This is a genomic window from Sphingopyxis sp. BSNA05 (genome assembly GCF_013265645.1).
GTDB lineage: Bacteria > Pseudomonadota > Alphaproteobacteria > Sphingomonadales > Sphingomonadaceae > Parasphingorhabdus.
This window is the reverse complement of the sequence record NZ_PYIA01000077.1, coordinates 1-57,671: the sequence shown is the minus strand read 5'-3', so window position 1 is coordinate 57,671 and position 57,671 is coordinate 1. Positions and strand designations below refer to the sequence as shown.

Annotated in this window: 54 protein-coding genes and 5 pseudogenes (2 of these 59 only partly in view); 27 read left to right on the top strand and 32 right to left on the bottom strand. The window is 56.8% G+C overall.

Translation table 11 applies throughout. The features are described 5' to 3' along the window. Positions 1 to 115, top strand: partial view of a glycosyltransferase gene (locus tag C8024_RS08785; RefSeq protein WP_173204189.1) — the 3' portion only. The gene continues 833 nt to the left of window position 1, outside the view; the window shows 115 of its 948 coding nt (coding positions 834-948); its start codon lies off the left edge, out of view; the stop codon is at positions 113 to 115. Next, on the top strand, positions 1 to 1,109 hold the 3' portion of the coding sequence (locus tag C8024_RS08780; protein WP_302051612.1) for a glycosyltransferase. 4 nt of this gene lie to the left of the window's left edge; the window shows 1,109 of its 1,113 coding nt (coding positions 5-1,113); the start codon falls outside the window, past its left edge; it ends in the stop codon at positions 1,107 to 1,109. The genes C8024_RS08785 and C8024_RS08780 overlap by 119 nt, the downstream gene beginning before the upstream one ends. A 112-nt stretch (positions 1,110 to 1,221) precedes the next feature. Next, on the top strand, positions 1,222 to 2,121 hold the full coding sequence (locus tag C8024_RS08775; protein ID WP_173204185.1) for a sulfotransferase domain-containing protein: 900 nt from the start codon (positions 1,222 to 1,224) through the stop codon (positions 2,119 to 2,121). An 87-nt stretch (positions 2,122 to 2,208) separates the two neighbouring features. After that, on the top strand, positions 2,209 to 3,192 hold the full coding sequence (locus tag C8024_RS08770) for a sulfotransferase domain-containing protein (RefSeq protein WP_173204183.1): 984 nt from the start codon (positions 2,209 to 2,211) through the stop codon (positions 3,190 to 3,192). Further along, complete coding sequence (locus tag C8024_RS08765) at positions 3,189 to 4,259, top strand: glycosyltransferase (RefSeq protein WP_173204181.1); 1,071 nt, start codon at positions 3,189 to 3,191, stop codon at positions 4,257 to 4,259. The genes C8024_RS08770 and C8024_RS08765 overlap by 4 nt, the downstream gene beginning before the upstream one ends. Continuing rightward, positions 4,256 to 4,426, top strand: coding sequence for a hypothetical protein (locus C8024_RS08760; protein ID WP_173204179.1), 171 nt, complete (start codon positions 4,256 to 4,258; stop codon positions 4,424 to 4,426). The genes C8024_RS08765 and C8024_RS08760 overlap by 4 nt, the downstream gene beginning before the upstream one ends. 48 nt (positions 4,427 to 4,474) lie before the next feature. Further along, complete coding sequence (locus C8024_RS08755; protein WP_367947238.1) at positions 4,475 to 5,449, top strand: polysaccharide biosynthesis protein; 975 nt, start codon at positions 4,475 to 4,477, stop codon at positions 5,447 to 5,449. 1 nt (position 5,450) lies between these two features. Next, positions 5,451 to 6,557, top strand: coding sequence for an NAD-dependent epimerase/dehydratase family protein (locus C8024_RS08750; protein WP_173204177.1), 1,107 nt, complete (start codon positions 5,451 to 5,453; stop codon positions 6,555 to 6,557). 25 nt (positions 6,558 to 6,582) lie between these two features. Beyond that, positions 6,583 to 7,272, top strand: coding sequence for a hypothetical protein (locus C8024_RS08745; RefSeq protein ID WP_173204176.1), 690 nt, complete (start codon positions 6,583 to 6,585; stop codon positions 7,270 to 7,272). A gap of 13 nt (positions 7,273 to 7,285) precedes the next feature. Further along, a complete protein-coding gene (gene wecB / locus C8024_RS08740) occupies positions 7,286 to 8,401 on the top strand; it encodes a non-hydrolyzing UDP-N-acetylglucosamine 2-epimerase (protein WP_173204228.1) in 1,116 nt (371 codons plus the stop codon). Positions 8,402 to 8,470: 69 nt separating this feature from the next. Next, the gene (locus C8024_RS20185; RefSeq protein ID WP_217272101.1) at positions 8,471 to 8,815 is read left to right on the top strand and encodes a glycosyltransferase; all 345 of its coding nucleotides are present in this window, start codon (positions 8,471 to 8,473) and stop codon (positions 8,813 to 8,815) included. Next, positions 8,806 to 9,087: a hypothetical protein gene (locus tag C8024_RS20180; protein ID WP_217272100.1), complete on the top strand. Its 282-nt coding sequence runs from the start codon at positions 8,806 to 8,808 to the stop codon at positions 9,085 to 9,087. Before C8024_RS20185 ends, C8024_RS20180 begins: the two co-directional genes overlap by 10 nt. Beyond that, positions 9,060 to 9,602, top strand: a complete 543-nt coding sequence (locus C8024_RS20175) for a glycosyltransferase (protein WP_217272099.1) — start codon at positions 9,060 to 9,062, stop codon at positions 9,600 to 9,602. Before C8024_RS20180 ends, C8024_RS20175 begins: the two co-directional genes overlap by 28 nt. A 182-nt stretch (positions 9,603 to 9,784) precedes the next feature. Next, positions 9,785 to 10,381: a sugar transferase gene (locus tag C8024_RS08730; protein ID WP_173204174.1), complete on the top strand. Its 597-nt coding sequence runs from the start codon at positions 9,785 to 9,787 to the stop codon at positions 10,379 to 10,381. Positions 10,382 to 10,676: 295 nt separating this feature from the next. Continuing rightward, entirely contained in the window at positions 10,677 to 11,003 is a 327-nt protein-coding gene (locus tag C8024_RS20170) for a DapH/DapD/GlmU-related protein (RefSeq protein WP_367947237.1), read from the top strand. Between the two features lie 2 nt (positions 11,004 to 11,005). Then, positions 11,006 to 11,350 carry a DegT/DnrJ/EryC1/StrS family aminotransferase gene (locus tag C8024_RS22545; RefSeq protein WP_302051610.1) on the top strand — a complete coding sequence of 115 codons (345 nt, stop codon included), beginning with the start codon at positions 11,006 to 11,008 and terminating at the stop codon, positions 11,348 to 11,350. Then, complete coding sequence (locus tag C8024_RS08720; RefSeq protein WP_302051609.1) at positions 11,283 to 12,137, top strand: DegT/DnrJ/EryC1/StrS aminotransferase family protein; 855 nt, start codon at positions 11,283 to 11,285, stop codon at positions 12,135 to 12,137. The genes C8024_RS22545 and C8024_RS08720 overlap by 68 nt, the downstream gene beginning before the upstream one ends. Positions 12,138 to 12,422: 285 nt before the next feature. On the opposite strand, the gene C8024_RS08715 is transcribed toward C8024_RS08720, so the two are convergent. The 5 genes from C8024_RS08715 to C8024_RS08695 all read right to left on the bottom strand — a co-directional run bounded on the left by C8024_RS08715 (position 12,423) and on the right by C8024_RS08695 (position 17,793). Then, positions 12,423 to 13,274, bottom strand: a complete 852-nt coding sequence (locus tag C8024_RS08715) for a hypothetical protein (RefSeq protein WP_217272098.1) — start codon at positions 13,272 to 13,274, stop codon at positions 12,423 to 12,425. Positions 13,275 to 13,345: 71 nt separating this feature from the next. Next, a complete protein-coding gene (locus tag C8024_RS08710) occupies positions 13,346 to 14,422 on the bottom strand; it encodes a CpsD/CapB family tyrosine-protein kinase (RefSeq protein ID WP_173204170.1) in 1,077 nt (358 codons plus the stop codon). Further along, a complete protein-coding gene (locus C8024_RS08705; protein WP_173204168.1) occupies positions 14,347 to 15,483 on the bottom strand; it encodes a Wzz/FepE/Etk N-terminal domain-containing protein in 1,137 nt (378 codons plus the stop codon). Before C8024_RS08705 ends, C8024_RS08710 begins: the two co-directional genes overlap by 76 nt. A 19-nt stretch (positions 15,484 to 15,502) precedes the next feature. Beyond that, entirely contained in the window at positions 15,503 to 16,210 is a 708-nt protein-coding gene (locus C8024_RS08700) for a polysaccharide biosynthesis/export family protein (RefSeq protein WP_100093206.1), read from the bottom strand. Positions 16,211 to 16,371: 161 nt separating this feature from the next. After that, positions 16,372 to 17,793, bottom strand: a complete 1,422-nt coding sequence (locus C8024_RS08695) for an O-antigen ligase (protein WP_173204166.1) — start codon at positions 17,791 to 17,793, stop codon at positions 16,372 to 16,374. Between the two features lie 382 nt (positions 17,794 to 18,175). Between C8024_RS08695 and C8024_RS08690 the strand changes: the two genes are divergently transcribed. Next, positions 18,176 to 18,661, top strand: a complete 486-nt coding sequence (locus C8024_RS08690) for a translation initiation factor 2 (RefSeq protein WP_173204164.1) — start codon at positions 18,176 to 18,178, stop codon at positions 18,659 to 18,661. A 168-nt stretch (positions 18,662 to 18,829) separates the two neighbouring features. On the opposite strand, the gene C8024_RS21405 is transcribed toward C8024_RS08690, so the two are convergent. The 5 genes and pseudogenes from C8024_RS21405 to C8024_RS21400 form a co-directional block, all read right to left on the bottom strand. Further along, positions 18,830 to 19,111: a hypothetical protein gene (locus C8024_RS21405; protein ID WP_254305742.1), complete on the bottom strand. Its 282-nt coding sequence runs from the start codon at positions 19,109 to 19,111 to the stop codon at positions 18,830 to 18,832. A 47-nt stretch (positions 19,112 to 19,158) separates the two neighbouring features. Continuing rightward, on the bottom strand, positions 19,159 to 19,758 hold the full coding sequence (locus C8024_RS08685) for a hypothetical protein (RefSeq protein ID WP_254305741.1): 600 nt from the start codon (positions 19,756 to 19,758) through the stop codon (positions 19,159 to 19,161). 407 nt (positions 19,759 to 20,165) lie between these two features. Continuing rightward, entirely contained in the window at positions 20,166 to 20,411 is a 246-nt protein-coding gene (locus tag C8024_RS08680; protein ID WP_254305740.1) for a helix-turn-helix domain-containing protein, read from the bottom strand. A gap of 393 nt (positions 20,412 to 20,804) precedes the next feature. Further along, positions 20,805 to 21,557, bottom strand: coding sequence for a carboxylesterase family protein (locus C8024_RS08675; protein ID WP_173204160.1), 753 nt, complete (start codon positions 21,555 to 21,557; stop codon positions 20,805 to 20,807). After that, positions 21,557 to 22,407, bottom strand: a pseudogene (locus C8024_RS21400) (carboxylesterase/lipase family protein). The gene C8024_RS08675 and the pseudogene C8024_RS21400 overlap by 1 nt, the downstream one beginning before the upstream one ends. Positions 22,408 to 22,637: 230 nt before the next feature. Here C8024_RS21400 and C8024_RS08660 point away from each other — a divergent pair. Together C8024_RS08660 and C8024_RS08655 are read left to right on the top strand one after the other, a co-directional pair. Then, a complete protein-coding gene (locus tag C8024_RS08660; RefSeq protein ID WP_173204154.1) occupies positions 22,638 to 23,546 on the top strand; it encodes a hypothetical protein in 909 nt (302 codons plus the stop codon). Beyond that, the gene (locus tag C8024_RS08655; RefSeq protein ID WP_173204152.1) at positions 23,468 to 23,941 is read left to right on the top strand and encodes a hypothetical protein; all 474 of its coding nucleotides are present in this window, start codon (positions 23,468 to 23,470) and stop codon (positions 23,939 to 23,941) included. The genes C8024_RS08660 and C8024_RS08655 overlap by 79 nt, the downstream gene beginning before the upstream one ends. A 12-nt stretch (positions 23,942 to 23,953) precedes the next feature. Here C8024_RS08655 and C8024_RS08650 read toward each other — a convergent pair whose 3' ends face one another. From C8024_RS08650 to C8024_RS08600, 18 genes and pseudogenes are all read right to left on the bottom strand, one after another. Further along, complete coding sequence (locus C8024_RS08650) at positions 23,954 to 25,153, bottom strand: glycoside hydrolase family 1 protein (RefSeq protein ID WP_217272097.1); 1,200 nt, start codon at positions 25,151 to 25,153, stop codon at positions 23,954 to 23,956. 141 nt (positions 25,154 to 25,294) lie between these two features. Then, positions 25,295 to 26,914: pseudogene (locus C8024_RS23210) on the bottom strand (MFS transporter); the annotation flags it as partial. Positions 26,915 to 27,270: 356 nt separating this feature from the next. After that, entirely contained in the window at positions 27,271 to 27,954 is a 684-nt protein-coding gene (locus C8024_RS08640) for a TetR/AcrR family transcriptional regulator (RefSeq protein ID WP_173204150.1), read from the bottom strand. A 38-nt stretch (positions 27,955 to 27,992) separates the two neighbouring features. Continuing rightward, positions 27,993 to 28,211: a hypothetical protein gene (locus tag C8024_RS21380; RefSeq protein ID WP_367947240.1), complete on the bottom strand. Its 219-nt coding sequence runs from the start codon at positions 28,209 to 28,211 to the stop codon at positions 27,993 to 27,995. Between the two features lie 249 nt (positions 28,212 to 28,460). Beyond that, positions 28,461 to 29,551, bottom strand: a pseudogene (locus C8024_RS08635) (AMP-binding protein); the annotation flags it as partial. A gap of 26 nt (positions 29,552 to 29,577) precedes the next feature. After that, complete coding sequence (locus tag C8024_RS21375) at positions 29,578 to 30,300, bottom strand: carboxylesterase family protein (RefSeq protein WP_367947236.1); 723 nt, start codon at positions 30,298 to 30,300, stop codon at positions 29,578 to 29,580. Positions 30,301 to 30,401: 101 nt separating this feature from the next. Beyond that, a pseudogene (locus C8024_RS21370) lies at positions 30,402 to 31,214 on the bottom strand (carboxylesterase family protein); the annotation flags it as partial. Positions 31,215 to 31,240: 26 nt separating this feature from the next. Continuing rightward, a complete protein-coding gene (locus tag C8024_RS21365; protein WP_254305737.1) occupies positions 31,241 to 32,080 on the bottom strand; it encodes a TonB-dependent receptor in 840 nt (279 codons plus the stop codon). 23 nt (positions 32,081 to 32,103) lie between these two features. Next, the gene (locus tag C8024_RS21360) at positions 32,104 to 33,480 is read right to left on the bottom strand and encodes a TonB-dependent receptor (protein WP_254305736.1); all 1,377 of its coding nucleotides are present in this window, start codon (positions 33,478 to 33,480) and stop codon (positions 32,104 to 32,106) included. Positions 33,481 to 34,841: 1,361 nt separating this feature from the next. After that, positions 34,842 to 36,479: a tannase/feruloyl esterase family alpha/beta hydrolase gene (locus C8024_RS08620; RefSeq protein ID WP_173204148.1), complete on the bottom strand. Its 1,638-nt coding sequence runs from the start codon at positions 36,477 to 36,479 to the stop codon at positions 34,842 to 34,844. Positions 36,480 to 36,517: 38 nt separating this feature from the next. Beyond that, positions 36,518 to 36,811 carry a hypothetical protein gene (locus tag C8024_RS21355; protein ID WP_254305735.1) on the bottom strand — a complete coding sequence of 98 codons (294 nt, stop codon included), beginning with the start codon at positions 36,809 to 36,811 and terminating at the stop codon, positions 36,518 to 36,520. 5 nt (positions 36,812 to 36,816) lie between these two features. After that, positions 36,817 to 37,119 carry a hypothetical protein gene (locus tag C8024_RS21350; RefSeq protein ID WP_254305734.1) on the bottom strand — a complete coding sequence of 101 codons (303 nt, stop codon included), beginning with the start codon at positions 37,117 to 37,119 and terminating at the stop codon, positions 36,817 to 36,819. Further along, positions 37,119 to 37,565: an MFS transporter gene (locus tag C8024_RS21345; protein ID WP_367947235.1), complete on the bottom strand. Its 447-nt coding sequence runs from the start codon at positions 37,563 to 37,565 to the stop codon at positions 37,119 to 37,121. The genes C8024_RS21350 and C8024_RS21345 overlap by 1 nt, the downstream gene beginning before the upstream one ends. Before the next feature lie 17 nt (positions 37,566 to 37,582). After that, a complete protein-coding gene (locus C8024_RS21340; protein WP_254305733.1) occupies positions 37,583 to 37,816 on the bottom strand; it encodes a hypothetical protein in 234 nt (77 codons plus the stop codon). Between the two features lie 67 nt (positions 37,817 to 37,883). Beyond that, positions 37,884 to 38,735 (bottom strand): 3-hydroxyacyl-CoA dehydrogenase family protein, encoded by an 852-nt coding sequence (locus tag C8024_RS08610; protein ID WP_173204144.1) that lies wholly within the window; start codon positions 38,733 to 38,735, stop codon positions 37,884 to 37,886. Next, on the bottom strand, positions 38,732 to 40,768 hold the full coding sequence (locus tag C8024_RS08605) for an acetoacetate--CoA ligase (RefSeq protein WP_254305732.1): 2,037 nt from the start codon (positions 40,766 to 40,768) through the stop codon (positions 38,732 to 38,734). The genes C8024_RS08610 and C8024_RS08605 overlap by 4 nt, the downstream gene beginning before the upstream one ends. Positions 40,769 to 40,881: 113 nt before the next feature. Continuing rightward, positions 40,882 to 41,661 (bottom strand): TonB-dependent receptor, encoded by a 780-nt coding sequence (locus C8024_RS20165; protein WP_217272111.1) that lies wholly within the window; start codon positions 41,659 to 41,661, stop codon positions 40,882 to 40,884. Beyond that, positions 41,658 to 43,460 carry a TonB-dependent siderophore receptor gene (locus C8024_RS08600; protein WP_217272096.1) on the bottom strand — a complete coding sequence of 601 codons (1,803 nt, stop codon included), beginning with the start codon at positions 43,458 to 43,460 and terminating at the stop codon, positions 41,658 to 41,660. The genes C8024_RS20165 and C8024_RS08600 overlap by 4 nt, the downstream gene beginning before the upstream one ends. 223 nt (positions 43,461 to 43,683) lie before the next feature. On the opposite strand from C8024_RS08600, the gene C8024_RS08595 reads away from it, so the two are divergent. The 3 genes from C8024_RS08595 to C8024_RS08585 all read left to right on the top strand — a co-directional run bounded on the left by C8024_RS08595 (position 43,684) and on the right by C8024_RS08585 (position 48,029). After that, the gene (locus C8024_RS08595) at positions 43,684 to 44,754 is read left to right on the top strand and encodes an AraC family transcriptional regulator (RefSeq protein ID WP_173204141.1); all 1,071 of its coding nucleotides are present in this window, start codon (positions 43,684 to 43,686) and stop codon (positions 44,752 to 44,754) included. Positions 44,755 to 45,094: 340 nt separating this feature from the next. Beyond that, positions 45,095 to 46,645: a Fic family protein gene (locus C8024_RS08590; protein ID WP_217272095.1), complete on the top strand. Its 1,551-nt coding sequence runs from the start codon at positions 45,095 to 45,097 to the stop codon at positions 46,643 to 46,645. Next, positions 46,608 to 48,029 (top strand): HEPN domain-containing protein, encoded by a 1,422-nt coding sequence (locus C8024_RS08585; protein ID WP_173204138.1) that lies wholly within the window; start codon positions 46,608 to 46,610, stop codon positions 48,027 to 48,029. The genes C8024_RS08590 and C8024_RS08585 overlap by 38 nt, the downstream gene beginning before the upstream one ends. Here C8024_RS08585 and C8024_RS08580 read toward each other — a convergent pair. Then, positions 47,962 to 48,654, bottom strand: coding sequence for a hypothetical protein (locus C8024_RS08580; protein ID WP_217272094.1), 693 nt, complete (start codon positions 48,652 to 48,654; stop codon positions 47,962 to 47,964). The two genes, C8024_RS08585 and C8024_RS08580, sit on opposite strands and share 68 nt — an antisense overlap. 465 nt (positions 48,655 to 49,119) lie before the next feature. Then, positions 49,120 to 50,175 (bottom strand): hypothetical protein, encoded by a 1,056-nt coding sequence (locus C8024_RS08575; protein WP_173204134.1) that lies wholly within the window; start codon positions 50,173 to 50,175, stop codon positions 49,120 to 49,122. 647 nt (positions 50,176 to 50,822) lie between these two features. Between C8024_RS08575 and C8024_RS08570 the strand changes: the two genes are divergently transcribed. The 4 genes from C8024_RS08570 to C8024_RS08555 are packed head-to-tail and all read left to right on the top strand — an operon-like array spanning position 50,823 to position 55,264. Then, positions 50,823 to 52,568 (top strand): ATP-dependent endonuclease, encoded by a 1,746-nt coding sequence (locus C8024_RS08570; protein WP_173204132.1) that lies wholly within the window; start codon positions 50,823 to 50,825, stop codon positions 52,566 to 52,568. Then, positions 52,561 to 52,929 (top strand): AAA family ATPase, encoded by a 369-nt coding sequence (locus C8024_RS08565; protein ID WP_173204130.1) that lies wholly within the window; start codon positions 52,561 to 52,563, stop codon positions 52,927 to 52,929. Before C8024_RS08570 ends, C8024_RS08565 begins: the two co-directional genes overlap by 8 nt. Further along, positions 52,926 to 54,080: an ATP-binding domain-containing protein gene (locus tag C8024_RS08560; protein WP_173204128.1), complete on the top strand. Its 1,155-nt coding sequence runs from the start codon at positions 52,926 to 52,928 to the stop codon at positions 54,078 to 54,080. Before C8024_RS08565 ends, C8024_RS08560 begins: the two co-directional genes overlap by 4 nt. Continuing rightward, positions 54,077 to 55,264, top strand: a complete 1,188-nt coding sequence (locus tag C8024_RS08555) for a restriction endonuclease (RefSeq protein WP_173204126.1) — start codon at positions 54,077 to 54,079, stop codon at positions 55,262 to 55,264. Before C8024_RS08560 ends, C8024_RS08555 begins: the two co-directional genes overlap by 4 nt. Here C8024_RS08555 and mauJ read toward each other — a convergent pair. Together mauJ and C8024_RS08545 are read right to left on the bottom strand one after the other, a co-directional pair. Further along, positions 55,248 to 56,693, bottom strand: a complete 1,446-nt coding sequence (gene mauJ / locus C8024_RS08550) for a methylamine utilization protein MauJ (RefSeq protein ID WP_173204124.1) — start codon at positions 56,691 to 56,693, stop codon at positions 55,248 to 55,250. The genes C8024_RS08555 and mauJ overlap by 17 nt on opposite strands. Positions 56,694 to 57,429: 736 nt before the next feature. Then, positions 57,430 to 57,671, bottom strand: a pseudogene (locus tag C8024_RS08545) (nucleotidyltransferase); the annotation flags it as partial.

Genomic DNA, 57,671 nt, shown 5'->3' with positions numbered 1-57,671 from the left:
GGCAGCCTTTCACAAGATTTATTCCGGGTCGCTATTGGGCCAGTTACGCCGCTTTTTGCGCAACTTGCGCATGCCTGCAAGCGTGCGTCGGATATCAGGTCAGACCGATAGATGAGGCTGCTTTTCATCTTTCCCAGTTCAACATTGGCGGCGGTGAAATGTCGACTCTGCGGCTGTTGCACGCCTTGCAGAAACGTGGTGCACATATCACGCTGGTGCTGACAGAGGGCGGCGGCACGCTCGAGCAGCGCCTTGATCCCGCTATCGAGGTCATGCATCTGCGTCCCGGCAAACGATCGTCCAAGCCGCTAGTCAGGGCTTTGCGCGGGGGCTGGGGAGTATTGAACGCCTTCCGGCTTGCTTTCCGCCGCTACGACGGGGCCGCGGTTGGCATGACCGGCGCGCCCACCTGGGTTGTCCGCTATATCGTCCGGGCGCCTGGAAAGCTGCATTTCATCCGCAATGACCTGTCGCAGATGGGTAGAAGCCACGACATAGTGAAGCGGGTGCAGCGGAACCTTGACGCCTTCACGGCCTTTATCTGTGTCTCTGATATAGCGCGACGGTCACTGATTGCGGTAGTCCCGGAAATTGATGAAAAATCTCATGTGATCTACAATATTCTGAACGCCGAAGAAATGCGCGCACGGGCACAAAACGGAACGGACCCGTTTCCTCCCCGGCGCGACGGCGCGCTGCGCATTATATCGGTCTGCCGGCTGCACGAGAAAGCCAAGGGCCTGACCCGCATGGTGCGGATAGCGCGCCGGCTGGTGGACGCAGGGCTGGATTTCGATTGGTTTATATTGGGCGATGGTCCCGATCGCGCGATTCTGGAAGCAGAAATCGCAAACCAAGACCTAGGCGCCAATATTCACCTTCTTGGCCGCGTCGAAAATCCGTTCCCCGCTTATGCCCACGCCGATATAGTGGCAATGCTGTCGAACTACGAAGGCCTGTGCGGTGTCGTCAACGAAGCGAAGGTGATGGGAAAGCCGATTGTGGCCACTCGTGTCTCGGGTGTGGAGGAGCAACTGATGCACGGCGACACCGGCCTGATTGCCGAGCAGGAAGACGAATCCATTTTGAAGCGATGCATAGGGTTATAACGGACGACGCGCTCCGCGCTGCCCTAGCAACCGATCGCTTGCCTGCTGCCGTACTGGATGATCGGCGTAAACTGGACATGATTGAAATGCTACTTCTTGGAAAGGTCAACACATGACTGTTCCCGGCTCCGATACCCGGATAGATTTCGCAATAATTGGCGCCCAAAAATCGGCTTCCACGGCCGTGCAACATTATTTGCATAATCATCCGATGCTATACTTGCCGCTTGGGGAACTCGCCTGTTTCGAATCACCCGATTTTGAACAGGGTCGTGTGGATCGCCAACTTGACTTTTCACGTGCTGCGGATGGGCAATTAAGGGGAATAAAGCGGCCAACCATATTCACCGATATAGTGGCCATAGACCGTCTCAAGGACCATTCCCCGGATTGCAAAATGATCATGGTCTGCCGTGAACCGGTCAGTCGTTTTATTTCCCATTATTTTCATTTAATGAACAGCGCAAAGCTTCCGGTTATGGAAATTAACCGTGCCGTCAAGGCAATGTTTCACGGCGATTATCTATCAAAACATATATCCGGAACGGCGCTGCTGAGAAACGGAATTTATCACTCCAGCCTGACGCATGTCCGGGATATCTATGGTGCTGACAGTATTTTCATCACCAGTCAGAATGCGATGCAGCAGGATTTTAGCACGGTGATGCAAAGGCTCTGCACCTTTCTGCAAGTGCCGTTTGATCCGGATCAAATTCAGGAAAACGCGAAAAACGTCGGCAGCTATGATTATCGACGCGCCTTTTTCCGCAAGCTGCCAAACGCCCTGACCTATAGTTACTCGCTGGGACGTTCGCGCAAGGAATATCGGTCATCGCAACTGTTGCGGAATGCCGGTCGCGGCTTCTCCTTTTTGTTCGGAAGATGGCCTTTCACCAATCCGATCGCGCATAAGGATGTTCTGACGCCTGAAGCAAAGTCACTGCTTCAGGAATATTACAAGGCTGATCGAGAAAAACTGCAGCGGGAGTTCCCAGATGCTCTCTATTGGTAGCCAATTAAGGCGCCGTGCACTAACGAACGGTCACCTATCGCGGCTTTTGCGACATGAACAGAAACGGCTCGAGATAAGGTATTGAATTTGCCAGCAAATACGCTCCCCAATTTCATCCATGCCGGTGTGCCGAAGTCCGCTTCGGCGACGATCAACGCGATGTTGCGCACCCATCCGGATGTGTTTCTTCCGCGGCAGAAGGAGCCCAGTTTCTTCAACACCGACGACCGGTTTGCCGAGGGCCTGGACTGGTATTCGGCGACCCATTTCGCCAATGCGCAAGGCGAAAAGATTCTCGGTGACATGTCGATCGGCTATGCGACGGGATTCGGCTTCGATACTGCAAGGCGCATCGCCGAGACATTGGGCACGGACCTGAAGATCCTGCTGACCTTTCGGGAGCCGATAGCGCGCGCCTATTCACAATATGGCATGTCGCACAACAAGGGCCAGCTCGAACAACTGGGCTTTGCCGAAGCGATTGACCGCGCTCTGGCGGCCGGACCGGGAATCACCGAGGCGGATCGCTTGCGGGTGCGGACCGGAACCTATTATTCCAGCAAATCCGATATGGATGCCTTCCGCTGGTGCATGTATGTCGAACCCGGCCATTATGCGGATATCTACGAAACCTGGGCCGGCCTATTCGGAGCGGACAATATATTGGTGTTGCTGACCGATGACATAGCGGCCGATTTCCAGCGCCAGGCAGACCGGCTGTTCGCCTTTCTCGGGCTGGACCCGATAACGGTGGAGCCGGACATGAAGCGCAATGTCGCAACCGCCCTGCGCTATCCGGCCATGCGCCGGCTGCTCAACCGCCTATATGCTTTCGGTCCGCTGCGCCAGTTTCTGAACGCACCGCGGCTGGACCGCTTTCGCAAGTCTTTGCGCAGGCGTTTCCTGACCCGCAACTATGTCGAGAACAGCCAGGTCCAGGCCCCCGATCCGGAAGCCGTGATGCGATTGCGCGATCATTATGAACCGCAGATCGTTCGGTTGGAAAAGCTGCTGGGGCGCGATCTCACTATGTGGCGGGCAAAATATGCGCGGGAGACCGGCGAGCCGTGACCACAAGCCCGCAACAGCCCCCCTGGATCGCTTATGTTGTCCCCTTCGACTTTCCCGAGGGCGGGGCGGGCGCGCGGCGCGTGCTGGGCAATGCCCAGTCGCTGGTCGCGGCGGGCTATCGGGTGACGATCATCTCGGCCCAGATCGACCGCTCGGGCAGCGATGCGCGGCCTTTCGCGCCGGGGATCAGCCTCGCCTCGACCGGCGAGCGCGATGCCGAGCATCTGCCGCGCGCGCTGAAACGGGCCCGCTATATCTTCACCGGCAGCCGCACGCGGGACTGGATCGCGCGCGCGCCAACGCCGCCCGCCGCGATCATATTGTACAGCGGCTATTCGCCCTATTTGCTGCAGCTGACCGGGATGGCCCGGCGGCGCAATATCCCGCTGATCTTTGATGCCGTCGAATGGTATACGGCAAACAGCACCGCCGGCTTTCTGAAATCACCCTATTTGTGGAATATCGAGCTGGCGATGCGCGTGTTGATCCCCCGGCTGGACGGCGTGGTCGCGATATCCTCCTATCTCGCCGACTATTACCGCAAGCGCGGCCTTGCCGTGGCGCAGGTGCCCCCAACCCTTGATGTCTCGGCGCTGGAACCCTCGCTCAAAAGCCGGTCTACCGACGGACGCCTGCGACTTGCCTATTGCGGTTCCGCCTCGAACGATCTGCTCGATACGGTGATAAGCGCACTGATGCGACTGGACCCCGAGGGAAATCGCATCCTGCTCGAAATTGCCGGTCCCACCGCCGACGAAGTATTGGCCCTGCCGGGTCTCGCCGGTCGCGGCGCCGTGCCTCCGGGTCTGGCGTTGCACGGCCGGGTCACGCACGAGCAATCGGTCGCGATCACGCGCGCTGCCGATTTCAGCATCTTCCTGCGCCAGATCAACCGGGTGTCGACCGCCGGTTTCCCGACCAAGTTCGGCGAGAGCCTTAGCCTCGGGACGCCGGTGATCACCAACCTGACTTCGGATCTTGCAGAACATCTGGACGATGGTGTCAACGGGCTGGTCTGCCATCCCACGCCCCCGGCGACCTGGCGAATATTCTCGAGCGGGCGTTGACGCTCGATCCGGCGCAATTATCGGCAATGCGCCGCGCCGCTCGCGCGACAGCCGAAGCCAATTTTGATTATAAAGTTCACAGCGAAGCCCTTGTCCGTCTGCTGGCGCAATGCAACGCGCCCGGCCCCGACCGGACCCTTATGGAGAATGATGTTCATGTTAGATGATGTTTGCCTGATGATCACCGGCGGCACCGGCAGTTTTGGCAATGCGTGGTGCGGCGCTTTCTGGACAGCAATGTCCGCGAAATCCGTATCTTCAGCCGCGACGAGAAGAAGCAGGACGATATGCGCAAGCTGTATCGCAACGACAAGCTCAAATTCTTCCTCGGCGACGTGCGCAGTCGGGACAGTCTCTCGGACGCCATGCACGGCGTCGATTTCGTGTTTCACGCCGCGGCGCTGAAACAGGTTCCGTCCTGCGAATTCTTTCCGCTCGAGGCTGTGAACACCAATGTCCTGGGCACTGCCAACACGATCGATGCGGCGCATCGCTCCGGCGTCAAGCGGATGATCTGCCTGTCCACCGACAAGGCGGTCTATCCGATCAATGCGATGGGCACGTCCAAGGCGATGATGGAAAAGGTCGCGACCGGCAAGGCCCGCGCGATCGATCCCGACCGCATGACCATCTGCTGCACCCGCTATGGCAATGTCATGGCCTCGCGCGGATCGGTCATTCCGCTGTTCGTGCGCCAGATCCAGGCGGGCGAGCCGCTGACCATCACCGATCCCGACATGACCCGCTTCATGATGACGCTGGACCACGCCGTCGATCTGGTCCTGTTCGGCTATGAACACGGGGCGACGGGTGATGTGCTGGTGCAGAAGGCGCCGGCCGCGACGATCAGGGTCCTGGCCGAAGCGCTGCTGGACCTGTTCGGGAAACCGGACCATCCGATCAATATTCTGGGCACCCGCCACGGCGAGAAAAAGCACGAGACCCTGCTCTCGCGCGAGGAACTCGCCCAATCGGTTGATCTGGGAGAATATTATCGCGTTCCGGCCGACATGCGCGACCTGAATTACGGCGTCTATGTCGAATCCGGGGAAAGCCGGATCAGCGAATCCTTTGACTATACGTCGGAAAACACGCAACAGCTTGATGTCGAGGGCATGAAAGAGCTGCTGCTGCAGCTTCCCTTCATCCGTTCCACGATGGCCGGCGAACCGGCAGATTCCGAGGTTTGACATGCAGGTCCTGATTACCGGAGCAAATGGTTTCATCGGCCGCAATCTGGCGCTGCGCCTGCGCGAAGCAGGCCATGACGTGCTTGGCGCGACCCGCGCCACCAGCGACGCCGATCTGGCCGACATGGTGAAGCAGGCGGAAGCGGTGGTCCATCTGGCCGGAGCCAACCGGCCGGACACGGAAGCGGAATTCGAGGAAATCAACGATCGCTATACCGCGCAGCTGTGCGCATTGCTGCGCGACCGGTCCGCTGCCATTCCCGTGATTGCGGCGTCCACCATCCAGGTGGATCGCGACACGCCTTATGGCCGGACCAAGGCGAACGCGGAAACCCATCTGCAGGCGCTGGCCAGCGACAGCGGCGCGCCGGTCAATATCTGCCGGCTGGTCAATGTGTTCGGCAAATGGTGCCGCCCGGATTACAATTCGGTCGTCGCCACCTTCTGCCACAATATCGCCCGCGATCTGCCGATCACGATCAGCGCTCCGGACGCCGAGGTCCGGCTGGTCCATGTCGATGACGTGATCACCGGATGGCTGGCCTGGCTGGCCTCGCCGGGCAGCGGCGCCCAGATCACTGCAATCGCGCCGGAATATCGCATCACCCTGCAGGACCTCGCAGACCAGCTGCGCGAATACCGGGCTATCCGAGAGACGCACACGGTGGGAGAAACCGGCACCGGGCTCGGACGCGCGCTCTATGCCACCTATATCAGCTATCTGCCGGTCGCGGATTTTGCCTATCCCGTCACCCGCCACGGCGACGAGCGCGGTGTCTTTGCCGAAATGCTGCGCACCGAACATTCGGGCCAGTTCAGCTTTTTCACCGCCGGTCCCGGAGTCACCCGCGGCGGCCATTATCACCATGCAAAGACCGAGAAATTCCTTGTCCTGAAAGGACAGGCGCGGTTCCGTTTCTACAATATGGACAGCGGCGAGACCCACGCGCTCGACACATATGGCGAGGAATCGATGGTGGTGGAAACCGTGCCGGGCTGGAGCCATGACATCACCAATGTCGGCGAGGACGAGCTGATCTGCATGCTCTGGGCCAACGAGCTGTTCGACCGGGACCGGCCGGATACGATTGCGCACCCGCTGACTTAATGATGCAATTTTCGGGATAAAATATATGAGACTGATCGAATCAAAATGGTTGCAAAAACATCTGACCGAAATGGATGTTGCGGAATTGTCACCTCTGCTGGAGATCGGATCTTCCAGTCTCGCATTTCGAACAATTGCAAAGCCCCATATCGAGCAGTTTGTTCATGCTCCTCTGCGAGAAAGAGGCGTGCGGATTGTCACTACCGATCTTCGAGATGCCGAAGGCGTCGAGATCGTCGGCGATATTTTCGATCCGGATGTCTGCGCGAAACTTCAAGACGTCCAGGCTAAATCGCTTCTACTTTGCAATCTGCTCGAACATCTTGTTGATCCCGCCGCATTCGCCGACGCCTGCAAGAGCTTTGTTCGACCGGGCGGATATATCATCGTTACAGTGCCCTACGATTATCCCTATCATCTTGATCCGATTGACACGATGTTCCGGCCATCCCCGGAGGAAATACATGCTCTGTTCCCTGGTACACGGATTGTGGACGGCGAGATTCTGGTGGATGGCGGACGATGGTCTGACCTGCGCCGCACAAGAACATCATTTCAGTCGATAAAATCAATAGTGGGCGACATCGCGCGAATGGTAACGTTTCGTGGTGGAATCGAAAGAACCAAGTCGCGCGCTTCGGGCCTGAGCTACCTCGCCAAAAACTACAAAATTTCGGCGATCATTCTACGCGTTCAGGAAGAACAGGACAAATGACAAAAAACTCAAAATCGCCACTATCGTCGGCACCCGGCCGGAGCTGATCCGGCTGTCACGGGTCATGGCCGCGCTCGACCGGCATTGCGACCATCTGATCATCCACACCGGGCAGAATTACGATTATGAACTGAACGGCATATTCTACGAGGATCTCGGCCTGCGCCAGCCCGATATATTTCTGGAAGCGGCGGGCGACACCGCCGCCGAGACGATCGGCAATATCATTGCCAAATCCGCAAAGATACTCGCCGAACACCGGCCCGATGCGGTACTGGTGCTGGGCGACACCAACAGCTGCCTCGCGGTGATCAGCGCCAAGCGGCTGAAGATTCCCACTTTCCACATGGAAGCAGGCAACCGCTGCTTCGATATGCGCGTGCCCGAGGAGATCAACCGCCGGATCGTTGACCATACCGCCGACATCAACCTGACCTACAGCCAGATCGCGCGCGAATATCTGCTGCGCGAGGGACTGGATCCGCAGCGGGTGATCGTCACCGGCAGCCCGATGCGCGAAGTTCTGTCCGCCTATGGCGACCGGATTGCAGCCTCGAATGTCCAGGAACAGCTGGGTCTGGAAAAGCACGGCTATTTCGTGGTCAGCGCGCACCGCGAGGAAAATATCGAGGACCCGCGCCAGTTCGAGGGGTTGGTGGCGATACTCAACATGCTGCCCGAGCGGTTCGGACTGCCGGTGATCCTCTCCACCCACCCGCGCACCCGCAACAAGATCGAGGCCACCGGCGCGAAACTCGACCCGCGGGTGCAGCAGATGAAACCCTTCGGCTTCTCCGACTATAACGCCCTGCAGATGAACGCCCGCGCTGTGCTGTCGGACAGCGGCACGATCACCGAGGAAAGCTCTATCCTCAATTTTCCCGCGCTCAATATCCGCGAAACCCACGAACGGCCGGAGGGCATGGAGGAAGCGGCGGTGATGATGGTCGGCATGAACCCCGAACGCGTGCTGCAAGGGCTGGAAATCCTCCAGTCCCAGCCCCGCGGCGAGGAACGGGCATTGCATCTGGTCGATGATTATGCACCGGACAATGTATCGGAGAAAATCGTCCGGATCATCCACAGCTACACCGATTTTGTGAACCGGGTGGTTTGGCGGAAAGGCTGAAGTCTATGCAATACCGTCCCGAGGTCGACGTTGCTTCCGCTGTGGCACACCGGCAGGGCAGATAAACCCATGCGTTTCATAATCATTGCCGGATTTGCCGGATCGCTGCTGAATTTCCGGGGGCCGCTGCTGCAGGCCCTGGTGGCGCGCGGGCATGAGGTCCATGCGGCGGCGCCGGGGCTTGGCGCCGGCAGCGTCGAGGCGGAGCAGTTGCGCGAGATGGGCATCACCCCGCATGATGTGCCGATGGACCGCACCGGCCTGTCGCCGCTGGCCGATCTGCGCCTGCTGGCCGCGCTGGCGCGCCTGATGCGGCGGCTGCGGCCCGATGTTATGATGGGCTATACGGTCAAGCCGGTCATCTGGGGCACGCTGGCGGCTGGCTGGCGCGGGTGCCGCGCCGCGTGGCGCTGATTACCGGGCTGGGTCTGTCGTTCAACGAGGGCACGGGCGCCAGGCAACGGTTGCTGACGGCGCTGGTCTCGGGCCTCTATCGCGCCGCGCTCAACCGCGCGGATATGGTGGTGTTTCAGAATCGCGACGATCTGGCGCTGTTCCGCGAACGCGCCATTCTGGGAGCCGGTGCGCAGACACGGGTTGTCGATGGCTCGGGCATTGATCTCGACCGTTTCGCCCGGGTGCCGCTGCCCGACGGCCGATGCGCTTCGTGCTGGTCGCGCGGATGATCGCCTCGAAGGGCGTGCGCGAATTTGCCGAGGCGGCGCGCCGCACCCGCGCGCGCCATCCACAGGTGCAGTTCGACCTGATCGGCGGACTCGACAGCAACCCGGACAGCGTGACCGCCGAGGAGATCGACCGCTGGCAGGCCGAGCAGGTGCTGACATGGCACGGCCAGGTCGCCGATGTACGGCCCCTGATGCGCGCAGCCCATGTGGTGGTTCTGCCGAGCTATTATCGCGAAGGGGTGCCGCGCTCGCTGCTCGAGGCGCTGGCGCTGGGTCGGCTGATCATCACCACCGACATGCCCGGTTGCCGCGAGACACTCGACGGCGGGAGCAACGGCATGCTGGTGCCGCCGCGCGATACCGCGGCTCTGGCACAGGCCATGGACCGACTGGCAAGCGCGTCTTGCGAAGAATTGCTAAAGATGTCAGAGGCGTCTCATCGTCTGGCGAGGGAACGGTTCGATGTGCACCGGGTAAACCGGGACATGATCGCGGTGATAGAGGGCGGCGAATAGTCGCTGCAGGCAAGGTTTTATCGGGGATCGCACAGGGAGTATGGCGTGAAAATTTCAGATGCCGATATGCCGCAGACCGGGAAATGTCATTCGGCTTCCCGTGACTCGGTGCCATTGCCCATTCCCGCTTCCGCGAAGCCCCCCTTGCTTTGGCTTTGCGGGGATCAGAACCTTGTGCGCTCATGGTGAAACGCCTGTTCGACATAATCGGCGCCGGCACCGGCCTTGCGCTTCTCTCGCCGCTGTTGCTGATCCTTGTGATTCTGATCCGGCGCGGGATGGGGTCGCCGGTGCTGTTCCGCCAGATCAGACCTGGCAAGGACGGCAAGCCTTTTGAAATGATGAAGTTCCGGACCATGCGCGATGCAACCGGTCCGGATGGCCAGGCTTTGCCCGATAAGGCGCGGCTGACCCCGCTGGGCAGCAAACTGAGATCCAGTTCGCTGGACGAACTGCCGGAACTGTGGAACGTTCTGAAAGGCGACATGAGCCTCGTCGGGCCCAGGCCGCTGCTGATGGAATATCTGCCGCTCTATTCGCCCGAACAGGCGCGCCGGCACGAAGTGCGCCCCGGCGTCACCGGCTGGGCGCAGATCAACGGGCGCAACGCCATTTCCTGGGACGAGAAATTCGCGCTCGACGTGTGGTATGTCGACAACCGCAGCCTCTGGCTTGACCTGAAAATCATCTGGCTGACCATTCGCAAGGTGCTGAAACGGGAAGGCATTTCGGCAGCGGGAGAAGCGACGATGCCGAAATTCACGGGATCCCGGTCATGAAGCGGCTGATCGGGGTCTACGGCGCATCCGGTTGCGGTCGCGGCATCATGCCCTTGTTGCGGGAACAATATCCCGAGGCTGAACTGCTGTTCATTGACGACGGCAGGCGCCCGGTCTCGTCAACGGCCACGATATCGTCGACTGGCCCGGTTTTCTGGAACGCGACACCAAGGACAAAGCCGTCTCCATTGCCATTGCCGCTCCGAGGATTCGCCAGATTCTGGCGGAGAAATGCGCCGCAGCAGAAATCCCGCTCGTTGAAGCGCGTGCGACTTCGGTTGTGCAGATGGACAATGTGGCCTTCGGCGCTGGCGCCTGCCTGTCCCCGTTCGTGACGCTGACCTCGAACATTACGATCGGACGCTGTTTCCACGCCAATCTCTATTCCTATGTCGAACATGACTGTGTCGTCGGTGATTATGTCACCTTCGCCCCTGGCGCCAAGGCCAACGGCAATGTCACAATCGGCGACCATGCCTATATTGGTGCCGGAGCGATATTGCGGCAGGGAATCTCCATTGGTGCCGGCGCCACCGTCGGCATGGGCGCGGTTGTCACCCGGGATGTGGCGGCCGGCCAAACCGTTGTCGGCAATCCGGCACGGCCGTTGAACAAGGACTGATCATGCGCATCTATCTTTCACGCCCCCATATGTCCGGCAGGGAACAGGAATATGTAGCCGAGGCCTTTGCCTCGAACTTCGTAGCTCCGCTGGGACCGCAGCTCGAGGCTTTCGAGGCCACCGTCAGCGATTATCTCGGGGGCGGCCTGCATTGCGTTGGCCTGTCTTCCGGCTCTGCCGCCCTGCACCTGGCGTTGCGCATCGCCGGTGTCGGCGCCGGTGACGAGGTGTGGATTTCCTCCATGACCTTTGCCGGTGGCATCTTCCCGGTCAACTATCTTGGCGCAACGCCCCGTTTTCGATCTCGATCCGGCCAGCTGGACCATCGACATCGTGCGGCTCGCTGAAGAACTGGCCGTGGCTGCGCGTGATGGCCGCCTGCCCAAGGCGATCGTCCCGACCGACCTCTACGGTCAGTCCGTCGATCTCGACGCGCTGGAAGCTCTTGCTGGACAATATGATGTCCGGCTGGTCCTCGACAGCGCCGAGAGTCTGGGCGCATCCTATCTCGATGGGCGCAAGGCCGGTACCGGCGGCGACGCAGCTATCCTGTCGTTCAACGGCAACAAGATCATCACCACGTCGGGCGGCGGCATGCTGGTGACCAAGCACAAGGCGTGGGCCGACGAAGCGCGGTTTCTGGCGACCCAGGCGCGGGATCCGGCACCGCATTATGAACATTCCACCTTCGGCTATAATTACCGGCTGTCGAATATCTGCGCCGCAATCGGCCTCGGCCAGATGGAGGTGCTGGATGATCGCGTCGCCCGCCGTCGGGCGATCTGCGAGCGCTACCACAAGGCGCTGTCCCGTCCGGGCATCACCTTCATGCCGGAACCCGAGGGGCAGCGATCGACCCGCTGGCTCACCGCTCTGACCATTGATCCGGCAAAGGCGGGGGTATCGCGCGAGGACGTGCGCCTGATGCTGCTCCAGCATGAAATCGAAGCCCGGCCGTTGTGGAAACCGATGCACATGCAGCCGTTATATGCCGGGGCACCCTATCATGGAGCCGGTGTCGACGAGGCGCTATTCGCCAACGGCCTCTGCCTGCCCTCGGGAAGCGACATGAGCGATGGCCAGCAGGATGAAGTGATCGAACGGATAGCGGGCCTGTTGGAGGAAACGCGCTGACCGGCGATGGTCAGTCTTAAAAATCCCCGTTAGTCTAGGGCGATCGAATATATCTGCCCGCTCAGATTCTCCTTGTCGGACCATGCCCGCGCCAGCAGCATCAGGCGGACGGTCCCGCAGTCGGACGGAAGCGGACCGACCGAATATATGCTCGGACTTTTCGTGAGCGGTTGCACAAAAACCGGTTCTTGCTGTTTTCGCACTGAAGCTGGATCTGCACATCCTCACGCTGTTTCAACGGCGAAACCTTGTGCTCTATCCTCAGCGTGAATGATTGCGGTACGGTCAATATGCGCTCGGCCAATAGGCCTGCCTTGCCTCTCCGGACAAAAATTCAAGCCGCTCGGGATCATCGACAATCTGCGCGCGCTCTCCCGCACCATCATTCAGCCGCCAGTCGAACGGGGGCATGTCGGTGCTCCAGTCGAGCTTTTGCTGCCGCTGGACCGAAGCGGCCGGCCCACCAGACGACGATCCCGAAATCTTGCGGTAAAGCATCGCCGCGGAATCCAGATCCCCGGCCCTGACCAGCGCAGCGATGATGGTCTTGTCGGTGTCGGGCTCAATGGCCAGCCTGCCAAACAGGCTCATCCTCAAACGGGTCAGATTGGCCAGCGCGTCCCGGTCCTCGGCAGCGGCTTTCAGAAATGGGTCGGCCCAGCCCGGCTTGTTGCTCAGCGCCCCGGCAAATTCCGGAACCGATCGCTGATCTTTCAGCGCCTGTATCAGGATCGGAAACATCGTCTCCTGTTGCTCGGGGGAAACGGTCAGGATCTGGTTGAGCACAGCGATGCTGTTGGCAAAATCATCTCTCGAAGCGTAAAGCAGCAGCAGGTTTGACTGCAGCATCAGCGTTCTGCGGTTGAGCTCTCCTGCGGCCAGCAGGATCCGGGCTTTCTTGCCAGCATCCTGTTGTGATAGGGCTAAAATTGTCCATGCAACCGGCGACAATGGTTCCTTCGCCACAATCCTTTCGGCCAGCGGCGCGAGCGATCCGGCAGCCGGGCTGTTGAGACGGTCCAGCGCGACACGCTCGAGCGCATATCCGTTCAACGGAAAAGCACCCGCAGCCAGTACGGGTTGATCCTTTGCCAGAACATTGGTGACGGCCTGCATAGCCACGACGCCGCTCAGCATGATGGCCCCGACAGAAAGGACGGTTGCTTTCAGCCAATTCATCTGGGTTGGATCAGCGCGTGGGCCATCGTTCAGAGATCGTCTTTTTCACCATAGCTATGTCCGTAGCCATAGCCGTAACCGTAACCATAGGTCAGGTTCCGGTCATCCAGCTTCGTGACAATCGCGCCGAATATGCGGGCGCCGCTGGTTTCAAGCCTGCTCAGAGCCTGCTGAATTGTCCGGATTTTCCCGCTGTTGGCTTCGACCACGAAGACAACACCGTCGGCGACCGAAGCAATTTCAAGCGCATCGGCCAGCCCCAGGACAGGCGGACTGTCGATGATGATATGATCATAGGTAGCGCCCAGCTGTTCGAGCAGCGATTGCAAGCGCGGGCCAGCCAGCAATTCACCGGGATTGGGCGGCTTTCTGCCGCTTGGCAAAATATCGAACGGATGCGAATCCAGCGAGACAATGCTTTTCGCAAAATCGTCGCTTCCGGCCAGAAAGCCGCTCAGGCCGACACCCGGTTTGGGCACATTGTCAAAAATCTCGCGCAAGCCCGAATTGCGCAAGTCGGCATCGATATAGAGAACGCGTTTGCCCAGATGGCCGAGGCTTTCGGCCACCGCGACGGCGGTAAGCGTCTTGCCTTCATCCGGCCGCGTACTGGTGAACATCAGCGTTCCGGGAGCGCCCTTGTCCGTCAGGAAGGTCAGGTTGGTCCGGGTCGCCTGATAGGCTTCGTTCAGTTCGGATTTCTTGTCTTCCAGCTGTTCGTTGATGGCATCTTCCGGGATCAGCGGAATCAGACCCAGAACCGGCAGGTCGAGAACCCGCTTCACATCAGCCGGGTTGCGAATGCTCTGGTCCATCGTTTCGCGGAGGATGACCAGCGCGCCGCTGGCAAAGGCACCGAACAGGAAGGCCAGCAGCAGGTTGCGGGTCAGGGACGGTTCATAAGGCCTCCGGGAGATCTCGGCCTTGTCGACCATGATCATGTTATTCTTGCCCGCGCCGACCACGCCGACCTCCTTGAAGCGCTGCAGCAACGCGTCATAGAGCTGCCGGTTGGTATCGACTTCGCGCTTCAATATTCCGTAGCGGACGCCCTGTCCCTGCTGCCCCAGATAACCGGATTTGGCGCGATCGAATTCCCTCTGCAAGGCCTGCTCCTGGAGCAGCGCCTTTTGCAGATTGGCCCGCAATTCTCTGGTGATGTCGTTCGAAGCCCCTGCATCGAGGATTTCAACGAGGCCTCTTCTGCCTCCAGGGCAACGATTTGCGGATAAGACGGACCGAATTGCGACTTGAGGCTGGCAAGCTTGGCCTGCACTTCTGACAGACGGGATTTCAGGACGGCAGAGGCGCTGCCGGCCCCGGCTGCGGCCGCGCTCGCCCGCAGGGCGCTTTCGGCCTCGATCCGTGCGGCGGTTGCCCGGGCCAGATCGCCGCTCAACGCGGAAAGCTCTGACGAAGCCAGCGTCTGGCCGCCACCGGTCGCGCCCTCTTCGGATGCAATCGGCGTGATGTTCACAATCTCGTTGGCGTTGGCATAGTCGATCAGTTCCTGTTCGGAACGCTCGAGTTTTTCCCGCATTTCGGAGATCTGGTCTCCAAGGAATTTCTGGGCCTGGACGTTGGAGCCGAATCTTTTGTCAAAATTCATGCCCAGGAATTCCTGCGCCCAGAGATTGGCGATTTCGGCCGACAATTTGGGGTCCGGGCTGGAAAAGCTGATATCTACCAGGCTCGAGAATTCAATCGGCTGGATCGAGATATTGCCGAGCAGGATATTTGCCGCCGCATTGTCCGACACGCCCCTTTCGGCAAGGCCGAACGCATTCTGGAAATTCTTGTCGCGAGTCAGGTTTCCGGCACTGACCACCCGGTTCGCAAGGCTGCGCGACTGCAGAAGCTCGTATTGCGTGGCGAAATACTGGCGATCCTTCGAGATATTCTGCAGTTCCACATCACCGATATTGGTCACGTCGGACTCGATCTGGCTGATCTCGATGCGCGCGGTGGACCGGTAGAGAGGTGTCTGCAGCAGCGTCATGATCAATCCGACGACCAGCGAAAATACGATGATGCCGAGTATCACATAGCGCAGGTTGATCGCCTGCTGCCAGAACCGTTCCAGATCGTGGAGACTGATGGAATCAGAAGTAGTCGTTTCGAATTCGTCACGATCACCGATGGCTGATCTTGCTTGCTGATTGTTCATTGCCATAATCTTTATTAGCCTATCGCCCTACTCTGTCGATCATGATCGCAGTCGTAGAAAGAAGGGGGATATACGCCAGAATAGCCTGGAGGAAGCGTTTTGAAGGGGAATCACCGACGGAAATAACGTCATTTGGATAGATGGCGGGATCCGGATAATTCCCACGCTCGATCGCCTGGAGATTGTAGGCGCCGATATATTTCTGGCCTCCTACGGTACGTGATATTAGGACCTCTTGGGATTTTGCATAATCTGACAAGCCACCCGCGTTGTAGACGGCACGGAGCAGGGTTTGCGAATTGGAGGACATATAGGTTCCCGGTTTCTTCACCTCTCCCCCGATCGAAACGGTCAGCTCCGGCAATTTGGTCGGGCGAACGGTAACCTGCGGGTTGAGAATATATTTACCGCGCAACTTGTCCTCGATCACATCTTCGACACCGGAGGGCGTCAGGCCATCCGTATCGACAAGACCGATCAGAGGGAAATTCAGCCGTCCTTGTTCATCCGGAAGATAGGTGCCGGTCAGCAGTTCCGAACCGAAAACGGCAATCTCCAGAGTTTCAAGCGGTCGGACGGAATAGGGCGTCCCGACATTGTTCGCAGGAAGCTCCTCCAATGTCGTCAGTTCGATGTCCCTCGACGAACCGATTGGTGAGGTTGCGCAAGCGCTCAACAGAGCCCCCGATACCGCCAAAATGAACAATTGTTTCAATTGGATTTTCATTTCCACTCTCTAAACCACACAACGGAATTCAGCCGTAAACAGCAATTTGCGATTAGGCAACCTCGAACCATCGCTATTTCCGAACGGGTGACGATGTCGGGCGCTGCGGAGGCGGTTTCCCGGCGGATTCGCCGCCCTGACAAGGGCCCCGAATGCCCCGTTTATACCCCCTTGGCGAAGCCGAGCGCTTCCGGATTGCGGCGGGCGGTGAACAGCAGCGCCAAGATCCAGACAGCGACCGCGCTGAACAAGGGCGTCCGCAACGGATAATCGACCGCGCTGGCCACCGCCAATATCCCCATGATCCCGAACCAGAAAAGCAGATGGCCCCGGTTTCCGGACGTGGCGGAGAAAAGTTTCAGCACACTGACGATGCAGAACAGGATTGCGGCAACGGCCAGCACCGCCACCGGAGCCCCGCCCTCGATCAGAATTTGCAGCCAGTCATTATGGGCCTGGTTGAAATAGCTGGGCATCAGCAATTCGCTGGGTTCGTGGATGAAATAGGCCTTGTCGAATGTCCCGAAGCCAGTGCCGAACGGCCAATATGTTCCGATCATCTCGAGCAGGGTCGGCATTGCGCCGGCCCGCAGGTTCGCCATAGTGTCCGTTTCGATCAGACGGCTGATCGCCGGGACGCGATCAGACGCGAAGAAGAGCAGGACCAGCACCGCACTGAACCCGACGGCAGCGACCGAAACGAGGACCGAGCCGATCCTTTTTCCCTGTTTCTTCCGACGCGCTGCGGCGTCCGCCGGTCGCAAATTGTACAATATCAGGCCGATGAACAGCGCTATGCCGCCACACAGGAAGCCGGCGCGCGAACCGTTCAGGATCGAGGACAGGAAGACCAGCAGGTAGACCGTGCCCAACGCCATGTTGCTATATTTGTCGCCGAGCCGGAAAAAGCGCCAGTTCTGCGAGTAGACATAGCTTATGATCAACAGCGATACTGCGGAAAAAACGCTCGAATGGTTGCGGTTGGCGAAAAATCCGACGGCTTCGGACGAATTGGTGAACTCGTAGAAATAGAGCGGCCCGCCGCTGGGGCCGAGAATCTGGAGAATACTGAGCAGAGAATTGCAGAATGCAATGAGGATGATCAGCGAGAGAAAGTCCTTCTTCCGTCTGTCCGGATAGATATGGAACAGCAGCAGCGCTGCCAGCGGGACGATCAGCGCGGCCAGCGAATTGGCGGTCCGCGATGGCGAAAAGGACAATGGGCGCCACAGTTCCCCCTGCGCGCCGGCAGCATCAAGCTTCACGATCAAGCCGCGGCCGGGCAGTTCGGACCAGATCGAATAGGGCAAGGGTATCAACTGGATGATCATCCACAGGCCCAGAAAGGCCAGCCCCGCATATAGCGGTACAAGCCCCCGCACCTTTTGCCCGCCCAGCTGGTACAGGGCAAAAGCGGCAACCAGGCAAGCGACCGGCCTCAGCACAATCAGCTGCACGGCATCGCCGCGGGCGCTCCCCCCGAGAAAGCAGATCGCAACGATGAAAATGCCCAGCACCAGCAGCGAAGCGCGGTCCGCCACCGCGCGACGGGGTGCTATGCCTTTGTTTTTTCTGTTATTCATCATGGCCCAAATAATCTAGACTGCAAATCGGGATGGCGTCCGGAATTGATGATGGGCCAATGGCGGATAGTCAATTCAATTTATGTCTCAACCATCAATGATCGCCCTCACTGGCTAAGTCTTTGTCATCAAAAGCTCCGGGACCTGCTTATCCGGAAATGGGCGCGCCTGGCCGTCCGGTTGTACCGATCTCTCCCGGTATATTCTCACGGCACGGACGACAGCTTTTCACACACTATTTCGCCAGATCCAGGCAGAATAATTCGAAAAGAAAAATAGATATTAAAAATAAAACTAGAAACGACTTTACAAAAAGTCCCTTTAAAATATCCTGAAATATCCAAATAATAAGGGGGGATTATTTATGAGAAGTAAGTTATACGTGGCAGCCGCAGCCAGCCTGGCATTCAGTCTTGGCGGGTGCGCCACTGTGCTCAACGGCACGAACGTGGATTATTCGGCGGTGACCGAACCTGGCGGCGCGCTGGTAGAATTCACAGGCGGGGAACAATGCACGACCCCGTGCAAACGCGAATTCAAAAGAAAGAATGATCAACGCGCTGACATTTCCCTGGCAGGATATCAATCTACCTACGTCCTCATCCAATCCAAATTGGGTGGTTCTGCCTTTGGCAATATTCTGCTTGGCGGCGGTGTCGGCGCGGTCGTCGATGGCACCAACGGAGCAAGCAACCGGCTCTATCCACGTCCCTTGATTGTGCGCTTGGCACCAGATGGATCGGATGAGGAAGCGGTCTTGCTCGACAAGGACGGGAACGTTGTCCAGACCGTTGAAGAACATAATGACTCGGTTCGCGTGGATGTTGCCAAAACGATTGGCGCAAAACTTGCCGGACTTGAGGACTGATTACCAATCAGATTCGGTGCGGACGATTCCGCCCGGAAGAATTCTCACGCGGAGCGCCCGGTTTTTCTGGCGCTCCGTTTTTTGACCATCTGTGGCGACATGACAGGCAAGGCTGGGCCATTGGCTGCAACCTGCAAAACCGGGTCGGCAGTGGTTCAAGTGATTGGTTCAACCGAACCGCAACGGACCCGCAACCACCAGGGCCCGCTCTGCGAACCAGGCCCCGGCCGGTTCCTTTTTAGGTCGGTGCAACCGAGAATCTAATAGACAGTGAAATCGAAAATGTGCGCCGCCTGTGGCACCGCCGTTCAATGCATAGATGAACCCATATTCGCCCTCTTCAAGAACTTCCTGAATGACGACCTTGTAAACGCCGGGCCGGACGATTTCATAATCGAACCGATGCTGGTCCTTGTCCATCACGCCGACTTTGGTGCCGCCGATGTTCATGCTGCCGACCCGCGCCTCGCGCCGTCCCTTTTTCTGCTTCAGCCTGATCAGGGTGAACTCGTTTGGAGAATTGACGGTCTGGGCTGAACCGGACTGCCAGTTGCTCGACTGGACCACGGTGTCCGGGTTGGACTCGTCAAAAACATATAGAAGACAGGTGTCTGGGAACTTATGCCCACGCGCGCCGTCTCGTTGGGGATCGACGCCTTCACGCTCACCGAAGCCAAACCGCCGGTAAGCGCATAGCCGAACATACCGCCTGTTTTGGCCTGATTGGATATGGTGGAATCGATCCGGACCATCTTCGCGACTTCTTCCGTATCGTCCAGCAGATAGACGCCCTCGGGATGCGGCACCATGGGATCGGGAGAATCCGGCACCATCGCCGCCACGCCGGAATTATTGCTTTCCTGCGCGTCGATCATCGCCGCAATCACCGCGCTCGACACGCCCTGGTTTTTCAGGCTCACCATGGAATCGATCGACAGATCATATTCGGATTCCGATGCGCGGATTTTCGCGACGATTGCCTCATCACCAAGCCCCAGGCTGATCATCGACAGCACGGTATCATTGGTCAAGGTCTCCGCCATCGCAGGCGTGGCAGTTGCGAGCGCCAGAATAGGCACCAGAAATTTCATTTTCATCAAGTAAATCCCCCGTTTCTTATTGTATTAGAAAAATCGGAGCACGAGGCAAGCCACTTTTTAGACTAATTCACAAGTCACCCTTGGAAATTCTCCCTATTTCTGTCGCTGCGCCAATATCATGGCCCAGCGCACCACAGATCCTCCTGATTTTTCTGGCGGGACCATTTGAATTCGACCCGATGAAGCAGGGCTTCGCGCTGTTCGCGCAACCCGCCGTACGTCCCGTTGCCAAAGCGCCGGGGCCGGCGGTCTTCTGATAATTCAGGGATTAAGGGAGTGGAGGACACGGAGGTCTTAGAAAAAGTTTGCAAGTATTGATAATGACTTGCAGATTTCCAAGCCCAAGGCTGCGTTACCACACCTGTTCCCACACGCATCTGCCTATGGCCTAAACCGGCGTGATATTATTGTGCGCAAATCGCCCAATCTTGTCCAGATTTTCCTACAGTTTTCTCAACTACGATGCCGTTTGTTTGACCTGATATGTCAGGAAGCGCATCGCCGTTTTCATTAATGAAGCGCCTCAGGCTTTCGGTCACGACCAGCGTCGATGCGCCAAGCTTGATGATCTCAATATCCCCGCTGGCGATGAGCAGATAAAGCGTGCTGCGGCTGATTCCGGTAAAGCGGCAGGCATCGTTCACACGCATGCTGATCGGCTCCGGCAAATTTGCTTCCGATGATGTGTGTCCCGAACTAGGTGGCATCGACAGTGATCTCCGGCTTCAAGCGAGTGGTGACGGACCGGTGGGTCCAATGGGGGAGGAAAGGTCGGTCCGCCACCGATCCTCTTATCGCTCGAACATCTGTTGATGTTCCACATGACAATTATTCGCTGCGCTCTCCAATTTAACGCTATAGAAAACAAACCCAATATATGCTTCCGGGAGATATTGAGTTCCTGTTGGCACGGTCGGGATCGAGAGTTCGCATTCCCTCGCCCGCTCCAGACTTTATCTTAGTTTCGAAAAACTTGCTCTTTTTGAATGAGTTGAATTCGGTTCACGAAGCCGGCCGGTATCGGGCTTGCTCATCCATGCCATTTAGCAGCGCCTGGACTGATCAGCCACTTTGCTTTGACAGCACCCATCAATGTACAGACTACAGTCCTGTGGACAGGGTTTTATTGGAGCCATGTTTATAAACCACTGCTCGTCATAGCATCGCCGCTGTGTCACGACCTGCTCATGGAGTTCAAACATCGCCGCCGCTCGACCATGTTCCACTACTGGCGTGGCCGCGAAGCGCATACGGGCTTGGCCATTGTCAAATGCCGGCCACAAGGGACCGGCAGCGGCCGAAGGAACACCAGTAGCCGCGAAACTCGTCCAATAGTCGATGATCACCGTCGCTAGGGCGTCGTCGGCCGCATCAACGGGTACCGGCCAGTTGGGCGGCAATCGCGCATCGCTGCTGATATGGCCGAAAGTGAACGGTATCTCACCAGCGTGAAAATTGCACAGCCTGCGCGCACGGGCCGCTGCATAGCAATGATCAAAGACAAATGAATAGGCGGGCTGTCCGGCAGCGGCTTGATGCCTGATCAACCGCTCGATTGCCCAGCCATATACCGAGTCGCGCGTCGCAGCGAGCTGGCTTTCTGCGATATCCGAGGCAGGATAGAGTTTCAAATAGGCAGGCGAAAGCTTCCCATAGCGGCGCTTGATTTCGGCCTCATAGGCAGCCGGCTGTCTCGGGGCCTCCGGAATGAGGGAACGTTGTGAGCGGATTTCTCCGCTATTGAGCCCCGCCAGGATCGGGACCTTCGCTTGCTCGCCGCGGTCGAAGATATCCACTACCTGGCGGGTAATATCCTGCCATCGACCGTGCCTTGTGCTGGGAAGCGGGCTAGCCAGGTCTTTCTCATCAGCACACCGGCATCCAGCTTCCGCAGAGCAGTGATATCCTTACCAAGCATCACGCCGATAGTCTCCGCGGCGGGCATTCCGAACGCAGGATCACGCAATCGCGGTACTGCGCGGATATTCGCACTCTGAATGATCGCTTTCGCGAAAAGACCTCGTGCGAGGGGGCTCGCGAGCAGATAGGTGACACTCAGCGCACCGGCCGATTCGCCCATCACCGTGACATTCTGTGCATCGCCGCCAAATGCGCCGATATTGTCTTTCACCCACGTCAGCGCTGCAATCTGGTCAAGCAAGCCATAATTGCCGGAAATGCCATCCGGCGATTCAGCACTGAGCCTAGGGTGTGCCAGCCAGCCGAAGACCCCGAGCCGATAGTTGACCGAAACGAAAACGATTCCTCTCTTCGCATATTCACTTCCGTCATACATCGAGCTGGCGCTTGATCCGCGTTGCAGCGCGCCACCGTGGATCCAGACGACCACGGGCGCGCCATTTGCGTTTTCGGCGACCAGATGTTGAGTGTCAGGCAATCTTCACTGGTCGCTGCCAGTTCCTCGAAATAGACGCTGCTGGCGGGGTAGGGAGGTTGGATACAACTGGCTCCGAATGCGTTTGCATCAAATGTGCCCTGCCATTTTGCAGGCGGAGCGGGTGGCTGCCAGCGCCGGTGGCCAACCGGCGGCAATGCATAGGCTATGCCCTTGAATATGCGGATATCGTCTTTGATTGTTCCGGTGAGCCGCCCCTGGGGGATCTGGACTTCAGGCCGATCTGGCATTTTCGCTGAAGATTGCGAGCCACTTATGGCAGTCGCGAAGATTCCGATACATGCTATGATCCGAAGAGCGATTTTGCTCATTCCATTCCTCTCCTGTCACTGCCGCAATGCTTGCCATTGTCCGGTGCCAACTCTACACTCACTCGCTAGTGAATATCAAGTGCGCTTCCTTCACGATCGCCATAATGTCGGCAAGGAAACAAGCGGCAGCACAACCGGGAGATGATGATATGAACGGACCGACAAGACGCGAGGTGCTGGTGGGCGCGAGCAGCCTTTCCCTGACTGCCGCATTACCAACAGCGGCACAGGCCACAGGCACCACTCAGCCCAATTCCGTTGCAGACGATCTCGCCAGATATATCGGATTTGGGAGCAAGCAGTCGGGCAGCGAGGGCGATACAGCCTCCGGCCACTGGCTTGCCGGCGAGCTTGAGGAGGCCGGGTTCGTGGTCGAGAAACCCGTGCTTTCAGTGCCATATTTTGATCCAGAAAATTGCGAAATCGTCATCAACGGTGCGCGCGCACCGCTCTGGCCGCAACCAATTGTCATTCCGACGCCTGCCAGCGGCGTGTCGGGGCCGCTGGTTCGCGTCGATGGCGCGGGTAGGGCGGATGCGCAGCTCGGCGGGGCAATTGCACTGGTTGATCTACCCTATGGCCGTTGGTCTTCGGCCTTTTCGAAATCCGTGCGCGGGCCCGGCGATGCGGCCTTTGCCGGCGGTGCAAGGGCCGTAGTCATTGTCACCAACGGTCCCACCGGCAAGGTGATCGCACTCAATGCCGATGGTCGCGCACCTATGTTTGCCGGACCCGTGGGCCTGCTTGCGCCGGCCGATGCTGCTGAATTTCTGAGCGCTGCGACGACACATGACAGGGCAACCGTGACGCTGACGGGACAGGCCGGCCAGCGACCGGCTTTCAACGTGATCGGCCGGATGGATCGGAAAAAGGGAAATGGATCGTCGTCTCGACACCGCGTTCCGGCTGGTACGGTTGCGCGGCAGAACGCGGCGGCGGCATTGCCGCATGGCTCGACCTTGCGCGCAACATACCCAGGATGCTGCCCGATCACGATATCGCCTTCCTTTGCAACAGCGGCCATGAATATGAAAATCTGGGGGCCGAGGAATCGCTGAAGGCGACAGCGCCCAAGCCCGAAGAGACCCACTTCTGGTTACATCTCGGAGCCAATCTTGCCGCACGCGACTGGCACGAGGGGCTGTTTGGCCTGTCACCGCTGCCGGGCACGGATTCTCAGCGCTATCTGGTTGTCAGCCCGCCACTGCTCGACCCGGCACGGCGCCTGTTCAAGGGACTGGCGGGTCTCGAAGGACCCTATCCGAGCGACAAATTATCGGCGGGCGAGTTAACCGCGATCATTGCCGCGGGCTACCCCTCGGTGACAGGCGTGTTCGGCGTGCACCGCTTCCATCATGTCGCTGACGATGACGAGCGATGCATAGATGCGTCGAGCGTTGCCGACACGACCGAGGCATTTCGCAACCTTCTGCTGGAAGCTGGCAAAGCCTGAAGGTTTGTGTTGTTACAGCCGGTTCGCGCGAGCCAGTGCACCGAAATGATAGGCGCTTGGCCGGGGCGTCCGTTTGAACGTCTCTCGGTCAACGGCTGCCAGTCCAAAAGTGTGGCCATAGCCCGATGTCCATTCGAAATTATCGAGCAGGGACCAGTAGAGATAGCTGCGAACAGCGATTCCTTCGTCGATACAGGCCCGGACGCAGTCGAGCGCCTGGTCGATAAAGGCAATCCGGCGCTCGTCATCGTTCACCGCTATGCCACTTTCGGTCACATAAATCGGCTTGCCAATATTGCGGTGCGCCCAGCGTATCGTATTCGCCAGCGCCTGGGGGTAAAATTCATAGCCCGACATCGTCAATTCGGCGTCCGGCGGCGGCGCGACCATGCCCTTCTCGTCGAAAACCATGCGGGTATAGCACTGTACCCCGAAGAAATCCGAGTGGCTACGGGCCACATCGACCCAGTCGCCATAGAGTTTCCGCTCATAATACGCGACCAGAGAAGGTGATCCTGCGGACTGAATCTCTTGGGTTGTCAACGTTATCCCAACCGGAAGATCCGGTCTTACCGACTTGATTTCGTCATAGGCCAGTCGATGCGCCTGCTGCAGGATAGGAGTCGAAATTGCCGGATCGGAATAGGCCAGGCGCGAAAAGCGCGGCGAACCGGTGGCGCGAACCGCAGCCCGGTTGACCGCGCGGATCTGCTTTCGGGCTTCAGCCGACTGTGGGTATAGCGCCACCAGCAATCCGATATTGGCTTCGTTGAACGTGGTCACAAGATGCATCAGCCCGCCCAGCCTTTCGGCGACGGTGCGGCAGAAGCGGGTAAATAACTGTGGCGCATCTTCCACCTCAAAGCCGCCACGGGCAGCAAACCAGAGCGGGGTGGTGAAATGATTCAAGGTCACCATCGGCCGCAGCCCGCGAGCGCGGCATGATTCGAGTACGCGCTTGTAATGATCAAGCGCCGCATTGGAAAAACAGCCTTCGCTGGGTTCGATCCGCGCCCATTCGACGCCCAGGCGGTAGCAGTTCAAACCCAATTGCTGGGCAAGTGCGAAGTCTTCATCATAGCGATGATAGCTATCGCACGCATCACCGGAACGGTCCTTGAACAAGGTCGGCTCAAGATTTTCCGCCAGCCAGGCATCGCTATTGACATTGTTGCCCTCGCTTTGATGGGCAGAGATTGCGGCACCCCACAAAAATCAGCCGGTGCAGGGCGACGTGCGGTCACCGATGTCGTATTTGCCAGAAGCGCCGGAGCGGCCGCTGTGCCTGCCGCCACCTGCATCAACTCGCGCCGCCCGATCTCGAAGCCCTGACCCGCCATCGCTGGTTCCTTTCTACGCTTCAATGTCGCGTTTATAGGTTTCCGGGAGAAACAATATTCCGACCACTGCGGTAATGCCGGCGATGACAATAGCGTACCACAGGCCCTGATAGATGCTGCCGGTCGCCGCAACCATCGCGAAGGCAACCGTCGGCATGAAGCCCCCGATCCAGCCGTTCCCGATATGATAGGGCAGAGACAGGGACGAATAGCGGATACGTGCGGGAAACAGTTCGACCAGCAATGCTGCCAGCGGCCCGTAAACCATCGTTCCCAACGTTCCGAGCATGCAGAGGATCACGATCACTCTGAACCGGTTAATCTGGTCCGGATCAGCGACGGTGGGATAGCCTGCTGCTACCAACGCCCGCTGCACATCAGTTCCGAAAGCGGCAACGGCGCTATTCTTGCTGTCGCCTGAGACATGCGCAGGATCAGGAGCAACGATATTCCGATCGCCAATCCGGATCGCCGCTATGCTGCCGATCGGCGCATCGATATTTTCATAATTTACCCCGCTCTTCGCGAGATAGGATTTTGCGATGTCACAACTTGTTGTGTCGAAGGTGTTGCTACCGATAGGATCGAACTGAAACGAACATTCGGAGCCATGGGCCACGATGCTAACGGGTGCGCGTTCGATAGCAGCCGCCATTGCCGGGTTCGCGGCGTTGACCAGCGCACTGTAAAGCGGGAAATAGGCAAAACGGCAATAACACATGCGGTCATCATGATCGGTTTGCGGCCAATTTTGTCGCTGAGCCAGCCCCAGAAAACATAGAGAGGAATAGTGATGGTGAGCGCAGTGGCGACTAGGAAGTTCGCGGTAGCACCATCGACCTTGGCGATTTTCTCAAGAAAGAAAAGCGGGTAGAGGTGGCCCGAGAAGCCGATGACCGCTTGTCCCGCAACCGCCCCGAAAAGCGCGATCAGAACGATCTTCAGGTTTTTCCATTTGCCAAAAGCTTCCCTGAGCGGTGCTTTGGATGTTGCGCCATGCGCTTTCATCCGCTGGAATACCGGGCTTTCGTTGAGCTGAAGGCGGATCCAGAGCGCGACCAGCAGCAGGACGATCGAGAAAAGAAACGGCAGGCGCCAACCCCAGGACAGGAAGTCATCGGCATCCAAGCTTGTCCGCAACCCGACCACGAACATGGAGGCCAGAATAAGACCCAGCATCGCTGTTGTCTGGATGAAGCCGGTGTAAAACCGCGTTTCCCGTTCGGTGCATGTTCGGCGATATAGACCGCAGCACCGCCATATTCGCCACCGATCGCAAGGCCCTGCAACAATCGCAGCGCCATCAGGATAATCGGTGCCGCAATGCCGATTTGGTCATAGCTTGGCAGTAAGCCGACTGCGAAGGTCGACAGACCCATGATCGCCATGGTTACGAGAAAGGTTTTCTTGCGCCCTACGATATCGCCGACCCGCCCGAATACCAGCGCGCCAAACGGCCGTACCGCAAAGCCCGCAGCAAAGGCCATCAGAGCCAGGATGAAGCCGGTAGTTTCGTTGACACCCGAAAAAACTTCGCCGAAATGACGCTGGCAAGCAGGCCGTAGAGGTAAAAGTCATACCATTCGAACACCGTCCCCAGCGACGAAGCGGTGACAACAAGTTTCTCATTCTGTTTTTGCCGACGCCATCCGGCAAAGCTTCCTTGTTGGTAGCCATATTCCTTCTCCCATTTATACCGGCAGAGGCGGCAGACTTCGGCCTGCTCGCTACTGCCGGGGAATTTCAATGTCCGGCAGTGATCGCCGGATTAACTTGTTCGATGTTCATCATTTTGCGGTTTGCTGCGGGAGCATCGCGATGCCCTTCGAAACCACATGTGTCAGGCCACGCCCGCATCAAGCTGGTCGACCGTCCCTTCCAATATACCTTCATCATATATCTTGCACTTTCCGTAACTCACGAGTGAGTGAATAAAAATTCATCTTGAGATTGGAGCTGACCTTGTTTCTAGTCTCAGCTGCCAGCCCGTTAACGCTGCTCGCAAATTTCCTTGAAGCCCGCTGCCATGAATCGAGCCATCCGTTCCTTGACCGCAGAATAATCTTCCGACTGGCAAAGGCCGTGCGACAATTTGTCGATACGGCCCGTTCGTGCCAGTGTCAGCATCAGCGCCCCAGTCACGAAATGATACCCCCAGAAAATATCTTCTTCAGCGGCGTCCGGCAGGGCTTTCTTCAAAATATCGATCAGGCGCAACACAACCGGGTCGAAATATTTATCCATATATTCCGCGCCATCGGGACTATTCGATGCTTGTGCACCGAATGCGCCATAATTCTTCCAACCCTCCCCACCCTCAATATAAAGATCAAGGTCGGTATCGAGAAAGGCGTGGAGGGCACCTTCAACTGTCGGGTTTTCGCCGGCAGCGCGGTCATAATCATCAAGCGCCTTTATTCGTTTCTCGATTGTTACAACTGCACGCCGAGCAAACACGGCGTCGAACAGCGTTTGCTTGTCGTCGAAATAATAGTTTAGCAAAGTGTGGTGGACGCCAACCTGCTTCGCTACGTCCTTCAGTGTCACGCCATAAAAGCCGTGCTTCGAAAAAAGGAGTTCGGCTACATCGAGGATCTGATCCATCATCTCGGCGCGTTGCTCTGCCTTGGAAACCTTCTTCACACTAGTTTTTGCTATTGATGCCAAACTCATTTCCTTTGCAAATATTTGCCGTCACGACCGAAATCACTCTACACGTGTCCGTAATCCGCCCGCAATTGTATTTTGTCGATCTTTCCGGTAGCCGCGAGCGGCATCACGTCCACCCTTATAATTGTATCGGGGAGCCACCAGGACGGAACGCTGTCGTGCAATGGTGCAAGCAGCTCCTCGTCGCTGATCGAGCCGTCGCATGTTTCAACCAGCAGAACCGGTCGCTCACCCCATTTGGGATCCGTTCGACCTATCACTGCGGCAAGCGATACCTGCGGCAGCGCGCCAACCAGAGTTTCGATTTCAGAAGGATTGATCCATTCACCCCCGGATTTTATCAGATCCTTTGCCCGGCCTGTGATCGTCAGATTTCCGTCGACGCCGATCCGTGCAAGGTCTCCGGTATCGAACCAGCCGTCAGAATCGGTAGCGGAGGTCTCGTGGCCGAAATAGCGCTCGACGACGCTTGGTCCGCGCACGCGCAAATATCCCTCGACTCCGCGCTGGTCGTCAATCGCCCTCCCCTCGTTGTCGGTTAGCAGAAGGTCTACGCCTATTGCCGGTCGTCCCGAAAGACCCGGCTGTCGACCATCGTCACCGGGAACTGCAGCGGTCCCGAGCGGCGACAATTCAGTCATGCCCCAGCTTGTCTGGACCTCGACACCCAGTCGTTGCTCAATCCGCTTCATCAACGCCGGTGGCATGGACGCCCCCCCACAAGAATCCGTTCGAGCGATGGAAGCTCTCCCCCTTCACGCTCGAGATGCTCAACCAGACCCAGCCAGACTGTCGGCACGCCGACGCCCAATGTGACGTCTTCCGAGCGGATCAGCGCCGCGATATGCGCACCATCGCTGTTTCGCCCAGGCAACACCAGCGTGGCACCGACTGCTGGAGCCGTGAACGGTAGTCCCCAAGCATTGGCATGGAACATCGGTACGACCGCCAGCACCGCATCATGCGCGCGAACACCCATGACGTCGGCGCTGAGCTGGCGCAAAGTATGCAGATAACAACCGCGATGGGTATAGGTAACACCCTTGGGTACGCCTGTGGTTCCCGAGGTGAAACAGAGCCCCGACGGGCTAAGTTCATCGAATTGCCCCCATCCTATATCGGAAGACGCAGTTGCCATTGCGTCCTCAAGTGTTCCTGCAGCAACAGGGAGCTCATCTTTTCGAATCGCTAAAGCGCGCTCATCAAGCAGCAATATATGCCGCACAGAATCAGCATGAGCTGTGGCCGCTTGGGCCAGGGTCAGGAGGTCGGGGCTGGCCAGCAGGACGCTGGCTTCCGACTGCACCAGCATAGAGCCGAGCTGCACGGCGGTCAGGCGAGGATTGAGTGTATGACACACGGCACCCATACCGATGATGCCATACCAGCTTTCAAAATGTCCCTGTGTGTTCCAAGCCAGGGTCGCAACCCGGTCGCCGCGACGCACACCAAGCGCGTGCAAGGCACCTGATACTGTCCGGGCGCGATCATATAGCGCAGCGTAGCCGATGCGCTCGACCGTTCCGTCCGCCGCAGCAGACACCACCTCACCCAAGGGATGCCATTTTGCTGCGTGGGAAAGAAACTTGTCGAGAGTCATTGCATAGTCTTGCATTGAACCGTCGATCATTGGCACTCCTCGACTTTCGGTGGAAGAGGCGGCGAGATTATGCCGATGTTCCAGTTCCATGCGATATCGCCTGCTGCGCGGCGGCGGCACACGACCGCTTCGTGCAGCGCCGCTGTTCCGGGGAAAAGATTGCGCCTCAAGCGTGGCACATCGCCAAAATGCATGAAGGCCTTGTTCCGGGAATAGGGCAACCAATCCGGCTGGTTCTTGGCTCTTGGTACCCCGTTTCTGGCGAAGCTTGCCCAATAATCCCCCATTGCGGCAGTCAGCTTCCGCTCCGATAATTTATTCGGGATTTTCGGCCACAGTGGCGGCGTCTTTCCGGCGGTATCGAATACGAAGGGCAGTTCGGCAGCATGGAAGGCGTGCAATTTCCATTCCTGGGTCGCGGGATAGCCGTGGTCGAAAAGATAGAGATACGCGGGAATGTCGAGCGCTGCCTGGTTCGATACCAGCCGCTCGGATGTCCAGCCGTACATCGCGTCGCGTGTCGCGGCTAGCATGCTTTCCTCCATATTCTTGGCAGGGTAACGGGACAGGTAAGCGTCCGCGAACTCGCCGTAATTGGCCCGGATTGCCGCTTCATAGGCGTCAGCATTATCAGGTGTCTTGGGCAGCAGGAAACGCAGAGACCGGATTTCGCCAGCGTTAAAGCCAGCCAGAATCGGAACCGGCGCCTGTTCGTTGCGGTCGAAAGTCTCGACCAGTTGGTGCGGCACGGTGGTGCCATCGATGACGGGGAAAGGAAAAACCCGATCGCAGGGGCCTTGTCGGCAATCTCTTCTGCGGACATCGCGCGGAGCGCTACAAGATCGGCGGCGCCAAGCTTGGTCGCCAGGTCGGTGCCCTGCTGCTCGGCTGCTATCATGCCGTTGCGTTTTTCGCGTAGCGCTGGCGCCGAAACCATATAGGCGCTCTCCACGATCGCCTTGTCGAACAGCCCGCGCGCACGCGGCGCCGTCATCAAATACATGACACTGAGCGCGCCAGCAGACTCGCCCGCGATTGTTACATTGTCAGCGTCACCGCCGAATGCGCCAATATTTCGCTTCACCCATTCAAGTGCCGCGATCTGGTCGAGCAGTCCATAATTGCCCGACACACCCTCCGGTGATTCGGCGCTAAGTCCCGGGTGCGCGAGATAGCCGAGTGCCCCTAGCCGATAGTTGATCGACACGACGATCATACCTCGTGCAGCGAGCGCGCTGCCGTCATATAACGGGTCCCCGCCCGATCCAGTGGTCAGCGAACCGCCATGAATCCACAGGAAAACCGGCGCTCGCGTGGCATTATCTGGCGCCCAGATGTTGAGCGACAGGCAATCCTCGCTCATCGCTGGCAGGTCCCACGCATAGATGCTGGGGCCTCGCGGCTTTGGTTGCATGCACGCCGCACCGAATTTCGTGCTATCGCGCACGTCCTGCCAGTCAGGCACCGGTTGGGGTGGCGTCCAGCGCAACTTGCCAACCGGTGGTGCGGCATAAGGAATGCCCTTGAAGGTGCGGATGCCTTTGGCCTCGTTTCCCTGCACCTTGCCTGCCGGCGCATCGACCACTGGGTCGGTTGTGGCGGCAGCGGGTTCTGCGGACAAGGTTGTCGCAGCAAGGGCAAGGGGCAGCAGGCGGCGGATCATCGTAGCTTTCATTTTCCGTTGCCCCATCAGAAGCGGTAATTGGCGCGGACGCCAACCGTGCGCGGCCGCAACCTGGCATAGCGGCCATCAAGGAATGCTTCCGGGTGAACATAGGTGATTGAGCTGTCGTTCAAGACATTTTCGACATAGGCGGTTAGATCGATCGACCCAAGCTTAGCCCCGGCATAGAGATTCACATTGGTCCATGCGTCGGTAAAGTCGTAAGTAGGAGACAGGGCCGCGGGATTGCCAGGCACGTTTGGAAACTGGTTCGGGAACGAACCGACATGCGATACATTGACGGCGGCGAAGGCGCTATTGGTAGCGCCGATCGAAAAGTCGTAGCGCGCTGTACCCGAGCCCTGGAAGTGCGGTGATGCAAGTCGCGTGCCCTCTTCAGCACCGGAGATTGCTGCCTCTAGTGCTGTAAGTTGGGTTACCTTGGCTTCGTTAAACGAGCCATTGAGCGTAAGGCTCAAACCCTGGATCGGTCGCGCGACAAACTCGAATTCGAGGCCATAGCTTTCTGCGCCGCCGATGTTGGTCGCGAATTGTATAGAATCTGACACGCGGTTTGCCTGAACCTGGATATTTTTCCAGTCGATATAATAAGCTGCAATATTCGCGACCAGGTCACCACCTAGCCAGCGGCCTTTGAGACCGACCTCATAATTAGTGACGCTGTCCGATCTTGCGCCGTCCGGGATGATCAGATCATTGGGATCGAGGGCGCTGGCCAGTCCGGCGCGTGCGTTGACCACCGGCGTACGAAAGCCGGTTGATATCGTTGCATAGTTCGTCAGGTCCGAATTCGGTTTCCACGAAACGCTGGCCTTGTAGGACAGGCGATCGTCCTTAACTTTCAATCCCTCTTCATAATCGACTGTTGTTATGTTGAGGGGTGAAAAATATGGGCCAAAAATGCGCGGTTCAGATAATCGCTATTATAGCCTCCGCCGCGGGTAAAGGATTGCACTTCCGTGCTGCCGTAGCGTAAACCGCCCGTAATCCAGAAGCTGTCACTGAAGCGCGCGGTGACTTCGCCAAACCCTGCTATTTCCGTTTGGTCAGTATATGCCTCAAAACGCTGGTAATATTCGTTGGGCAACCCGGAAAGCCCGGTTGCAGACAGGAATTCCGGCGACGAACGATAAGCAAAATCGACTGTCCGCCGCTTGTCATAGTAGAAGAAGCCAGCCACCCACTCTATCGGACCGGATGTACGCGACACCAGCCGGGTTTCCTGAACAAACAGGTCATCATATCCATAGGCGTCAAGCGCGAAGGGGATCAGTTGGCCGAAGGTTCCCGCGAGGTCGACGTAAAAGGAGGCATCATAATTAGACAATGTTGTTGAACTGATCAGTTCTGCAAAATCGAATTCATGATTGACCGTCACGTTAAAGTTGGTGAGTTCGCCTTGGAATAGGTCGGGACGGTCGGACCTGCGTGTAAATTTCCCAAGTGTCGGATTGGTAAGGGCGGAATCCGCAGGCTTGCTGTTTTCGTAGGAGGCGAGCAAGCGGACTTTCATGCGGTCGCTGGGTTGCATCAGCAAGCTGACGCGCCCGCCATAGGCTTCCAGACTATTGGAGTCGTTCACGCCGGTTCCGATGTTGTCGACCCAACCATCTTCGTTGCGGTAGTATCCGGTAGCTCGCAGACCCAGTTCGTCGGTCATGATCGGAATGTTGATCATTGCATTATAGCGCTGACGCACCGAACTGGATCCGGTGAGGGCAAGGTCGGCACTGACAGAAGCCTCGAAATCATCGAGGTCGGGCGCGCGGGTAATGATCCGCATCGCACCGGCAAGCGAGTTGGAACCGAACAATGTGCCCTGCGGTCCGCGCAAAAATTCAACGCGCTCAACGTCGTACAGATTCGGATCCAGAATTGTCGAGTTGCCGTTCGCCGAAATCGGCAGCTCGTCAATATAGATGGCAACCGCGCTCTGGAGCCCGGCGCTATAGCCGTTGGTATTGATTCCGCGGCTCGTGAAATTGTTGAAATTCTGTGTCGGCTTGTTGACAACGATGCCCGGCGTATTCTGTGCAACCCCTTCGAAGCCGACGATGCCAAGATCATCCAAATCTTCCTGGGAATAGGCAGTGACACTGATGGGAATATCCTGAATTCGCTCGCTGCGGCGTGTGGCGGTAACGATAATTTCTTTATCACCGCGCTTCTCGTCCTGCGCTGCCTTGTCAGTAGACTGTGACGTTACGCTGGACTGTTCTGCAGCGGAAACTGGTTGCGCGAGCAAAGCGACCGCAGACGCGGACGCAAAAACTTAACTTTCATTTGAACCTCTCCTCCTCGTCAACGCTCTTTGTCGATGACTTGGGCAGGGTTTATGTCGATACCATTGCAATATGTCAACACTCACTATCACGTGTGTGAATATTATTTTTGGCATAGGTTTCCGAATTCTGGCAATGTTTGTGCGTTTCAATTGAGCGAGTTAGCGAAGAAAAGGATGACATGCCTATAGGCAGTTGCCTGCCACATCCCAAGATTACGCACCGTGAAACGGGTGCCAGACAGACGATTTCAAAGCAGGCATCACGGGCTACAGCGAAACAAAAAGATCGGCGAGAATGTGTGGCGCTATGGATTGCATCAATAATTTTCTGCCCTTAGAATATGAACGTCGGCAGTTAAGTCAGGTAGCGACCCACCACTTCTAATTCCCATTTTATTTGCTCGAATGACAACAACCGAACGGGAAGCAGAAAGACCGTTCCCAGCTGAAATGCGCAATTTACGGACCATTATCGCGGTGTTCGACAAGGCAGCCCGGAGCGATGACACCTTCGCGCGATCAGACTTCGCGTTCGATCACGATGATCGACAGCTCGAGAACTGCACTACACCCCGCTCTCTTGCCCGTCGAGCGAGGTTCAGCTTGCGAAGTCGCTAATTAGGGTTTGGGCAGGTCGCATTCGCGACTGTCAATTGCCGCGAATCAACTGGCTGAACCTCAACACCGGCAATACGCTTTTACCAGTCCATAATGGACCGAAGACCAAGAACGCCTTCTTCGATCCATAGGGGCGGCAATATTTGGCGGCTGATGAAATCGAGCGCATCGGCCATACGGTGTACCGAGGATCTATCCATATGCTCGGCGCCGTGCACCAGACGATAGTCGTGCGCAAGCCGCGCGTCGCACAAAACTCTGTGGAGTAAATCAACACCTTGGTAGAGGAATAGCATGTCTTGGTACCGACCTCGAGATAGATGCTCAGGTCGAGGAGGCGATTGGGGGCGTGGTGGCGGAAGGCGACCGGCAAGGATCTCTGCGTCGATCACCGACTTGAAATAGACGAGATCCTGCTCACTGCCATTGCCACCGTGAAAGAGGACAAGGAGCGGATCGAGTTATGCTCTCTGTCGGTGGTAACCCCGCGTCCGATAGATAGCGACTGCCAGCTCTCTGAGCACGTAACTTGAAGTGAGCAGCCGGATCGTCACAGTTCTGACCGATACGGCCAGCGAAGGCACCGCGAACGAGGTGGCGGTGCCAGCAGCAGCAAAGCGAGCGAAGTCTCGGCGAGTGAACATTGGTCGTCCCCTTCAATCACCCGATCGCTATTCGCCCGCGACGACGCTCCAATGCTCGCCTCACGGTTCGATCGGAGCCTCGCATCGGAAGCTGCTCGCCGCCAGCGTCGATCCGAAACCGCGATAGACAGCCCGCTGTGGATAGGGGCAAAGCGGGCGCTGCATATCGATCTTGCCGACATCCTCACTCGAGAATTTTGTCGCGGTGACGCGATCGGGGGCTTCTCCGTGGTCTGTCCAAGCAATAAGGGCAGAAAACAGGTCGTGCTGCGGATCGTCGGATGGGGGGCGTTGTGGAATACCCAGCGTGGCGTTGAAAGAATCCGGGCCCGCACCGCCCCCGCAATGCATCATGCCCGGCGCCATGAATAATCGCGCGCTTTCCGCGAGATTCGCCGCGCCTCCCATCTGTTTGGCATGGCGGTTGAAGAAGGCGACCGACTGGCCTGGCGGCACGAGCGTGTCGGCATAGCCGTGAAATACGATCAGCTTGCCGCCGCGGTTGGCAAAAGAAGTAAGGCTTCCGCGCGTCGCATCATTGACGATCGGGTCCAGACGAGCATCAACGACCGGCATGTCCCGATCAAAATTGAAGTCTCTCCAATTCCAGTCGGCACCGAACACCCATTTGAACAGGGCGCCGAACGGTGGCTGATCGGCAATCGGCTTCTGCAGAAAGGACCAGCCAAAGGTATCGGGCATCTCGCTACCCGGAAGCCAGCCGTAAAAGTTCGGTCTGCCGTCGCGGTCGGTCGGACCAGAATAGAAAGCGCGAGCGGTTGCGACTTCGCCTTTGGTGAGGCAGCTGTCGGTCGCCGCGCCTTTGCATTGCAGAACCTTCGGATCGAACTTGCAACTCATGGGCTCCGAGATAAACCGGTCACCGGCAAGTCCGCTGCCCTGTTTCCAGCAAGTGGCGATGGCAGCCTTGTTGAGCAGCTCCAGCTTCGAATCCGAAAGCAGGCCGCCAGGTTTGCCGTTCGCTGCGCTATGGTTCCACAAGACCGTTGCATGGCCCCAAGTGCGGTTCATGACCGGCGCGCCGACGAGGATGCCATCGTAATCGTCCGGATAGTAGAGCGCCTCGACCAGACCCATCTGCCCACCCGTCGAACATCCGGTATAATAGGATCTCTGCACATCTTCGCCGTAAAATACCCTGGTTATCGCCTTGCCGGTCGTTGTCATGGCATGAGTGGAGAGCCGTCCCCAGTCGCGCCACTTGAGAGGCTGACCGATCAGGGCGTCGCCTTCCAGCGGCGAGGCGGGTGCGGTTCCCGCGTCGGTGGTAGCCGTAGCAAAGCCACGGCGTAGCCCTTCCGCCATGCCCGAATAGCCGAGCGCGAAAGTGCCGCCAAAGCCGCCGCTGCCATTGCCATGGAACACCCCGGTCCAGCCCTGTGTTGGCAACCAAAGCTCCACTCCGATGTCGGAGCCGGGTTCGGACCGGACGCGCGCGACGACGCGACAAAAGCTGCGATATCCGGGGAGCTCGCCCGTAATCGTCGTCTCGGCAGACTTGGCGGGGACGAGCATCGCGCTTTCGATGGTAGTGTGGGCAAGATTCAGTTGAGAGAGCGCAGTGCAGCGGGCTTGCGCATCCTCAATCGGTTCTGTGCTTTGAGCCAAAGCCGTACCCGGCGTTGTCCAGGCAATAGAGCTCGCCGCGACTATGGCGAAACAATGCTTGCGTTTCATGGTCCTCTCCAATGTTCCCGGCATTATTCTAGCCGCGCTCACGGGGCGGTCTCCGACGCCGAACGCTTGATCAGCCGAGCGAGCCACAGGAACAGCAATGCGGCGATAAGATACATGGGCGCTAGCGCGTAATATGCTGCCTGCAGGGCGTGTTCGCCATAGGTCGGGAGGAAGAAGTCACTCGCCATGCCGACATAGGTCGGCCCAAGGCCAAGACCGATGAAATTCATTACGAGGAGCAGAAGCGCCCCCGAGATAACGCGCCGTTCCGGCGCCACCTCGCTCTGGACGAAGGTAACCGTCGCCGAGAGGAAGAAGGAATTGAGGAACATCGGAACTACAAGAAACACCAACGCAACTTCCCAGGTTGGCGCCCAAACGAAGCCCAGAAAAAGGGCAATGCCAGTATAAGCGAAGCCGCAGGCACTGTGGCAAAAGCGGTCTTGCTGCGGCGCGCGAACCGATCGACGATACGGCCTGAGGCATAGATGCCGGCGCTCATCCCGATCCCGACGATCAGCGCATACCAGAGCGCGACGTCCTCCAGGGTCATTCCCTTTTCGCGCATCAGAAACAGTACAGTGAAATTCAACAAGCCATATGTGATGAAATTGCCCGCGCCACTTGCCAGAGATACCATTACAAGTAACGGATTGCGGAAGAATTGCGTGATGGTAGCGACGAACCTTCGGGAGCCACCTCCGACGTTACCGCCACTGGCAGTTCGTCAGCTTCGCCGCGTTTGGGCTCACGGACGGTCAAATAGACTACCAGTGCAGTCACCACACCGATCGCGCCGATCACGTAAAATGGTACGCGCCAGTTGAACGCAGCGGCCAATGACGCGCCAAAAGCAACGCCCAGGGCGGAGCCAATCGGCGGGCCTAAGTTAAAGATCGCCATTGCCGTTGTCCGTCGGTCGCGTGGAAATGAGTCCGAAATGATCGCATAGGATGGTGGGACGCCGCCTGCTTCACCCACGCCCACCATCATGCGTGCGGCAACCAGCTGAGCGTAGCTGCCAGCCATTCCACAGGCGGCCGTTGCGCCACTCCAGATGGCACAGGCCGCGGAGAGGACCTTCACGCGACTGGTACGATCGGCTAGCCAGCCGATCGGAATCGCGATGAAGCAATAAAAAGGGCGAAATAAAAACCAGTGAGCAAACCGAGCTGACCGTCCGTTATGTTCAGTCCGTCCTGGATTGGCTTGGCCAGAATCGAAATCAACTGGCGGTCGAGAAAGTTGAGCACATAGACAAAGCACAACATGCCAAGGGTGATCCTGGCTCCTGCCTTGGACTTGTAGCTCGTATCAGGTGCTGTGGCGGCAATCATGTTCGACACCTGTAACAGTCGCGCAGTAGTTTGGCTTCAATCATGGTCTCGTTCCTCTCCAGTCCACTTATTCTCGGCTCTTGGCCAGCCAGCCGGGTTTTTCCCGCCCGCCCACATATCCCTCCGCGACGCGCTGCTTCAACAAGGCAGGCGGACGGAACCGCTCGCCATAGGCATCGTAGAGGATTTCCTGGACCTGCAGACACAAATCCGATGTCACGATATCCATCATCGCGAACGGACCGACGGGATGGCCGAGGCCAAGGCGGCAGGCGGCGTCAAGATCGGCGGGCGTTGCTACGCCCTCTTCGACCAGCTTGACTGCCTCTATCAGAAGAGCGTGGAGCATCCTGTTGACCGCGAAACCCGCTACGTCCTTGATCCTTATTGGCTGCTTGCCGATGCCGACTAGCACATCCGTCGCCTTGTCAACCACGGCTGCATCGGTGGCGATGCCAGGGATTACCTCGACGAGCTTCATGCGCGAAACCGGCGAAAAATAATGGGTGCCAAGGAAGTATGCGCGGCGCTCGGGCGTCAGAAACCCGGCAAGCGTCGAGATCGGCAGTGTTGAAGTGTTCGACGCGAGGATGCACGTCGGCTGGCAAATTTCTTCCAGCGCTCTCAGGACGGTCGACTTGACATCGATCAATTCATGGACGGCTTCGGTCACCATCTGGCAATCGGCCATTGCAGGAAGGGTTGTAACCGGATGGATTCGCGCCAGTGCTGTCCCCGCGACGGCCGAAGTGTATAACTGCCGCGCCACGCCGTTCTGCAAAATATTGCGCAACCAGTCGATCGCGCCAGCCAGCGCATAATCACTGTGATCATGGATCACGACCTCGTGCCCTGCCAGCGCGAATACCAGTGCGATCTCCGACCCCATAAGGCCTGCTCCGACGACGCCCGCCTTCATGATGCCTGCTCCGACCGCCGATCGATGCCGCTTTCCACGTCCCGCTGCCAGAGTTTCGCCCGCTCGATATACCAGGACAGGATGTCCGGAGTCGCAGTCGCATCCGGGCTGACAACCTTGGCAACAGACCAGCCGGCGAACAGCCGCTTGATCGGCAACTCCTGCTTCTTCCCCGACAGAGTACGCGGTATGCCCGGTGCGGCGATAAGCCGATTAGGCACGAAGCGCGGGGACAGACGGTTGCGGATCGCTGAGGCAATGATTGCCTCCATGGATTTGTCCACATTTTGGCCAGCGACCGGCACGACAAACATGATGAGATCGCTGTCGCCATTCGCATCCTCAACATCGATGATCAATGTGTCCTCGATTTCTGGTAGCTGCTCGACGGCGGCATAGATTTCGGCGGTACCCATGCGCACGCCGTGCCGATTAATAGTCGCGTCGCTACGGCCCGATATAGTGCAGCTGCCGTCTCGGCCGATAGTTAGCCAGTCGCCGTGCCGCCAAACGTCAGGCCATTCGCTGAAATAGGATTCCCGGTACCGGCTGCCATTGTCGTCGTTCCAGAAATAGAGCGGCATGCTGGGAAAAGGCTTGGTGCAGACCAGTTCACCCACTTCGCCGATCACGGGATTTCCACGGTCATCCCATGCCTCGATCGCGGCACCCAGATGGCGACATTGCAGCCGACCCGGCGTATCAAGCAATTCGGGATTACCGGCCATGAAAGCGGCCGCGATTTCGGTTCCGCCGCTTACATTGCACCACCAAATGTCCGGGCGGCCAAGCGCGGCGAATTGCGCCGTCCCCCAGCGTTGTACGTCGCGTGGCAAGGGCGATCCAGTGCTGCCGAGCGCGCGAATGCGCTCCATCCCGTCGATTTCTTCAAGCCCGACCCCCACCTTTCGGCAATTGGAGAAGAAGGCGGCGCCCGCGCCGAACCAAGTAACACCGCTGAGTGCAGCGAACTTCCACAGACAGGTCCAATTTGGATCGGTCTTCGTACCGCTCGGCGAACCATCGAATAGACAGATGGTCGTCCCGCTGAGTAGCCCGCCGACTTGGATATTCCACATGACCCAGCCGCTGGCGCTATACCAGTGGAAGCGGTCTCCCAGAGTGTTCTCCACATAGCTGGGCCCGAGATCGAAATGCAGTCGCCCGGCCGCGGTCGCCAGAATGATGCCCCCATGCCCGTGAACGATCGGCTTGGGCAGACCGGTAGTGCCGCTCGAATACAGGATCCACAGCGGGTGATCGAAAGGCAGCCATTCCGGTGAGAAGGCCGCAACCGCCTCGCCGTCGCGAGCGGTTGCCTCCGCAAAGTCTATGGCGTCCAGCACCTTGCCTTCGCCGCAGCCGCTGGAGATCATAAACAGGGTCTCGATGCACGGTAGTTGCTTTCGGATTTCGGCTACTTCTTCGCTTCGGTCCATCGCCTTGCCTGCGTAGAAGATACCGTCGACGGCGATAAGTGCCTTGGGCGCGGTCTGACGCCACCTGTCCAGCACTGCATTGATACCCATGTCAGGCGAGCAAAGGGTCCACACCGCCCCAAGGCTGGCGCAGGCGAGCAAGCCGACCACCGCCGCTGGGATATTCGGAAGATAGCCTGCAACGCGGTCTCCCGGCTCGATCCCGTGATCACGCAGTTCCAGCGCCAGAGACGCCGTCTGACGCCGTAGCTCTGCCCACCCCAGGGTGATGCTACCGCCGCGTTCGTCCATCGCAATTATCGCGGGTTGACCCATTTCGTCGGCGGCCGCTGCGTGGCGGAACACATGCTGCGCGTAGTTGACCTGTGCCCCATCAAACCAGCACGCGCCAGGCATGACATCTTCGTTCAGCGCAGCGGCGAACGATGTGGGCGTTGCGACACCGTCATAGTCCCAGATGCTGCGCCAGAAGCCCTCAAGATCCTCGACCGACCAACGGTGCAAAGCTTCATAGGTCGCAAATTCCCGACCCTGCGTCGCCTTCAGCCACTCGCGATACAGGCGTATTTGCGGAATCGGTGTCGAAGCGTCCAAGCGGTTCCTTGCAGATGTCATAAAGCAGGGGTCATAAAGAGGTAAACCTTGACTAGTTTTCGTATTCGCGAACGAAGCGGCACGCGCTCAGCAGCCTCTTCGCCGACGAGGACTTAGAATGATGTCCGCAAGCTCATCGCCGCATATCGTCCAATCGGATTATAGGAGCCGCCGATACCGTCTGTGCCCGGAAAGAAGGGCGGCCTCGCATCGAACAGGTCATTGATTTGAACCCCGAGTTCCGTGCCTTCGGCAAAGCCGAGGTCTGGCAACCGAACCGACAGGCGCAGGTCTACAGTGGTGTAGCTCCCGGCCGAATAGAGGCTGGAACCAGTCGGCGTCGCATAGGACGCGGTCACGCCCGACCGATGATTGACGAAGTTGACGAACGTAACGGGACCCGCCGTGACACCCAGTGTGGTTCGAAGGGTAGCACGCGGGATACCGGCTTCGAGCGAGTTGCTTTCCGCCGAGGTTGGCGACAGCTTGTTGCTGTAGTTCAGGATATAGTTGCCGGCGATACCGGCGAAGACGGTGCCGAAACCAGTGGGCTGCCGGTAATTCACATCAAAATCGATTCCGTTGGTCTTGCGTACCCCGAAATTGCCCTGCCGCAGATCCAGTATGTTGCCAATCGTTGGCACCGCAGAAAAAGTGTAGAAGAACGGGACGGTGTCGCCGATCGCATCACTCAGCTGTGCCGCTGTCGGATTGCGGATAACCCGCGAGGAGAAGGTCGGATCGCTAAACAACAATGCGCCGAGGCCCGACGGAGTGCCTATTACATTGTCATACTTGATGTCGTAGAAAGTGACGCTTGCGCTTAAGTTGGGCGCGAACTTTGGTCGCAGATCGGCACCGAGCGACCATGTGCGCGCCGTTTCCGGTGTCAGCGACTGGTTGCCGCCGTATAGGAGGATCGTATTGACCTGTGCAGCACCGCGCGACGGGTCGCGGGCGCGAAAGCATCTACAAGCGCGGCGGCGGAATAGTAGGACCCGACGGTGGAGCCAAGATCCCGAAGACCTGGCGCCCGGAAGGAGTGTCCATAGCTGCCACGCAAACTCACCCCGTCTACCGGTTGCCAGGTAAGGCCGATTTTCGGGTTCGTCGTCGAACCGAAATCACTATAGTGATCATAGCGACCCGATAGCGACAAAGCGAGGCTATAGGCCCCCGGGGTAGCATTACCCGCGCCGAAGATCGGCACGAACAACTCGCCATAGACTGACTTCACGTTGCGCTCGAGGTTTTCGGGGAAACCGACTCCCCCGCTCTGGCCACGCTGCATATAAGTTTCGCGGCGATATTCGGCGCCGACTGCGATCTTGATCTCGCCGCCCGGCAGCTCGGTGAGCGGTCCATCAAGCTTCACCGCGCCAATCCGCGTGCGCTGGCGATTGGTAAAGTCCGTGGGATTGTCCAGGATCGCACCGACAACTGCCGGGTCGGTCCGGAAACCGAACGGGTCGAGCGCGGTCGCCACCGTCGTTCCGGCCGCAGCAGCGGTCAGCGCCGTGGTATTGATGCCCGGCTGGAAGGTGTCGTTCCGTGACCAATTGTAAGAACCATAGACGCTCGCCTGGAAATCGCTGGGAAGGTCGATGTCGATCCCGGCCGATGCGTTGCCCGCGCGCACCCGGAAGGTTTGATCGAAATGGTCGGCGCCGACCAGCCGGTCCGGCCTGAAGTCGAAATATCCGAAAACCGAACCCGTGCCCGGTGGTGCCCTGAAGAAAGGATTGGCGGCGGTGATTAGAACAAAGGTTTGGCCCGGCAAAGCCGCCTGCACAGTATCCTTGCGATCCGAATAGAGGACGTCGGCCCATGCGGTGATGCCGCTCGTGAACTCTTGCCGAAGAGAGACGAGCGCGCTGTGCGTGCGGTTCTGCGGCATGAGATCGACCGGACCTCGCGGGTCGCATGTGTTAATCCCCGGCGCCAGACCCGGCGCAGCGTAGATTGTGCCAGCAAACAGATTGACGTTGGCATCGGCACATACCGTCGACCGCGTATCAATGCCGCCCACCGAGCGAAAGTCGAGCGATCGATAGTCGCGGTCGGCACCCGTAATATTGTTGTTCTGCTGATATTGATAGGCAACGATGACGGAACCGCTATCCCAGTCCTGACCGAAAATGGCACCCGCATTGAGCGCATCATAATCGTCCGCAAAGCCATGCCGAATATTCGCCTCCAGCCCCGAAACGCGCTCGCGTGTGATGAAGTTGATTACGCCGGCGACGGCTTCCGAACCATAGATCGCCGAAGCGCCGTCCGCGATGATCTCGACGCGTTCAAGCGCCAGTTCAGGAATGAGCGGATAATCGGGATTCGTCTGCTGGGTGCTGCCGGAAATAAGACGATGCCCGTTCATCAGCGGCAGGGTTGCGGCGGCAGGGAGGCCCCGAAGGCCCGGAGCGAAGGACCCCAGCCCGCCATTGCTTACCCGCGGAGCGGTATTGAAACTGTTGAGCTGTGGCACAGTTGCGAGCAGTTCGGCAGTGCTCGCCGCGCCGACGAGTTTGGCGTCCTCACGGGAAATACTGATCAGGTCTGATCCGGTAGGCGGGACCCCGCGGATACTGGTGCCGGTCACCACGATCACTTCGTCGGAATTGACGCTGTCCTCCTTGACCTGATCGCTAATATCGGAATCCTGGGCATAAGCGATGACCGGCAAGTTCAACATGGCTGCTGCGAGCGCGGAATGGCATAATAGGCGCGCACGGCACCGCTTGTGAATTGCTTGTATCGACATGATGTTCCTCTCCCAAGTTATAGCGGACGAGACCGCTACCGGACTGTGCCGGCTTGATAACTGGTTTATAATATGACAGACCCCTGCATAAGTGCATTAGCGGACATTTTTGTGTCTTTGACGGACAAACACGATTTGACAAGAGGACGGTGCCATGCCGGGAGGCGACAGCAAGGAAGCAGTGAAGCGAAACGACCGTGCCGGCTTTCCCATGCTCAATCAACAAATCTTTGCGCCGTTTAAGATCGCAGCGGTCATCGACACGATGGCAGGACGTGGCATGACAGCCGAAGCGGTGCTGAATCGGACCGGACTAACCCTGGACGACGTGCGCGATCCCCATACGCTGATCTCTATCAGCCAGTATCTGAACGCCTGCGAAAACATCGTGGCGGCCGGTGCGGAATTCTCCGATGCCTTTGCGATCGGCTCACGACTGCATCTGTCCGCTTACGGCATGTATGGTTATGCCCTGATGTGCTCGCCTACGATGCGCGACTTCTTCGATTTTGCCGTGCGTTACCAGCCGTTAGCTACTCCGACTGTTCGTCTTTCCTGGCGGGTCGAGGGCGATGTCGCGATCTGGCAATTTCGCGAGATCTACCGTGACGTGATGAGCGACGATGTTCGCACCTTTCTCGCTCGACAACAGATGAAGATGACCTTCACACATGTCCGCGATGCTGCCGGCACCGATAACCTACCTATTCGCGCATTGTTTGCCCTGCCGGAAGATGCGTGTGCGGCTGATGATGCCCGTGAACTTTCGTGCACCTGCCTTTATGATGAGACGGCGAACGAGCTCCACTATCCGATCGGCATCCTTGACAGGACACCGGAACTGGGGAACCGGTTGACCAGAACCATGCTGGAGGAGACCTGCGAGCGCCTGATCGGGCAAACGCGCATCTCCTCCGGCCTCTCGGGAGAAGTCTACCAGCTCCTGCTGAGCGCGCCTGGTCAGTTTTCCTCGATGGCGGCAATCGCAGCGCAGCTGGGCTTGCAGGAGCGAACATTCCGCCGCCGCCTTGCGGCCGAAAATGCTAGCTACGGCGCGATCGTCGATGATGTCCGGCGTAAACTGACGATCGAATATCTGCAGACAACTCAGATGAGCGTCGACGATGTTGCCTGGAAGGTGGGCTTCAGCGATAGCGCAAACTTGCGCCGGGCGATCCGGCGTTGGACCAACAAAACAGTAAACGAGATTCGCGCGAACAAATAGAGTGGCGCGGATTGCCGCGCATGAAAAGGCAAGACTACCATTGACCAGAAGAGTTATCCAATCAGATCAACAACTTATTGATCAAAAATCGGAAAAGACGATTTGGTTTTTCTTTTACCCCCAACCTTGCCCCAATACTGGTAACGCTTTGATGGTTCGATGCCCAATGACCTTCGAGCCGGTCGATTTAAAAAACATTTTTCGGAAAAAATGCATATAAAAATGATATTTCATGTGGTAAAACGATTTTTCGGGGGATTTGCTTCTGATAATTAGAAAATCGCACACAGAAATGAAAATTCATGGATTATGAGAAAAAATAAATAATTCAGAACCAAAAATGGTTTTTCGGGAAACTGCGCTTCCTGAAAAAGCGCGCCTTGCCGGCTATAGCGCTTTGATTGATGCACTTGATCTGCAAGTACCTCTACCAGCTACCATGTTTGCCACAAGCGAGCACCACCGTCTTACAAGCAGTGAAGGTTGGCGGATCATGACCGTGCGCCACACACCGGATCAGACGTTAGAAGGGCATCTGGTGTTTGCACTCAAATATGAGGGGCTTGATCTCCATGTCCTGAAAGCCATTTTTACAACTGTCGGCCAGGAACCGATCAAAACGGTTCTGCTGACAACGCGCACCGGATCTTATGCACGGCGGCTCTGGTTTCTATATGAGTGGCTCACCGGCGATGTGATTGATCTCACCGAGCCAGCGGTCACCAACTACGTTCCGGCGGTCGATCCGAAGCTGCAATTTTGCACCAAAGGGGAAAAACTACCGCGTTATCGCGTTCTGAATAATCTTCCGGGCACCCCTGATTTCTGCCCGATGGTGTTTCGAACAGAAAAGCTTGATGGATTCCTGAGCAAGAATTTGGCGGCGATGGCACAAGAGCGCATTGCGCACGTACCAAAGGATGTGCTGGCAAGGACTGCTGCCTTTTTATTGCTCAAAGATTCCAAATCGAGCTATGCTATTGAGGGCGAGCGTCCACCGCAAAATAATATCCAACGCTGGGGTCACGCGATTGGGCAGGCGGGAAAACAAAAGCTAAGTCATGATGAATTCGCGCGGTTGCAAAATATCGTAATTGGTGATGATCGGTTTGTGAGACTTGGCTATCGTATTGAAGGTGGCTTTGTGGGTGAACATGATCGTACCTCCAGTGCGCCGCTGCCTGACCACATCAGCGCAAAACATGAAGATATATCAATGTTGATGGATGGCCTCATTTCCTTTGGCAATGAGCATTCCAAAGAATTGGACGCTGTTGTTGCCTCGGCCATGCTGGCGTTCGGGTTTGTTTATATTCACCCATTTGAGGATGGGAATGGACGTTTGCATCGATATCTTATCCATCACGCGCTGGCACAACGCGGCTTCAATCCGCCAGGTATCGTATTTCCGGTATCGGCTGCGATATTGGAACAAATCGACACGTATCGGAGCGTTTTGGAAACCCATTCTGCAAAGGCATTGCCGTTGATAGCATGGCATGCGACCGACAAAAATAATGTAGAAGTTACAAACGATACGGCTGATCTTTATCGCTTTTTCGATGCCACATCGCACGCAGAATTTTTATATGAATGCGTTGAGCAGACGATTGAAATCGATTTGCCGAAGGAAGCAGAATTTCTGCAAAACTATGATCGCTTCAATGGCGGTGTTCAAGCTATCGTCGATATGCCTGATCGGCTAGTTGATCTGCTCTTCAAGTTTTGCAACAAAATAACGGGCGTTTGTCAGGACGCGCTAGGGCGAAGGAATTTGAGGCACTATCCGCTACCGAAGCTAGGGCAATTGAGAAACTCTATGCGGACAACTTTACTACCTAATAGGACGCAAAATGGCAGCACATGTGGTCACTTCGCTTACCGCACCTGATACGAAAATAACTCGGCAAGCGGATGCATATATATCACGGCAACATAATTTCCTCGCTAGTTATAACAGCCTTGAACATTTTATCTGTGATATGGATGAAGATGAAAATTTGGCTGCAAATGTTGGGCAGGCCCTAGCTCATCATATGCTAAATTTACGCACTGCTTTAGCGCGACTTTTTTGGCGAAATGATATCTATATCGGACGTTCGGTATTGGACGAGTTTGTTTTTCAGATAGCGAAACGGGGGCGTAGTCCAATTCTCCCGCTCGTCTTAGATGAGTTTAGTAAAACCGCAGCCGGGTTGCCTGGGTTTGTGATTTATCCTCTTCACGGCTTTGGTCTTGCAAGGCCGCCAATCATGACAAGCGACCCAAAATTGAAGTCTCTGTACAGTTTCAAGAAACAGGGCTTGTTATTCACGGCTCAATCAAACGATCTTAATGCCGTTTATCACCGTTTGAATCAGATGGTTGATCAGTTGCAAATTCAGAATTCTATCGACTTTACTGATTTGCAGCATCTTCATTCGATGGGTGTGCTCAAATGGTTGACACGTAATCCGTTGGTCATGGTCAAGGTAGCTTCGCACACTGGTGAGTATTACGAAAATCAATTTGTTTACACGCTCAAACTTCGCTTAGGAGCCACGTTAGCGGTGATGCTTTGGGCGCTTGCCGAAGATAGAAATAAGCACCCAAGTGAAATGGAAACGACTGCAAAAATTAACAATTGGCAGACCTTGGACTTTCATCATTATTTGATCGGAGAAACGCGCACTGACCCGAAAGAGCCAATCGAGCTTCGACGCGTCCCAATGAATCTAGCCCCGCTAGATTTGGCGCAGTTATCGGATGTTTCTGTATCGCTAAATACACGAACACTCCAAGATCCGTGGATGCGCAAGCGAAGCAATTCGCTTCAATCTGCTCTGCAAACTGTAGAACGTGCCTATATGAGCCACGTAAACTTAACGTCGGGTCAGGCATCGCTTCGCCGCTTCTATGCGCGGCTGGTCAAATCACTAGATTGGTATCGGCGGTCTTTTGGGTCACGCCAGACACAGCATGAAAGAGCAGTGTCTCTCGCGGTCGCTTTTGAGACAATGCTGACAGACTTTTATGCTGCGGGTACAGCGGATAGGCTGGAGCGGCGCGTTGGAATTTGTTTGAAGGGTTTAATGGGGGTTGCCGACTATAAATCCTCGGTAAAGGCAATGGTATATTTACGAAATGAAATTCTGCACACTGGGCAATCGACTGATGAGTCTGAAATCGTCAAGGCTCAAGCGGCATTTGCACTGTGTTTTATAAAGATCACGTCATTATTGGCGCAATTACCAAGCCGCTCTCAACATCCAATAAAGGACATGCTGAATGACTAAGTTGTGAGATTGCAGACAGCCACCTATTTTTTCGGGATTGCTGAAAATCATATGATGCCGGTTCGTGGTGGAAATCATCGGCGTAGCGGCGAATATCAAAGAGAACTGAGATAATTTCGGATTCAATTGGCCTTCCTCCCGGAGAGGGGCGTTTTCGGTCAAGCCAGTGATCAAGCTGCTTCATCCTATGATACATTGAGCCCGAGACAGCCATACGCAGAGCATGCAATTCACTTGCTCCCCTACAATCGATATACGCGCTCACTGCGGCATAGATTTCCTCGCCCTTCGTTAGCGGCCGATCACTTAGATCGGCATCGCCGCCTTTCTTCAAGCTTTCATCGTTGTACGCATTGTAGAGGCCTTCGTTGATCGCACGGCATAGATTGTCTGCATTTTCCTGCAATCGCTCATCGGTCCAACTATATGCGCTGTTGCCGATAAACAAACTTGGCAGATTAAAATGAGAAAGTACGGCCTTCGGCAGCATTTTTTCAACGCCGATCACGCCCTGTAGTTTATTCATATATTGGTCGACCGAGATATTGTTAAAGGGACTCCCGAGGCTCTCAAGATAGCCTAAATTCTTATCAGTCGCACTATCGCCGGTGTTCCAATATCGCATCTGAAGTACCCTATTCTACTATTTACTGGCAGTATATATCCAAATGGCGCTCAAAAAGCGCCATTTGGATTTTTGCGGGTCTTTGATGCCATAATCAGCAATTCAAGCTTGCGGCGCTTTTGGTCGAGAACATGTTTTATTGTATATGATCACCAAAGCTCGTTTGCTTGGCAACTTCCTGATCGATAAAGACTGCATGATCCATCTGGGATTCGATGGTTCTTGCCCAGATTTCGGAATCTCGTTTGGTTGAGAACGTCTCAGTTTGATAAGGCCAACCGTTGCGACGGATTTGAGCCTGCCAGCAACCAGCAGACTTTTTACGGATAGTAACTATTTGAAAGCACCTTGATATTCTCAGTATACCTGAATTGTACCCGAAAAAAGGTTTGGGAGGTTCTCGCCGGAAACGCTCCTTCTCTAATATTCTGAAAATATTAGAGAAATAATGATGCCGATCCGAGGTCAGCGGATACTGTGGTGGATTGCAGCAACGACTGCTCGTCCTTCGTTCAGCGTCGCTTCGATCATTGACTGAAGATGGCCCGTGGTCGCGCCTCGCGTGCCGACATAACCGGATCGGACCAACTCGACGAATGCCTCGCTGCGCAGGTAATGACCATCTAGCTCCGCGTGGTCGATGCGAAGGCCGCCACGACTTCCCCGCAAGCTACCTTGGCTAAGCATATGTTCCAGGTGGCCAAGGCTGATCACAATGCCCGCCGCGCTCGCTGCCGATTTACGTTTCATCATTTTCATAAAGAAGGCGCCGGGGTGAAGGCGGTACGGTCCCTCCGGATCAAGATCGCACTCGAATTGCCTCATCCGGTTGAGTTCATCTTCAAACTGCCAGTCGATACGGGCCTGCCATCCCTCACCGAGATCGCGGTCACGCTCAAGCATCTTGTACTGGACCATCACTAGCGCACCGCGTCGCTCGTTAAGATAGATGAGATCAACCCCAAGAAGCTGCTCAAGCGGTCGGCGATTGGCTGTATAAATCTCGAGCTCGCCGTCGTGTTTCCTGAATCGTGCCCGCCCTGTCAGATCGCTCTCGTCCATCGTCCACCCAGGCAGCCACCGAGCGTCATGTTCGATTGCCGCGTCCTCAAGAACTCGAACCGAAGCGATCGCGCTTGGGCCGAGAACATTCAACTGATAAGCTTCGCCATCGCCACCAAAGGCTTTTATGGCGAGCTTGATCGCGTCGTGCTGCATTACAACCGCATTTTCGATACGGCCGCGTCCGGCGATCCAAGCGAGGATGCGCCGTAGGACGGCCGCATTGGCCTCATCGGCGGCAAATGCCGCGATCATCGACTGGCCAAGTTGGTTGGAGACAGCTGTGATCTGTTGGGAGGCAGCGCGCAATCGCTCAATCGCTTGTCGCAACGTGGGGGTTTCGACATCGCGCAGCAGGCGATTTAGCGAACTGGGTTCGATTTCATCGACGAAGTCGAACGAAACGCGAGTATCCAGTGATGAGATGGCCTGCCGCGAACGAACGATCCCGATGCGCAAGTGCGACCTACCGACCACAATCAGCGCTAGCGAGCGCGCTTTGGCCGGTCTCGCCGCCGAATGGCGGAAATTGAGAGTGAATCGCGCACCGTGTCTGCGGGTATCTTCTAGGGCCTCCCATGTCTCGCGGTCGACACGGACTAGGATAAGGCTGGTGGCCTACAATTCACGGACTTCACGTTCTTCCATATGTGGCCCCAATTGTCTCGCGCACCCGCAAACGCTCTTAATATCCCGCATCTTCGATCGGCGCATCTCTCGCGGCTGCTGTTTGATGATCGTCTATACAACTATTTTTGGGCCGAAAGCCGTCATTCCGCCTTTGGATGTCATAGCGTCGGAAGCCAACTCCATGCCACCTGTGGCCAGTTAATTGCGCTCCTTAACTAAAACCCTTTTAAGGCGAGGATGCAAAGTAGTCTAGATCAGCTAAATAGCTTCTATGCCTAACAATTCTGGCCTGATCTCAGGGCAATAGCAACCTCCGCACAATATGTGGGTTTTTGCAAATTTATTCACTTTCTTGGTGAGAATGGTACAGTGCGGTCGAAGCGAGGGTAAATGACGGAAAAAGATGTACCAAGAGCGCTGATGGCGAAGCTGCGCCTGCGGTTAAACCGAACGAAGGGGCCGCGCCTGCCGAAAAGATGGACGCACCCACGATACTACGCCTCAAGATTGAGCGCTTTCGCGGCATTGAATCACTAGTTTGGCTGCCAGATACACATGTGAATGTTATTCTCGGTGGTGGAGACCATGGAAAAACCACCATTCTTGATGCGATTGGTCTGTTGCTCAGCCCAACTAACACCATGACCATTTCCGATACGGACTACTGGAAGCGCGACCCTGAGCAGGAGTTTATCATCGAGGCGGTTTTGAAGTTGCTGCCAGCTACCGGTATCAACGAACAGAAAAGGCCCACTTGGCCGTGGGAGTGGGACGGCGAGAATACAATGATTCCCGATCCCGACGACGAGGAGGGCGGGAAGCCTGAGGTCTATGTGGTCCGTGTTCGCGGGACAGCGGATTGCGATCTTGTTTATGAAATCTGCCAACCGAATGGTGATTTCGATCATTTCTCCGTCGGCCTGCGCCGTAATATCGGTCTCGTAAAACTCGCCGGTGACGACCGCAATGACCGGGATTTGCGGCTAATCCGCGGCGCGGCGCTTGATCGTCTTCTCGCCGACAAATCGCTGCGCGCCAGACTCGCCAAGGAGATTGGCGAAAATAACGTCGAAGAAAAGCTCGCTGCCCCTTCAAGGGAACGACTCGTGAACCTCGACAAGCAGTTTGGCGAGCAAGCCTTGCCGACAAAGCTGGGACTTGGTCTTGTGGGCGGACAGGAGTTCTCGCTCAACGCGTTGATCGGCCTGACAGCTGAGAAACACAATGTACGGTTGCCGCTCAGCAGTTGGGGCTCCGGCACCCGCCGTCTTGCCGCATTGGAGATCGCGGCGGCCAATCAAAGCGAACTTCCAATTACTATTGTCGATGAGGTTGAACGGGGTTTGGAGCCGTATCGCCAACGCGTACTGATGAAGGAGTTGATGGAAGCGCCCTCGCAGGCATTCGTCACGACGCATAGCGCTGCCGCTATCAACGCTGCTACCACGGCGAGCCTTTGGTATCTTAGTGGCGAACGGAAAATCGGCAAACTTGCCGACGCTACTACGCATCATCTGGCGAAAGACCCTGAAGCCTTTCTGTCGCGGATCGCCATCGTCGCCGAAGGCGCGACCGAGGTCGGCTTTGTTCGCTTCCTGATTTTGAAAGCTGTGACCAAAATCCCCACCGATTACGGCATTTGCGTAACGGACGGTGGCGGCAATGATTCTACGTTGAAGTTGCTCGAAAGCCTCGCAAGAAGTGGGCTAAAATTCTCCGGCTTCGCGGACGACGAGGGGCGCGATCCGCAACGTTGGGCGACATTGAAGGCGTCATTGAACGACCTGCTGCTGCGCTGGCCCGCTGGATGCTTAGAAGAAAATGTCATCGCGCATATCGTCGACGGCGATCTTGAAGCGTTCATTCCCGACATCGATGGCGAAGCAGGCGCGCGTTTGCGAACGTTGGCGGACCGCCTCAACATTGCCGACAAATCTTTCGCGGCTATCGTTGCGGCGGCCGGCGACGCGGCAGGTGTTCGTAAACTCATCATTGAAGCCGCAACCGGCTTCGTTCCCGCAGACACTGCCGAGGACAAGAAAAAGGCTTTCAAGAGCCACGGCAAGACTTGGTTCAAAACGGTGGCAGGCGGTTTCGAACTCGGGTCGAAAATGCTGCAATTTGATGTTTGGCCCAAACTTGAAGGTCAGCTTCTTCCGTTCCTCAATGCGATCCGGCAATCGGTGGATTTGCCGGTGATTGCCGAATTGCCCGATGAGTGATTATACCGTCGCAGCCGCATTAAGATCCGCCGCCGCGCTGGTCGTCATCGAGGCGCCGGGCGGTTGTGGCAAAACCCATCAAGGCTCCCATTACGCGTCCGATGCTGCCGCCGCTTCCGAAAACCGCGTTCTTATCCTCACCCATACCCATGCCGCTTGCGACGTCTTCGCCAAGCGGACTATCGCTTCGCAAAGCAAGGTCGAAATCCGCACGATCGACAGCCTCATTGGTCAGATCGCATCCGCTTATCATGCCACGCTCGGCCTTCCGGCTGACGTCGCGATATGGTGTAGAACAAACAACGATGGTTATCAGGAGGTAGCCATAAAAGTGGCTTACTTACTCGAAAAAAGCCGATGATCGCTGCGGCACTTGCGCGGCGCTATCCTCTTATCATTTGCGATGAGCATCAGGATGCAACCGTTCCTCAAGAACAGATCATTCTCGCACTCCACAGGGCAGGAGCTCATCTTCGCATCTTCGCTGACCCCATGCAGCGGATTTTTAGCAGTAGCCGCCAAGCGATCATTGACGCCGAAATCAAACGATGGACAGACCTGAAAGAGCAGGCCGCAAAGTTCGAGGAACTGGACACCCCCCATCGCTGGGCGAATACCAACCCGGCGCTAGGGAATTGGATTCTTGAGGCTCGCGCGACGTTGCGGGACGGTGGTCAGATCGATTTGACTGGTGTGCTGCCCAATGGTTTGCACATCATCCGCGCCGACAACGTCGCGCGCGCGCACGGCCAGTATCAGCTAACCAACCAGCAACGTGGACCACTGAATCAACGGATGCAGCCCCTGAACTCCGTGCTGATTGTTGCTGCGCACAACAGCACGGTCTCTTCTCTTCGCGCATTCTTCAATCGGTCGATACCAATTTGGGAAGGACACACGCGCGATGCGCTGGACGACCTATGCAACGGCGTCCGCGTTCATAGCGGCAATGCCCTGGAGATCGGTAAGATAGCCGTCAACTTTGTGAACGGCGTAGCAATCGGGTTCACTGCGAGTGGCTACAGCCGCCAATTGTTGGAGGAAATCGGACAGGGATGCACGAAGGCTCGCACGAGAAAACCCGCAACAATTCAGGCACTCGGTCGCATCATCTTGGACGAACCGAACCATTGCGGCATCGGTAAATTTCTGACCACGTTGCGGGCGCTGACCAAGGAAGATGCTGCGTTTGCATCCATCAAGATCGACCATAGCCGCGAGTTTAATGATGCCGTGCATCTTGGCCGTTTCGATGATGCCGACGAGGGGTTGGCCGAGATCGCCCGTCGCCGCGCCCATGCGCGCGCGCCGATCCCGGCTAAAGCGGTAAGCACCATTCACAAGGCGAAAGGATTAGAATTTCCCCACGTGATCATGGCCGCATGCGACCGCAATCATTTCAGCGACAGCAAGGCCGCGCGAGCGAGGATGTATGTCGGTCTAAGCCGCGCGACGGAAAGCCTCACCCTATTGGTGTCGCACAACGACCCCACGTCCTTATTACGGACATGAACCAGCCAGCTGTATCGACTTATACCGACCAGCAACTTCTAGGCGTTGTCCAAAAGTTGCAGATCGCGATTGAGAAATGGGCCACGCGTCATGAACTTTGGTTCGATTGCGGCTTCAAGTCTTACGCTGAGCATGTCGATGGCGAACCGCTCGCACCGGTCGCGACTATCATGCATTTCGAGGGTTCGTTCGGGAACATGCTCGATGGCTATTACGACGACCTCGAATCGGATTTCAGGCAACTGCTGGAAGAGCACGGCTTTTGGTACGAGCGCGAAAACAATGTGAGCATCCATATCTACCCATTGGACGAGGGGCCGTTGTTCAATTCTTTTCGCGACTTTGTGCGCTGGCAATGGATTTGCGGGCTACTCCGGCCCGATGTCGCGGACGTGTTCGAGGAGATATACGCCCACTTCGCCAACCGGCCCGACGATCTTCACCGTCTGCACTGGCGCGAGTTTGAAATCTTGCTCTTTCGAGTTTTTCAGAATCAAGGCTTTCAGGCTGAGCTTGGCTCAGGCAGCGGCGATGGCGGCATCGATATCCGACTTTTGCAACGCGATCCACTCGGCGACATGATGACCTTGGTGCAGGCTAAGAAATACGCTCCCAAGCGAAAAATAGGCCTCGAAGCGGTCGCCGCTCTGCACGGGGTTGCAGCGGTGGAGGGAGCTCAAAAAGGCCTTTTTGTAACCACGTCGTCTTATTTACCAGTCGCCCAGAAATTTGCTGGCAGAACTTCCGGTAAGATCGAACTGACCAATTCGAAAGACGTCGTGCGCTGGTGCGGCGATGCCGCCGACGGCATCATACGGGACAAATCTTCTCTAGTTTCCCTGAGTCATGTGTCCAAAATTCTGGGAAGTTTGAGCCCCCGGGATATGCGAATCGTGCACGCTCACTCTGGCATGCTCAATTCCTTCGCTTTGGTGCTGAAAGAAACCAAATACGCCGCCCTGCTTATGGTATTGCCACGATTGACGGTTTCGCATGACGGCTACGGTCAGGAAGGCACCGAAGCCCCCAGACTGGATGAGACGGCTTTGCCAATGCTGAATGCCGAGACTGTGTTCCGCGCGAAGCGTTGGGTCGATGAGCGCGGCGAAGTTCGGTATTGGGATGGCAACCATCTTTACACGCGATGGAGCGGGCAGCCTGAGCATTTTAGCTTGCTCGATTGACATCCTCGCCTTCGCCAAACGGGCTGTCCGAAACGCCTAATTCGACCATGATAAAGCGACGAGCCAGTCGCCGCATTACATCGGCCGCGTTATGTAGCCGCCGCTGTTCCATCGTGTCGTCAGGGTCAGACGGGCGATTGGGACTCACGTGTGCCACCGCGACACGGCAAGCCGCATAGATATAGGTCTCGGATGTTTCACCGCCGCAAGCTGCCATAAAGTCCGCGATGCCGTGCTGGTCGTATGAATCATCTAAAATGGGCGGCAGATTGTCAGCCACCCATTTCGATGACGCCGGGTAACCCTTGTGATGGATTTCAATGATCTTGTAATAGTTGAGCACTGCGTAGCTGATCATGAAGTTTTGTTCGGCATTTCGTGCTTCGCGATACAGCGCGAGTGCACGTCGCACTTCGTCGGAGTCCGAAATTTTCCGGTCGAATATCCAATGATCTGCTGTTGTAAATGCCAGATTTCGTTTCGGCACGGCCACGGGCACTGGATTGCCGGCCCAACCATCCTGCGCGATTGCAAACTGGTCGTCACACCACGTTAACAGGCTGAGGAAGCGATTGATGACGGTCATCGCTTGTTCCATCGTGAGCTGGTTTGCGTTTAGATCAACATGGATCGATTGCACATTCTCTTTCGTCTTCGGCATCAGCACAAACTTGTAGCGGTCGAATTCGATCAGCATTTCTTCACGCGGCCAAGTGACTTGATTGTCGACGCCAATGTTCAGATACGAGGATGATGCAGTGGCACCTAGCCGCGCGCGACGAACATTTTCGGCATCTTCTTTATCATATTCAGACCCGTCGCCGATAGGCGGAGGTGGATGCGCGCGGGCATCGGAAACAGCACGCGCCAATTTATCAAAAAAGCGGCGATTGAATACCAGTTCGCGGCCTATTTCCGCGTTGCGCGTTTCAGAGTCGAACTGATGCTCCATACCGGCTTGGAGGAGGGACGTCGCTTCTTCCCGAATGAACGATAACACCCGTCGCGTTCCGTTCTCGTCAAGGGTTATCGTCGCTATGCCGTTGCTGTTGGTTCCGATTTCTGCGGCCGACAACCTTACGGCAACGATTTTCATACGAGTGCCCTCATCCTTCAGGAGAAAAGCCAGGGCATCGATCAGTGTAGATGCACCACCGAAGGCGTCGGTTTTGCCGCCGACTGGGCTCAAACGCTCAATAACTGAACAAACATGCCCCGCCCAATTCGGCCTGCTGGCAACCAACCCAAGCACAGCAGCAACGATATGCTTGTCGGTCAACGCTCGACTTCGGTTCTCCCGTCCGCGCGGCAGCCAGTTGTATCCACGAAGCGATCCAAATCGCTGTTCCATTTCGAGCGCGCCGTCGGGTGTAACATCACTGCCTTGGGACAGTCGTGTTAGGGCATCGCTAAGTTGTTTTGCGAGCATGACATCTGCATTGCCGAGTTGATTGAGAAAGCAAGCTATAAATGAGCGTCACTTATCGCTGTGGCTGGAACCAATGTCGGCTTTCGGGACCGCACTGGAATTGGCGCAACGATCTATATTGAGCCCAAAGCTGCCGTTCAAACAGCCATTGAACAAAAGCTGCCTTCAAGCAAGCGACGGCACCTGAAACGGCCAAATTGCGGCATTTCTCAGGATTGATGCCAGCCGGGTAGTGAGGCCGATGGCGCTGCAATCCAAGCAATTCCGCCTATCTCCACCCCAACCGACGGCGGTGCTTTTATCTTGCCAGCCAAGTCCTTCCACGCCCGAAATCATCGAACCTACTCGTCGCCACTCTATCCTGCGCCAACGCCCGAAAAGGTGCGCTGACTGTAAATGCCCGCAGATGCCGAATGATTGCGGAAAATAAACATTGCGATTGTTGAAGCGAACGCGTTTGGATCTGGCGTTCAGCAGTTATCGTGCTGCAACGGTTCGGCTGACATTGTGCAAAGCGGATGCAGCGGATCTGAAAGTCTCAAGCAGCGCGTTTCGACAACGGATTGCTGCCCAACGGTTTCATTAAGGGGAGGAATCTTTGTCCCGTTGCACTTGTCCGCAACATAAATCTGTCCGTTGTCCACCTTCACGGTGTCAAACAGTCCGCTAGCGCAAAACAGCACCGGAAAGGTTTTTGCGCGACAATTTCGTGGAGCAATCGGCGCTTGTCGCCGTGCTAGACACTTGCTTCGAGCTTGGCGATGCGCTCAGTACAAATTGTGTGAACGACGCGGCCGAGTTCCTCAACACAGGCTCCCAGCCAAGCCAGCTCTTCCTCGCTGATGCGGTAATGCTTCGAGTAGCGCGCCTTCACATATGCTTCTTTCAGCTTCTCGAACCGCGCGCGATCCGGACGAAGTTCGCGCGGCCAGCAGTCAACCAAGCGCATATCAAGACGTTCGGCCTGCGTTCGTAGAA

Coding starts and splice junctions, on each gene's coding strand:
- C8024_RS08775 (WP_173204185.1), top strand. CDS start 1,222: ATGACTGTTCCCGGCTCCGATACCCGGATAGATTTCGCAATAATTGGC.
- C8024_RS08750 (WP_173204177.1), top strand. CDS start 5,451: ATGCAGGTCCTGATTACCGGAGCAAATGGTTTCATCGGCCGCAATCTG.
- C8024_RS08745 (WP_173204176.1), top strand. CDS start 6,583: ATGAGACTGATCGAATCAAAATGGTTGCAAAAACATCTGACCGAAATG.
- C8024_RS20185 (WP_217272101.1), top strand. CDS start 8,471: ATGCGTTTCATAATCATTGCCGGATTTGCCGGATCGCTGCTGAATTTC.
- C8024_RS20175 (WP_217272099.1), top strand. CDS start 9,060: ATGCGCTTCGTGCTGGTCGCGCGGATGATCGCCTCGAAGGGCGTGCGC.
- C8024_RS08730 (WP_173204174.1), top strand. CDS start 9,785: ATGGTGAAACGCCTGTTCGACATAATCGGCGCCGGCACCGGCCTTGCG.
- C8024_RS22545 (WP_302051610.1), top strand. CDS start 11,006: ATGCGCATCTATCTTTCACGCCCCCATATGTCCGGCAGGGAACAGGAA.
- C8024_RS08715 (WP_217272098.1), bottom strand. CDS start 13,274: ATGCTGAGCGGCGTCGTGGCTATGCAGGCCGTCACCAATGTTCTGGCA.
- C8024_RS08705 (WP_173204168.1), bottom strand. CDS start 15,483: ATGAACAATCAGCAAGCAAGATCAGCCATCGGTGATCGTGACGAATTC.
- C8024_RS08700 (WP_100093206.1), bottom strand. CDS start 16,210: ATGAAAATCCAATTGAAACAATTGTTCATTTTGGCGGTATCGGGGGCT.
- C8024_RS08695 (WP_173204166.1), bottom strand. CDS start 17,793: ATGAATAACAGAAAAAACAAAGGCATAGCACCCCGTCGCGCGGTGGCG.
- C8024_RS21405 (WP_254305742.1), bottom strand. CDS start 19,111: ATGAACATCGGCGGCACCAAAGTCGGCGTGATGGACAAGGACCAGCAT.
- C8024_RS08685 (WP_254305741.1), bottom strand. CDS start 19,758: ATGAAAATGAAATTTCTGGTGCCTATTCTGGCGCTCGCAACTGCCACG.
- C8024_RS08680 (WP_254305740.1), bottom strand. CDS start 20,411: ATGCGTGTGAACGATGCCTGCCGCTTTACCGGAATCAGCCGCAGCACG.
- C8024_RS08660 (WP_173204154.1), top strand. CDS start 22,638: ATGAACGGACCGACAAGACGCGAGGTGCTGGTGGGCGCGAGCAGCCTT.
- C8024_RS08655 (WP_173204152.1), top strand. CDS start 23,468: ATGCTGCCCGATCACGATATCGCCTTCCTTTGCAACAGCGGCCATGAA.
- C8024_RS08640 (WP_173204150.1), bottom strand. CDS start 27,954: ATGAGTTTGGCATCAATAGCAAAAACTAGTGTGAAGAAGGTTTCCAAG.
- C8024_RS08620 (WP_173204148.1), bottom strand. CDS start 36,479: ATGAAACGCAAGCATTGTTTCGCCATAGTCGCGGCGAGCTCTATTGCC.
- C8024_RS21355 (WP_254305735.1), bottom strand. CDS start 36,811: ATGTTCCTCAATTCCTTCTTCCTCTCGGCGACGGTTACCTTCGTCCAG.
- C8024_RS21350 (WP_254305734.1), bottom strand. CDS start 37,119: ATGGTATCTCTGGCAAGTGGCGCGGGCAATTTCATCACATATGGCTTG.
- C8024_RS21340 (WP_254305733.1), bottom strand. CDS start 37,816: ATGATTGCCGCCACAGCACCTGATACGAGCTACAAGTCCAAGGCAGGA.
- C8024_RS08610 (WP_173204144.1), bottom strand. CDS start 38,735: ATGAAGGCGGGCGTCGTCGGAGCAGGCCTTATGGGGTCGGAGATCGCA.
- C8024_RS08600 (WP_217272096.1), bottom strand. CDS start 43,460: ATGTTGAACTTGCCGGTCATCGCTTATGCCCAGGATTCCGATATTAGC.
- C8024_RS08595 (WP_173204141.1), top strand. CDS start 43,684: ATGCCGGGAGGCGACAGCAAGGAAGCAGTGAAGCGAAACGACCGTGCC.
- C8024_RS08590 (WP_217272095.1), top strand. CDS start 45,095: ATGGTTTTTCGGGAAACTGCGCTTCCTGAAAAAGCGCGCCTTGCCGGC.
- C8024_RS08585 (WP_173204138.1), top strand. CDS start 46,608: ATGGCAGCACATGTGGTCACTTCGCTTACCGCACCTGATACGAAAATA.
- C8024_RS08580 (WP_217272094.1), bottom strand. CDS start 48,654: ATGCGATATTGGAACACCGGCGATAGTGCGACTGATAAGAATTTAGGC.
- C8024_RS08570 (WP_173204132.1), top strand. CDS start 50,823: ATGGACGCACCCACGATACTACGCCTCAAGATTGAGCGCTTTCGCGGC.
- C8024_RS08565 (WP_173204130.1), top strand. CDS start 52,561: ATGAGTGATTATACCGTCGCAGCCGCATTAAGATCCGCCGCCGCGCTG.
- C8024_RS08560 (WP_173204128.1), top strand. CDS start 52,926: ATGATCGCTGCGGCACTTGCGCGGCGCTATCCTCTTATCATTTGCGAT.
- C8024_RS08555 (WP_173204126.1), top strand. CDS start 54,077: ATGAACCAGCCAGCTGTATCGACTTATACCGACCAGCAACTTCTAGGC.
- mauJ (WP_173204124.1), bottom strand. CDS start 56,693: ATGCTCGCAAAACAACTTAGCGATGCCCTAACACGACTGTCCCAAGGC.